Annotated in this window: 58 protein-coding genes, 1 tRNA gene and 2 pseudogenes (2 of these 61 cut by a window edge); 13 read left to right on the top strand and 48 right to left on the bottom strand. The window is 42.0% G+C overall.

What is annotated here, in order from left to right:
• A protein-coding gene (locus OCC_RS00590; RefSeq protein WP_238565064.1) for a M1 family aminopeptidase crosses the window boundary here: on the top strand, nt 1-1,997 show its 3' portion. 58 nt of this gene lie to the left of the window's left edge; the window shows 1,997 of its 2,055 coding nt (coding positions 59-2,055); its start codon lies beyond the left edge, outside the window; the stop codon is at nt 1,995-1,997.
• A gap of 15 nt (nt 1,998-2,012) precedes the next feature.
• Here OCC_RS00590 and OCC_RS00585 read toward each other — a convergent pair.
• The 8 genes and pseudogenes from OCC_RS00585 to OCC_RS00550 all read right to left on the bottom strand — a co-directional run bounded on the left by OCC_RS00585 (nt 2,013) and on the right by OCC_RS00550 (nt 10,396).
• A pseudogene (locus OCC_RS00585) lies at nt 2,013-4,518 on the bottom strand (DUF5814 domain-containing protein).
• 5 nt (nt 4,519-4,523) lie between these two features.
• Nucleotides 4,524-4,970: an Lrp/AsnC family transcriptional regulator gene (locus OCC_RS00580; protein ID WP_004069916.1), complete on the bottom strand. Its 447-nt coding sequence runs from the start codon at nt 4,968-4,970 to the stop codon at nt 4,524-4,526.
• 76 nt (nt 4,971-5,046) lie between these two features.
• On the bottom strand, nt 5,047-5,745 hold the full coding sequence (upp, locus tag OCC_RS00575; RefSeq protein WP_004069915.1) for a uracil phosphoribosyltransferase: 699 nt from the start codon (nt 5,743-5,745) through the stop codon (nt 5,047-5,049).
• 5 nt (nt 5,746-5,750) lie between these two features.
• Complete coding sequence (locus OCC_RS00570; RefSeq protein ID WP_004069914.1) at nt 5,751-7,034, bottom strand: uracil-xanthine permease family protein; 1,284 nt, start codon at nt 7,032-7,034, stop codon at nt 5,751-5,753.
• A gap of 111 nt (nt 7,035-7,145) precedes the next feature.
• Nucleotides 7,146-7,517, bottom strand: coding sequence for a cupin domain-containing protein (locus OCC_RS00565; RefSeq protein ID WP_004069913.1), 372 nt, complete (start codon nt 7,515-7,517; stop codon nt 7,146-7,148).
• 40 nt (nt 7,518-7,557) lie between these two features.
• Complete coding sequence (locus OCC_RS00560) at nt 7,558-7,737, bottom strand: hypothetical protein (protein WP_004069912.1); 180 nt, start codon at nt 7,735-7,737, stop codon at nt 7,558-7,560.
• A gap of 1 nt (nt 7,738) precedes the next feature.
• Nucleotides 7,739-8,434: a SagB/ThcOx family dehydrogenase gene (locus OCC_RS00555; protein ID WP_004069911.1), complete on the bottom strand. Its 696-nt coding sequence runs from the start codon at nt 8,432-8,434 to the stop codon at nt 7,739-7,741.
• Nucleotides 8,435-8,491: 57 nt separating this feature from the next.
• Nucleotides 8,492-10,396: a S16 family serine protease gene (locus OCC_RS00550; RefSeq protein WP_004069910.1), complete on the bottom strand. Its 1,905-nt coding sequence runs from the start codon at nt 10,394-10,396 to the stop codon at nt 8,492-8,494.
• A 106-nt stretch (nt 10,397-10,502) separates the two neighbouring features.
• Between OCC_RS00550 and OCC_RS00545 the strand changes: the two genes are divergently transcribed.
• The 3 genes from OCC_RS00545 to OCC_RS00535 are packed head-to-tail and all read left to right on the top strand — an operon-like array spanning nt 10,503 to nt 12,790.
• Nucleotides 10,503-11,045: a universal stress protein gene (locus OCC_RS00545; RefSeq protein WP_004069909.1), complete on the top strand. Its 543-nt coding sequence runs from the start codon at nt 10,503-10,505 to the stop codon at nt 11,043-11,045.
• 11 nt (nt 11,046-11,056) lie between these two features.
• Nucleotides 11,057-12,337 carry an ArsB/NhaD family transporter gene (locus tag OCC_RS00540; protein WP_004069908.1) on the top strand — a complete coding sequence of 427 codons (1,281 nt, stop codon included), beginning with the start codon at nt 11,057-11,059 and terminating at the stop codon, nt 12,335-12,337.
• A 3-nt stretch (nt 12,338-12,340) separates the two neighbouring features.
• The gene (locus tag OCC_RS00535) at nt 12,341-12,790 is read left to right on the top strand and encodes a universal stress protein (protein ID WP_004069907.1); all 450 of its coding nucleotides are present in this window, start codon (nt 12,341-12,343) and stop codon (nt 12,788-12,790) included.
• A 494-nt stretch (nt 12,791-13,284) separates the two neighbouring features.
• Here OCC_RS00535 and OCC_RS12490 read toward each other — a convergent pair whose 3' ends face one another.
• From OCC_RS12490 to OCC_RS00440, 19 genes and pseudogenes are all read right to left on the bottom strand, one after another.
• Nucleotides 13,285-13,422, bottom strand: a complete 138-nt coding sequence (locus tag OCC_RS12490) for a hypothetical protein (protein WP_004067566.1) — start codon at nt 13,420-13,422, stop codon at nt 13,285-13,287.
• Between the two features lies 1 nt (nt 13,423).
• Nucleotides 13,424-13,696, bottom strand: a complete 273-nt coding sequence (locus OCC_RS00530; protein ID WP_004067568.1) for a hypothetical protein — start codon at nt 13,694-13,696, stop codon at nt 13,424-13,426.
• On the bottom strand, nt 13,693-14,205 hold the full coding sequence (locus OCC_RS00525) for a winged helix-turn-helix transcriptional regulator (protein WP_004067571.1): 513 nt from the start codon (nt 14,203-14,205) through the stop codon (nt 13,693-13,695). The genes OCC_RS00530 and OCC_RS00525 overlap by 4 nt, the downstream gene beginning before the upstream one ends.
• A gap of 70 nt (nt 14,206-14,275) precedes the next feature.
• Nucleotides 14,276-14,352 (bottom strand) — tRNA-Thr (locus OCC_RS00520).
• Between the two features lie 80 nt (nt 14,353-14,432).
• Nucleotides 14,433-15,458, bottom strand: a complete 1,026-nt coding sequence (locus tag OCC_RS00515) for a polyprenyl synthetase family protein (RefSeq protein WP_004067573.1) — start codon at nt 15,456-15,458, stop codon at nt 14,433-14,435.
• Between the two features lie 4 nt (nt 15,459-15,462).
• Nucleotides 15,463-16,785, bottom strand: a complete 1,323-nt coding sequence (locus OCC_RS00510) for an RNase J family beta-CASP ribonuclease (RefSeq protein WP_004067575.1) — start codon at nt 16,783-16,785, stop codon at nt 15,463-15,465.
• A gap of 141 nt (nt 16,786-16,926) precedes the next feature.
• The gene (gene fni, locus OCC_RS00505; RefSeq protein WP_004067577.1) at nt 16,927-18,042 is read right to left on the bottom strand and encodes a type 2 isopentenyl-diphosphate Delta-isomerase; all 1,116 of its coding nucleotides are present in this window, start codon (nt 18,040-18,042) and stop codon (nt 16,927-16,929) included.
• Nucleotides 18,043-18,316: 274 nt separating this feature from the next.
• A complete protein-coding gene (locus OCC_RS00500) occupies nt 18,317-19,174 on the bottom strand; it encodes a hypothetical protein (protein ID WP_004067579.1) in 858 nt (285 codons plus the stop codon).
• Between the two features lie 10 nt (nt 19,175-19,184).
• Nucleotides 19,185-19,697, bottom strand: coding sequence for a hypothetical protein (locus OCC_RS00495; protein ID WP_004067580.1), 513 nt, complete (start codon nt 19,695-19,697; stop codon nt 19,185-19,187).
• Between the two features lie 29 nt (nt 19,698-19,726).
• Entirely contained in the window at nt 19,727-20,488 is a 762-nt protein-coding gene (locus tag OCC_RS00490) for a hypothetical protein (protein ID WP_004067581.1), read from the bottom strand.
• On the bottom strand, nt 20,485-21,168 hold the full coding sequence (locus OCC_RS00485) for a hypothetical protein (protein ID WP_004068071.1): 684 nt from the start codon (nt 21,166-21,168) through the stop codon (nt 20,485-20,487). Before OCC_RS00485 ends, OCC_RS00490 begins: the two co-directional genes overlap by 4 nt.
• Nucleotides 21,169-21,179: 11 nt before the next feature.
• Entirely contained in the window at nt 21,180-21,995 is an 816-nt protein-coding gene (locus OCC_RS00480; RefSeq protein WP_020953565.1) for a hypothetical protein, read from the bottom strand.
• Between the two features lie 160 nt (nt 21,996-22,155).
• A pseudogene (locus OCC_RS12190) lies at nt 22,156-22,568 on the bottom strand (hypothetical protein).
• Nucleotides 22,540-22,833, bottom strand: coding sequence for a HepT-like ribonuclease domain-containing protein (locus tag OCC_RS00465; RefSeq protein ID WP_048874651.1), 294 nt, complete (start codon nt 22,831-22,833; stop codon nt 22,540-22,542). The pseudogene OCC_RS12190 and the gene OCC_RS00465 overlap by 29 nt, the downstream one beginning before the upstream one ends.
• Before the next feature lie 153 nt (nt 22,834-22,986).
• Nucleotides 22,987-23,418, bottom strand: coding sequence for a hypothetical protein (locus OCC_RS00460; protein WP_004067011.1), 432 nt, complete (start codon nt 23,416-23,418; stop codon nt 22,987-22,989).
• Nucleotides 23,415-24,242, bottom strand: a complete 828-nt coding sequence (locus tag OCC_RS00455; protein ID WP_020953561.1) for a hypothetical protein — start codon at nt 24,240-24,242, stop codon at nt 23,415-23,417. The genes OCC_RS00460 and OCC_RS00455 overlap by 4 nt, the downstream gene beginning before the upstream one ends.
• 163 nt (nt 24,243-24,405) lie before the next feature.
• Nucleotides 24,406-25,185 (bottom strand): isopentenyl phosphate kinase, encoded by a 780-nt coding sequence (locus OCC_RS00450; RefSeq protein WP_004067406.1) that lies wholly within the window; start codon nt 25,183-25,185, stop codon nt 24,406-24,408.
• Nucleotides 25,182-26,183, bottom strand: coding sequence for a mevalonate kinase (locus OCC_RS00445; RefSeq protein ID WP_004067407.1), 1,002 nt, complete (start codon nt 26,181-26,183; stop codon nt 25,182-25,184). Before OCC_RS00445 ends, OCC_RS00450 begins: the two co-directional genes overlap by 4 nt.
• Before the next feature lie 223 nt (nt 26,184-26,406).
• Nucleotides 26,407-27,285 carry an MEMO1 family protein gene (locus tag OCC_RS00440; protein ID WP_004067408.1) on the bottom strand — a complete coding sequence of 293 codons (879 nt, stop codon included), beginning with the start codon at nt 27,283-27,285 and terminating at the stop codon, nt 26,407-26,409.
• Between the two features lie 95 nt (nt 27,286-27,380).
• Here OCC_RS00440 and OCC_RS00435 point away from each other — a divergent pair, with 95 nt between their 5' ends.
• The gene (locus OCC_RS00435; protein ID WP_004067409.1) at nt 27,381-28,094 is read left to right on the top strand and encodes a maleate cis-trans isomerase family protein; all 714 of its coding nucleotides are present in this window, start codon (nt 27,381-27,383) and stop codon (nt 28,092-28,094) included.
• Between the two features lie 87 nt (nt 28,095-28,181).
• Nucleotides 28,182-29,561, top strand: a complete 1,380-nt coding sequence (pfkC, locus tag OCC_RS00430) for an ADP-specific phosphofructokinase (RefSeq protein WP_020953560.1) — start codon at nt 28,182-28,184, stop codon at nt 29,559-29,561.
• A gap of 1 nt (nt 29,562) precedes the next feature.
• Here pfkC and xerA read toward each other — a convergent pair whose 3' ends face one another.
• The 3 genes from xerA to sfsA form a co-directional block, all read right to left on the bottom strand.
• Nucleotides 29,563-30,399 carry a site-specific tyrosine recombinase/integron integrase gene (gene xerA / locus OCC_RS00425; RefSeq protein ID WP_004067411.1) on the bottom strand — a complete coding sequence of 279 codons (837 nt, stop codon included), beginning with the start codon at nt 30,397-30,399 and terminating at the stop codon, nt 29,563-29,565.
• A gap of 28 nt (nt 30,400-30,427) precedes the next feature.
• On the bottom strand, nt 30,428-31,270 hold the full coding sequence (locus tag OCC_RS00420; RefSeq protein WP_004067412.1) for a toprim domain-containing protein: 843 nt from the start codon (nt 31,268-31,270) through the stop codon (nt 30,428-30,430).
• A 66-nt stretch (nt 31,271-31,336) separates the two neighbouring features.
• Complete coding sequence (gene sfsA / locus OCC_RS00415; RefSeq protein WP_004067413.1) at nt 31,337-32,029, bottom strand: DNA/RNA nuclease SfsA; 693 nt, start codon at nt 32,027-32,029, stop codon at nt 31,337-31,339.
• Nucleotides 32,030-32,113: 84 nt separating this feature from the next.
• On the opposite strand from sfsA, the gene OCC_RS00410 reads away from it, so the two are divergent.
• A complete protein-coding gene (locus tag OCC_RS00410) occupies nt 32,114-33,160 on the top strand; it encodes a M42 family metallopeptidase (protein ID WP_004067414.1) in 1,047 nt (348 codons plus the stop codon).
• Here OCC_RS00410 and OCC_RS00405 read toward each other — a convergent pair whose 3' ends face one another.
• A complete protein-coding gene (locus OCC_RS00405) occupies nt 33,161-33,427 on the bottom strand; it encodes a hypothetical protein (RefSeq protein ID WP_004067415.1) in 267 nt (88 codons plus the stop codon). It abuts the gene before it with no gap.
• 67 nt (nt 33,428-33,494) lie between these two features.
• On the opposite strand from OCC_RS00405, the gene OCC_RS00400 reads away from it, so the two are divergent.
• A complete protein-coding gene (locus OCC_RS00400; protein ID WP_004067416.1) occupies nt 33,495-35,426 on the top strand; it encodes a helicase C-terminal domain-containing protein in 1,932 nt (643 codons plus the stop codon).
• 295 nt (nt 35,427-35,721) lie between these two features.
• Here OCC_RS00400 and OCC_RS00395 read toward each other — a convergent pair whose 3' ends face one another.
• The 6 genes from OCC_RS00395 to albA all read right to left on the bottom strand — a co-directional run bounded on the left by OCC_RS00395 (nt 35,722) and on the right by albA (nt 40,623).
• Nucleotides 35,722-37,065 (bottom strand): cyclic 2,3-diphosphoglycerate synthase, encoded by a 1,344-nt coding sequence (locus OCC_RS00395; protein WP_004067418.1) that lies wholly within the window; start codon nt 37,063-37,065, stop codon nt 35,722-35,724.
• A 170-nt stretch (nt 37,066-37,235) separates the two neighbouring features.
• A complete protein-coding gene (locus OCC_RS00390; protein ID WP_004067420.1) occupies nt 37,236-38,327 on the bottom strand; it encodes an eCIS core domain-containing protein in 1,092 nt (363 codons plus the stop codon).
• Between the two features lie 21 nt (nt 38,328-38,348).
• Nucleotides 38,349-38,948, bottom strand: a complete 600-nt coding sequence (psmB, locus tag OCC_RS00385) for an archaeal proteasome endopeptidase complex subunit beta (RefSeq protein ID WP_004067422.1) — start codon at nt 38,946-38,948, stop codon at nt 38,349-38,351.
• Nucleotides 38,949-39,045: 97 nt separating this feature from the next.
• The gene (locus tag OCC_RS00380; RefSeq protein ID WP_004067432.1) at nt 39,046-39,579 is read right to left on the bottom strand and encodes a CBS domain-containing protein; all 534 of its coding nucleotides are present in this window, start codon (nt 39,577-39,579) and stop codon (nt 39,046-39,048) included.
• A 58-nt stretch (nt 39,580-39,637) separates the two neighbouring features.
• Entirely contained in the window at nt 39,638-40,234 is a 597-nt protein-coding gene (locus OCC_RS00375; protein ID WP_004067434.1) for an ArsR/SmtB family transcription factor, read from the bottom strand.
• A gap of 113 nt (nt 40,235-40,347) precedes the next feature.
• On the bottom strand, nt 40,348-40,623 hold the full coding sequence (albA, locus tag OCC_RS00370) for a DNA-binding protein Alba (RefSeq protein WP_004067437.1): 276 nt from the start codon (nt 40,621-40,623) through the stop codon (nt 40,348-40,350).
• Between the two features lie 185 nt (nt 40,624-40,808).
• Here albA and purB point away from each other — a divergent pair, with 185 nt between their 5' ends.
• Nucleotides 40,809-42,161: an adenylosuccinate lyase gene (gene purB, locus OCC_RS00365; RefSeq protein WP_004067438.1), complete on the top strand. Its 1,353-nt coding sequence runs from the start codon at nt 40,809-40,811 to the stop codon at nt 42,159-42,161.
• Here purB and tiaS read toward each other — a convergent pair.
• Complete coding sequence (tiaS, locus tag OCC_RS00360; RefSeq protein WP_004067440.1) at nt 42,158-43,441, bottom strand: tRNA(Ile2) 2-agmatinylcytidine synthetase TiaS; 1,284 nt, start codon at nt 43,439-43,441, stop codon at nt 42,158-42,160. The genes purB and tiaS overlap by 4 nt on opposite strands.
• A gap of 125 nt (nt 43,442-43,566) precedes the next feature.
• On the opposite strand from tiaS, the gene OCC_RS00355 reads away from it, so the two are divergent.
• Complete coding sequence (locus OCC_RS00355; protein ID WP_004067442.1) at nt 43,567-44,523, top strand: transcriptional regulator; 957 nt, start codon at nt 43,567-43,569, stop codon at nt 44,521-44,523.
• Here the strand turns inward: OCC_RS00355 and OCC_RS00350 are convergent.
• Nucleotides 44,516-45,766, bottom strand: coding sequence for an HD domain-containing protein (locus tag OCC_RS00350; RefSeq protein ID WP_004067443.1), 1,251 nt, complete (start codon nt 45,764-45,766; stop codon nt 44,516-44,518). The genes OCC_RS00355 and OCC_RS00350 overlap by 8 nt on opposite strands.
• Before the next feature lie 69 nt (nt 45,767-45,835).
• Nucleotides 45,836-47,113, bottom strand: a complete 1,278-nt coding sequence (locus OCC_RS00345) for an AMP-binding protein (RefSeq protein WP_004067445.1) — start codon at nt 47,111-47,113, stop codon at nt 45,836-45,838.
• A gap of 125 nt (nt 47,114-47,238) precedes the next feature.
• Here OCC_RS00345 and OCC_RS12740 point away from each other — a divergent pair, with 125 nt between their 5' ends.
• From OCC_RS12740 to OCC_RS00335, 3 genes are all read left to right on the top strand, one after another.
• Nucleotides 47,239-47,628, top strand: coding sequence for a hypothetical protein (locus tag OCC_RS12740; RefSeq protein WP_020953559.1), 390 nt, complete (start codon nt 47,239-47,241; stop codon nt 47,626-47,628).
• Nucleotides 47,629-48,046: 418 nt separating this feature from the next.
• Entirely contained in the window at nt 48,047-48,292 is a 246-nt protein-coding gene (locus OCC_RS12735; RefSeq protein WP_020953557.1) for a hypothetical protein, read from the top strand.
• Nucleotide 48,293: 1 nt separating this feature from the next.
• A complete protein-coding gene (locus tag OCC_RS00335) occupies nt 48,294-49,421 on the top strand; it encodes a DUF835 domain-containing protein (RefSeq protein ID WP_004067447.1) in 1,128 nt (375 codons plus the stop codon).
• 13 nt (nt 49,422-49,434) lie between these two features.
• On the opposite strand, the gene OCC_RS00330 is transcribed toward OCC_RS00335, so the two are convergent.
• From OCC_RS00330 to OCC_RS12365, 8 genes are all read right to left on the bottom strand, one after another.
• Nucleotides 49,435-50,076, bottom strand: coding sequence for a Ribonuclease P protein component 3 (locus OCC_RS00330; RefSeq protein ID WP_004067450.1), 642 nt, complete (start codon nt 50,074-50,076; stop codon nt 49,435-49,437).
• Entirely contained in the window at nt 50,073-50,528 is a 456-nt protein-coding gene (locus OCC_RS00325) for an RNA-binding protein (protein WP_004067452.1), read from the bottom strand. Before OCC_RS00325 ends, OCC_RS00330 begins: the two co-directional genes overlap by 4 nt.
• A 361-nt stretch (nt 50,529-50,889) precedes the next feature.
• Nucleotides 50,890-51,927 (bottom strand): hypothetical protein, encoded by a 1,038-nt coding sequence (locus tag OCC_RS00320; protein WP_004067454.1) that lies wholly within the window; start codon nt 51,925-51,927, stop codon nt 50,890-50,892.
• Nucleotides 51,928-52,839, bottom strand: a complete 912-nt coding sequence (locus OCC_RS00315) for a DUF4855 domain-containing protein (protein ID WP_004067456.1) — start codon at nt 52,837-52,839, stop codon at nt 51,928-51,930.
• 192 nt (nt 52,840-53,031) lie between these two features.
• Nucleotides 53,032-53,454, bottom strand: a complete 423-nt coding sequence (locus OCC_RS00310) for a hypothetical protein (RefSeq protein WP_004067458.1) — start codon at nt 53,452-53,454, stop codon at nt 53,032-53,034.
• Between the two features lie 556 nt (nt 53,455-54,010).
• Nucleotides 54,011-54,859, bottom strand: coding sequence for a hypothetical protein (locus OCC_RS00305; protein ID WP_171814822.1), 849 nt, complete (start codon nt 54,857-54,859; stop codon nt 54,011-54,013).
• A gap of 80 nt (nt 54,860-54,939) precedes the next feature.
• Entirely contained in the window at nt 54,940-55,545 is a 606-nt protein-coding gene (locus OCC_RS00300) for a hypothetical protein (protein ID WP_004066316.1), read from the bottom strand.
• Nucleotides 55,514-55,924 carry the 3' portion of a hypothetical protein gene (locus OCC_RS12365; RefSeq protein ID WP_148290369.1) on the bottom strand. 3 nt of this gene lie beyond the right edge of the window, so 411 of the gene's 414 nt are visible here — the last part of the coding sequence; its start codon lies off the right edge, out of view; it ends in the stop codon at nt 55,514-55,516. Before OCC_RS12365 ends, OCC_RS00300 begins: the two co-directional genes overlap by 32 nt.

Raw genomic sequence — 55,924 nt, 5'->3', positions numbered from 1 at the left:
GTGAAGCCTTTATGGATAGGGTAATAGCATGTGGTTTAGTTTTTATTCTCATAACTGCCACATTTGGGTGCATATCATATCTCCACTCAACGACCACAGTTCAACAAAAAGATACTGCAATCCCTGTACAAACACTAGAAAATGCCAGCCTTATTAATGTTGCGGTTTACAAAGACTGGCTCCACAATTCCACACAATATTTCGAAATCTATTATCCAAAAGAAGTTTATGAAAACCCAGTATTGCAGTCAAAACTCAACATGCTCATCCTTGGTGCAGACAGCACCTATGAAAGCTATTCCAAGATTTTTGGAACCGAACCACAAAAAGCAAAAATCTATCTCTACCCCTCAAAAGAAGAGCTCGAAAACATTACAGAGAAAAACACCCTCTGGTTTGTGGATTATCAGAAAAGGGAAATACACATTGCTCTAATTGAAGAGACTGGTATGTATTTATCGTTTGAAATTGTTCCGGCGCTCTTAGAATTTGCGGCAGGCAAAACACTTCCAGATGCGCTTGCCATTGGATTCGGAGTGCTGGACTTCAAAATACCAATGAGCCTTCAAGAGAAAACGACAAAATACGTAAGTATAAATCAGTTAAACTCCCTAAACCTTAGGGAAAATTACAACGAAACCTTATATACTGAAGCCGGAGATTTGTTGAGATACATTGCAGATACTCACGGTCCGCAGGTTCTTATAAAAGTCTTAAAAGGGGGCAACATCCCAGAAATCGATGACGGAAAGTTCCGGGAATTTCTGAATGCTGAAGATCGTGAGACAAGCAATATAGGAAAGACTTTCATCACTTTAGACATCAGCATGCAGAAGAAGAAATTTGAGGGAGTTGTAAGCTACAACAATGTCACTTCACAGCTATACATATACTTCAGAAGAGTTCCGAGAATTAACATTAAAGAAATTAAAGTGAACGGCGAAAATGTTGACTTCATCCAGAGTTTTGCACTAATTATCCCCATGAAAGACTTCAAAAATGGGAGCATAGAAATTAAATACAGCGGGGACTACTCAAAAATAGAGAAAATTGCACCTAAAAGGGGATACATAGAGGGACAAATTAAAGAGGAGATTGCATTTTTAAGAGGAACATTCTTGAGACCCATGCTAAACTCCGTCGAGCTGTTTAAAGCTATAGAGGTTAAGGCTAAAACTGATAAAGGAACAGTAATAGCTCCAGGTGAATTAATTTCCTCTGGAGGAACATTTATCTGGAGAATTTCATTCCCTCGTGGCTTTACCGGGGTAATTCCAATCTTTGCCGGGGAGTTTAAGAAGATGGAGCTAATGAACGGCTACTTAACGGTTTACTACATGGGAATTGATGACGAAACCGCAGAGAGGTACGCCAACCTTACCGCAGAAATTCTGGACTTTGGAGTAAAATATTTTGGAAAACCAGGATATGAGAAAGTTAAAGTTGTTTACCCCAATGAAATGAGCATTTCAAGTTTAATGCTCGATACCCTTGCATACTCCCATAATCCCATACGCTACAAATACGGCTACACCTATGAAATAGCACACTGGTGGGTTCCTGGAACGGTGACATTTGACACAAACATGAGCCAGTTCTGGTTCAATCTTGCCTTTCCATGGTACTACTCTCTAAAATACGCCCAAAACATTTCACAAGAAAGTTACCGAGAATTAAGGAACTATGGGATTTCAAAATATCACAAAACAACAAATTACGGAGAGAAAGATATTCCATTAGTGGAAGTGTGGAAAGTATGGAGAACAGATATCAACCTTTACTATGCTGTTGGTGCATATAGGGGAGCCTTGGTTCTTGAAAAGCTTGAAGAACACACAAGCAGAGAGATATTTTTCCAATCTCTTAGAGAGTTCTTTGAAAAATACAGATTCAAAGAAGGAGATTTAAACGATTTTGTAGCAGTATTAGAAAAGAACTCAGGAAAACCAGTTAAAGAACTCTTCCAAAATTTGACAACAAGCACAGGTTTGCCTTAGTTCTTCAATTTTTAATCACTCATTTCTTAGCTTTCTTCCTTCCTCCAGTTCCCTTCTCAGAGTTCTTGCCTCAAACTCTGCATTTTTTGCTCTAAATACCTTGGCTATCCTTTCGATTGCCTCAAGCTTCCTAATTATGCCATCAAGCCATGTAAAGATATCCCCAGGATAGAGCACAAGGGAGTACTGCCTTCTGAAGTAGTCTGCAATCTGTGTTGGATGCTTTCCTTGTCTTCTGAGCTCGATTATCGTGGATGAAATCCGCTCCATGGCATATTCCGTACATTCTTCTTCCTCGCACATAAAGAAATCTTGGTAAATCAGAAACAGCTTGTCCTGCACGTTTGGACTGACCTCCGGCAGAACTTTTTCGAGCTCTTCTAGAATAGAGGCAAAGCTTGGGGAAAAAATGTTGCTGCTCAGTCTTCCTCTCACGGCACTTTCAAGCTCTCTCTGGAGCGTTCCAGTTAGATAAACGTTCTCAAATGGCAGAAGCTTAATTGCTATCTCCCTGGGGTGTCTCTTGAAGAGGCTTTCCCTTATAAACTGAGCCTCCTTTGGAAGGAGAAAGCTCATGCTCACGGCCCTTCCATAGGGGGTAACGTTTACAATCTTACCCCTCAGTTTTACAAAGTCGAATTCTTCAAGCTTTTCAAGAACTTTCTCGGCATTTTGATTTGCACCCAAGCAGAGGGACTGCACTTCCTCGATATCGTCAAGGTAGGAGAAAACACAAGAATGAGCCAGAACCTGATCCTGCTCCAGCTCATCACTCCATTCAACGTGAACAGGTTCAATTGGTGCAGTCAAAAGCTTAAAGGCAATTTCATCTTCACTTCCTTCCATCTGAGCAGAATACTTTCTACCGGGCTCCACTATGAGGTAAACCTTGCCCTTTTCGTGATACAAAGGCCTGCCAGCCCTTCCAAGCATTTGGTGGAACTCTCTAACGGTAAGCCACTTGTTTCCCATTGCGAGGCTTTCGAAGATTACCTGAGAGGCTGGAAAGTCAACTCCCGCCCCCAGGGCAGCGGTTGTTACAACAACATCCAACATCTGGGCTTGAAACTCCATTTCAGTGAGCTTCCTTTGGTGATAGGGCAAACCGCTGTGATAGGGCTTTGCCTTCAAACCTTGTTCGTTAAAAATGCCGCAAGTTCGTGACACCTCTTTCTTGAGAATGTGAACACTATGGTCTGGCCCTTAAATCCTTGGGGGGACTTTCTCATTGTTTCAGCTTTGCACAGCTGAGCCACGTAGCGCCACTTTTCGCTTTCATTTCTTGCTATTATCACGTGCCTCTCAAGTGCAACCGGTCTCTCATCGTAAAGAACAAGCTTCAACCCAAGCTCTTTCGCAAGCTCTTGAGGATTTCCAATCGTTGCGCTCAAACCTATGAACTGGGCGTTTGGATAGAGCTTTCTGAGCCTTGCAATGAGACCATCAAGCCTCGCTCCCCTTTCTTCGTCGTCAAGCATATGAATCTCATCTATGACTATTGTTCCGACGTTCCCTATTTTCCTTCCAGCCCTTAGGAGGTAGTCAATGCCCTCGTAAGTTCCAACTATTATGTCGGCATCTATGCCGGTATCGACAACAACGAGCTCATCTTTGGTCTTTATCCTGCTCATTCCCACTCTTATGGCAACTTTAAGGCCAAGCTTTGAGTACCTCCTCTTGAAGTCCTCGTACTTTTGGTTTGCCAGAGCCACAAGCGGCACCAAGAAAAGAAACTTTTTGCCTTTGAGGGCTTTCGGAATGCCTGCTAATTCCCCAATGAGGGTCTTTCCACTCGCCGTTGCGGAAACTATCAGCAGGTTTTCTCCTTCGAGAAGTCCATTTTGTAGGGCTAAAACCTGAACTGGAAGGAGTTTTTCTACCCCTTCTTTCTTTAGAACCTCCTTAAACTCTTTTGGAATGCTTACCCCATCTATGGACAGCTCTTTAACCTTAACATGTTTTGGCTCCAGCTCATCCCACTTTGTAACCTCTGGATTTTTTGTTGGGTCAAAACGGGGATCAAAGACAGCCAGAACTTTATTTAGATCTTTAAATCTCTCAAGAAGTTTTTTGCCTGCTCAAACATTCCGAGGCTCCTAAACCTATAGCGGAGCTCATTTTTAAGCTCTTCCTCGGCACAGTTCTCACAGATAAATTCATGGTGATATTTTATCCTATTTCCTTCCGTCAGCACGGTTATTTTCCCATTTAAAAGACAGAGTCTGCACAGCTCTGCTTTCTCAATCCTCTTGTTTTGGAGCCTTACCCTAAAATACTCTTCCCATTCTGCGACATCGGAGGTTAAGACAATCCTCGCAGCTTTCAGCATTTTTTCAATCTCTTTTGGATTTTGATAGTTGCTGCCTTCCAGAACCTTGAAAAGTCTGGTACCCCTCATTATCAGTCTGAAAATTCTCTCCGCTTTTAAATTCTGGATTTGGGAAAGCTTTTCGGGTTCATTTTCAATATAGAATGCTTCAAGCTCACTGCTCTTTTTTCCCTTTCTGATTACAAAGAGCATCCCTATCATCTCCTTTGGGAGCCCTTGGAAATCTGAACTCCATTGTCTTTTATGACATCGAGGATTATGGTGACCCTCCACCGTCGGAGGTTTTTACGCAGATATCTTTGAGAAAGAAGCCTTAAAAAGCTTTTCAGCTCGTCCATGTTCCTGAAGTTAGCTCTTATCATCACCTGGAATTCCCCGGTCTTTTTATAGATGCCCAAGACGTTTTCGAGCTTTCCTATCTCTTGCAAAACCATTTCAGCCCGGGGATCATCAGCAAGGAGTTCAAGCTCGATTAAAGCCTGCAAATACTCTTCAAGAAAAGCGGGCTCCACAAGAGCGGAATAGCCCTTTATCGCGCCGAGTCTTTCAAGTTTATCGACCCTGTTTTTTATGCTTGCTACAGATAGCCCAAGCTTTTTACTAAGGTCCGTGAAAGTAATCCTACCGTTCTTTCTAAGCTCCACTAGGATTTTTTGTCGATTTCGTCTATGTCCACCATATCAATCAAAAAATATTGAAGAGAAGATATTTAAGCTTTCGCTACTCTATTGTGTGCACCTGCGGCAGGGTTGAAAGCTTTATTGGTGCCCCAAATGCTCTGTCTCCTGCATCCCCAAGGCCAGGGAGTATATAGCCTTTGTCGTTGAGCTCTCTGTCTATCTTTGTTACGAATATTTCAACCTCTGGGAATTTTTCTTTTATTCTGGTTATTCCTTCAGGAGCTGCAAGAACGCCCAACACGATTATTCTCTTTGGAGTACCGTACTTTTTGACCTCTTCTATTACCCTCAGCAGAGTTGAACCAGTAGCTATCATTGGATCGGCTATGATTACCGTATCTTCGGGCGTTATCTGGGGGATTTTGATGTAGTTCATCTCTATCTCAAACTTTGGGGCTTTTCCTCTTGATGCTGAGACTATTCCTATCCTTGCATGCTCAAAGACCTTTACAAGACCTTCCATAAGGGGCACTGCAGCTCTGAGAACAGTTACTATGACTACATTTCTCCTGTCTTTTACTATTATCCCTTCAGTTTCTTCCAAAGGTGTCTCGACTTTTACTTTCTCTGTCTCCATTGTCTTGATTATCTCATAACCCATAAACCTTCCAAGCTTTACAAGCCCTTTTCTAAAAGCTATAGAGTCTGTTTCTTTATCTCTAAGCTCTGTTAATACTTCCATCAGATAGGGAGAGTCATCAAAGGAGTAAACACCTTTCCACCTTTTATCCTCTATCATCTGAATCACCTCAACAGTTGATCAAGCAAAATGGCCGTTAAGGCTCCTACAGCCATACCTGATTCTAAAATGCTCCCCACAATTCTTGGAAAGTGCTCTAGGAATTCCGGCGGCAATTGGGGAGCTCCAAGTCCCACAATCAGAGCACTTGCGATTATGAGCATGTTTCTATCGTTTAGCTCTACCTTCTCCTTTATTAACCTAAGCCCAGTAACGCTTATCATACCATAGAGCGCTATCGTGAGTCCTCCAAGTACGGGCTGAGGAAGGGAAGCCAAAACACCGGAAAACTTTGGGATCATCGCTAAGAGGATTAGTATCACCCCTCCTACCTGCACCACTTGCCTGCTTGCAACCTTAGTTAAGGCCACCAATCCTATGTTCTCAGAGTAGCTTGTTGTCCCGCAAGCTCCGAGAATTCCTGCAATTGAACATGCAAGCCCTTCGCTCATTATTCCCCTATTGATGTTTGTGTTCGTTATTGGTGCCTCAGATATAGCAGAAATTGCGTGGTAATCTCCAACGCTTTCTATTATGCTCACGATGAATGCAAACAGCAGGGTTATTATTGCAGAGGCTTCAAATACTGGAGTGCCCCATGGTAGAGGTTTTGGAGCATTTACTAATGGTAACTCTTTAACCAAGCTGAGATCTGCCATTCCAAGGGGAATGCTGACGACGTATCCTATTAACGCTCCCACTATTACGGGCATTGCCCTTAAGGCCCCTTTTCCTTTAAGTGCGACGTAGACCGTTGTTGAAAATGTCACAAGTGCAATAAAGAAAGCCTTCGGTATTGTTGAACCGCTCGGATCGGCAAAGAAGTTGAAGGTGTACTTGACCGCTACATGGGCTAGAGAGAATCCTATGAGCATTATTGTGACCCCAGTAACTACAGGCGAAAAGAGCCTTTTGACTTTCCCGAGGATCCCGAATGCACCTATTGCCGCCTCGATTAATCCGCCTACGATTAGAGCTCCTTCTACAGCAGCTAATCCCAAGCTTTTCCCTATGCTGATAAGTCCCGGGATAAAGGCAAAGCTTGAGCCTTGAACTATTGGGTATCTTGACCCTATCGTGGTTTGAAGAAGGGTCGCTATTCCCATTGCCAGGAGAACCACCTGGATTAGGAGCGCTATCTCCCTCTGCTCAAGCCCAATTGCCGTCCCCACGACAAGGGGCACTGTAACTGTTGCTCCAAACATTGCAAGAACGTGCTGAAAGCCCAAAAGAACAGCCTGCTTTGATTCAACTTTTTCTTCTATTCCAACTTTAATTCCGTTTGCCATTAAAGCCCGCTCAAGGTATGTCGTGATGAATTTAAAAAATTTTCGGTTTAAGTGATAGTTTCATGGCAATATTGAAATGGAAATAATAAAGATTAAACATAAAAATGAAAATCACTCACCTCTTTCTTCGGGAGGTATGCTACCTTCTTTTACTGGGATTAAACATAGGAATTCGAGGGTTTCTGAGTCGGGATTTTCGTATCCATGCGGCTCGTTTGGAGGAATATACAAAAAGCTGCCCGGTATAACTTTCACAGTTTTTCTTCCGTTTGTTATATAACCTTCTCCCTTTACAACGAATATCTCATGCTCCCAGTCGTGCTGGTGGATTGGTATTTTTCCGCCTTTCCTAATAACAAAATATCTCATTGCAAAGTTTTTAGCTCCTATCTTTGGGGAGATAAGCCATCTTATTGTTGTATTCTCAACTCCCTCTATTGTAACTTCTTTTTCCTCTACGTCTTTGTAGTGTCCAACGAACATTTTTATCACCATAAAATGTAGGGAAGGCATATTAATAAGCTTATCTGACCACCCATATTGTCCACACCATAAAGAGGTAAGCGAGCACGCTCACGAGGATGTGTATCTTTATCCAGAACTGCCTCTTCTTGGAGAGAAGTATGAAAGCACCGCTGAGCATTGAGAGACTCATAAGCCCAAAGGTTATATATCCGAGAGTATAATGGTCTAAAACTACCATCTTAGACCCTCCCAACAGGGAATATGTATAATGGGGCACCCTCAGTGCCTATTATCTTTGCAACCTCATCATCATAAAACGCCCCAACGGCAACTGTGCCTAGTCCTAAAGCCGTTGCTTGGAGGTATATGTTTTGTCCTATGTGGCCTGCTTCCATATGTACGTACCTGATTCCCCTCTCTCCATAAATCCTGGTGGTTCTTTCATAGAAAGCCACAAGTACAATGTCCACTGGTGCATCTCCTACCCACTTCTGGTTCAATGCTGCTTTCTGGAGATCTTTTCTAAAGTCTCCTTCTTTAATCATTGTTAGGCTGTGTTCAAAGGGGTCATAGTGATATATTCCCGGTCTTAGACCCTCTACATTCCCGACTACTACGAAAATTTCAAAGGGGTAAGTTGCTCCAGCACTTGGAGCGGCTCTTTTGTCCTCGTGGGTTATCCCCTGACAGGCCCATAAGAGTTGAGCAAGCTCTTCTATGCTGATAGGTTGATTTTTGTATGTTCTGATGCTTTTTCTCTTGGCAATCGCCTCTTCCACGCTCATATCTCCTTTTAATCTCGGCTCCGGCAGAAGTATCTTTTCTCCAGAGTATGTAGTCTCCCTTCCTCGCGGAAAATAGGGTTTTAAGAATAAAGCTATTGATGATGCTATTACAAAAACCACAACAAGGGCTGCAACCTTTTGATAGTTCATATGTGTTGTTAGGTTTTCATGATATTTTAGCTTTTCCAAGAAAAAAAGAGAAAATGTTTAAGCCTTCCTTCCGGCTATAAAGCCTAGAAGGAGGCCAATTACAAGGGTGCCAGCTATTAGAGGTATTGAGTATCCGCTAGTTTCCTTTTGAGCTGGGGAAGTGGTGTTTTGAGGTGTTGTTTGATTTGTAAGCGGCGTGGTGAGAGGAATGAGGGGTTCTTCTGTTATCTTTGGCGGGGTTGTTGTGCTTAAGAATACCGTTGAAGTTTCCTTTGCGTATTGGTAGAACACCATTGCGGTCTGAATATTCTCTAACCCTCCCTGCTTTTCATAGCTCTGGGCAAACTCATAATACGCAAGACTCAAGACTGGATATATGCCTTCTTTCTGAGCTATTGCGATAGCTACTTTAGCATCTTCTTTCATTCTCTGGAGCTTGTCCATAAGTACGGTCTCGTTGTCGATTCCAAGGGTATCTAAGATTATCTCAGCCCTTATTCTGGCTTCCATTGCGGAGAAGATAGCTGCCGAATATTTGCCATCTTGGTAATATTCCTCTCCCTCGTTCATTAAGTTCACCAAATCCTGAAGGTTTGTTTCCCCAAACATTGAGGTTATGTAAGTTATGATAAGCCTCGAATTGTCCAAGTATTCCCTTGCGGTATCTTTTATTGCATCCCTTTCAATTACCTCTCCCTTTGCGTATCTCTCCCCCAGGGATGCCCAGAACTTTGCTGTTTGTATTCTCTCGTATGCAAAGGCAGCATTGCTTATTGCATCCCAGTAATTACCATCGTAATAGGACGACCAAGCATCTTTCAGGAGGGATTTTGCTTCTTCAACTCTTTCCTCACTTGCGGCAACCGCTTGGAGCATTGTTATTCCCCTTATTGTGAGGTTTGAGACGTAGCTTTCGGTGTCCTTTATCTCGTTATCGACCTCTTTCAGCAGATGCTCTAGGTCACTCTCAGCCCTTACATCCAAATACCAATCCACGTGCCTTATCGCAATCCTCGCTTGAAAATCAAGGCTTAGAGCTGTGTAATACATGCCTTCGTCCAAGTCCTCCTTGGCCTCGTCTAACTTAGCTTTGGCATCGTCTAGTGCATTTTTGAGGTAGGAATAAGTGGTGTAGCTAACGTCACTGTTTTTGAGCTTATTTTCAACCTGCTTATAGTAGCCTAGGGTCTCATCGTAGTCCTTGAGTGCATCGTCCTTTAGGAAGGAGGTATCAACTTTCAACTCCCCTGGCACAGATGGCTTCTCTATCTTCTTTCCGGTGAAATAGTACACTGCCTCGTATATATCCCTAATCTCTTTAACCTCTAAGCCCCATCTCTCCTTTGCGTATTCAACCACGTCAACTTTTTCGGACTTACTTGTTATCTGCACTATTGGGCCGATTTGCTTTTGTTCGGTTTTTTGGACTACCTGTATTCTCTGTCCTTCTGGAATTAAGAAGAGCTTTGCTCCTACGCTGTGGGCAGCTGAGGCTTTCTCTAAAATCCCTCCTACTGGCCCAATGCTCCCATCGGGATTTATCATACCTGTCATCATTACGTCATTTCTTACTTCCCATCCTTCTAGAGCGGCTATTATACCAACGGTCATAGTACCCCCGGCAGAAGGACCTCCAATAATTGGAGCATCTGACCTTACTTGAATAAAAACGTCGTACTTGCTCATATCAACCCCAAGAACTTTTCCAGCGACTTGGGCTGCCAACCTCGCCGATGCCTGCATGTCCACCTCTGCCAATGGCCAAGTCTCAACGTAAACGTGCCCATTTCCAGGGGCAACTGTGATTACAAAGTCCGTTGCTACTCCTATTAACTCGCCACTCGAGGTTCTAGATACTGCTGGGGCTTTTAACACAACGGTGTTTCCTTTTTCTGGACATTGAGCATTCGCTAAGGGTAAGAGCAAAAGAATCAACGCTAACATTGATAGTATTTTCTTCATCTTCTCACCTCCAGTGATTAGTTCCTTGTGTTCTTTAATATCTCTTGTGGTTCATAACTCCAAAAATCTTTTTAAACATCCTATCAAAACGGTTAGGGGGAGCAATATGGGATTGTATTCCTCTTTCATCGGTCGAAAGTTTAAACACATAGCTGGAAAGAAATATGAGGACATAATAAAGCACTACAGGGAGTTTCTTCTAACTGAAGAAGAAAGGCATATCCCGGAGATTCATTCTATATTGATGCCGCTTGACAGATACGTTAAGAATGTCCCTGAAGAGGTATATGAGACTATAAGTGCCTATGAAGCGAGAATTTTGCTTGTTTATATTTTGGATTCTCAGGTATTTGAGCTTGTACGTCAAACACTTAGCCCAGAAGCAAGTGAGGAATTCAGGCGAAAAGAGGAGGTAATGGGGGAAGAGCTGCTCAACAACGTGGCAAAGAAGCTTGAAAGTTATGGTCTGAAAGTACAGAGGCGCATGTTCTTTGGAAACAAGAGCGATGATGTGATAAGAATGGCTGAGAACTACGATATGCTCGCAATCTCGAAGAACTATGGCTCGGAAATCACAAAAACCTCTCCCCTAAGTCCTTTGGTTCTTAAGATAATCCAGCATTTGGAAATTCCGGTGATCGTCTATTAGGAGGTGTTCAGATGACTCCATTGGAGATATTTGCCCTTGCAGTGTTTATCTTTACATATGCTCTTATAATAAGCGAGCGAATACACAGAACCGTTGCCGCAATGGCTGGAGGCTCTTTGGTGCTTCTAGCCAACATAGTTCCTTGGAAAAAAGTTCCCCTTTATCTTGACCTTGACACTATACTTCTCCTCGCCGGAATGATGATAATTGTCAATACAACAAGATTAAGTGGTCTCTTCGAATATATCGCAATAAAAACAGCCAAACTTGCAAAAGGAGAACCTATTAGAGTTTTGCTCCTTTTCTCAGTTGTGACAGCCCTCATAAGTGCCTTTCTTGATAACGTGACCACGGTTCTTCTGCTTACTCCAATGCTTATCTACATTTCAAGGCTTATGGAAGTTAACCCTCTTCCCTTCCTTCTCTCCGAGATCTTTGCTTCCAACATCGGTGGAACAGCAACGCTCATAGGTGACCCACCTAACATAATGATAGGCTCCGCTGCAGGGCTTAGCTTTAACGAGTTTCTCGTCAATATGGGCCCAATAGCATTTCTTGATTTAATACTCATGGTTTTTGTAGTATATCTGGCTTATAGAGGAACCCTTAAGGTCAGCCCTGAAAAAAAGGAGAGAATCTTAAGGACACTTGACGGTCTGGATGAAAGAGCTGCGATTAGGGATCTGTCTCTTTTTAGGAAGTCTATTGTAACAATCGTCATTGTGGTGCTATTCTTTTTTGTTCACGACAAGCTTGGGATAGAGCCTGCTGTGGTTGCATTATTTGGGGCATCTTTGCTCCTTTTCTGGAGTAGGGAAAATCCTGAGGGAATCCTAGAAAAAGTCGAGTGGGCGACGCTGTTCTTTTTCGGAGGTTTGTTCCTCATTGTAGGGGGCTTAGTTGAGACCGGGTTTATAGGACAGATAGCTCAGTGGATAGCATACCATGTCCATACCGAAGGAGAAGCAATACTGGTTATAGCATGGTTTTCAGCACTTGCTTCGGCTGTTATAGACAACATCCCCTTCACGGCCACAATGATACCCCTAATAAAGGCAATGGGGACATCTCTCAATACCTACCCTCTTTGGTGGGCTTTAAGTTTAGGAGCATGCCTTGGTGGAAACGGAACCGCTATCGGAGCATCGGCAAACGTTGTTGTTATAGGGATAGCAGCAAGGGAAGACATAAGGATAACATTTATGGACTTTCTAAAAATGGGTATAGTCATAATGGTCTTAACTGTAGGTGTCGGCGTTGGGATATTATGGCTTAGGTATGTGTGGTGGTGAACAATGAAAATACTCGTGTTGATAGACGGCTCGAAGTGGAGTCAAAAGGCAGCTCTTCATGGGGTTGCAGTTGCCAAGAAAAAGAACGCAAAAATAGTGCTGTTTTCAGTTTTAGACAGAAGAGAAGCTAAGGCAGTTGCATTCAACCTGGGGGCAAGACAAGGGGACTTTGAGAAAGTGCGCAGTTTTGAAGAGGAAATCTGGAACAACATGAAAAGAGACATTCAAGATGTTATGAGCGAAATGCTAAAGTTCTGTCAAGAAGAGGGAGTGAACTGTTCCATAAAGATCGTTGAAGGGATTGCAAAGGACAAAATCCTTGAAGAAGCAAACAGCGGAGAGTATTCACTTGTAATAATGGGAGCTTATGGAAAGAGCGGAAAAACGAGGATAGGGAGCTTATTGGAAGAGATAGCTGGCAACGTGAAACCTCCACTCTTAATAGTGCGCTAGTCTTTAGCTTCGAGATACTTAACCTCTATGACCCCTTCTAGCTTTTCTAGTTCTTCTTTTAGGCTGATTAGCGCTCTTCTGGTGAGAGATACATGAACTTTCCCTATTATCTGACCTCCTCCCCACCTTTAGCGAGAGGTTAAGCCAAATCCCCACCAAAGGCGGGAAGGTTTACGGACGACTCATAACCTACTTGGCGTTACCGCCTTTCGGTTCAGCCCGAGGGGACGGTCTTGCCCCCGTTACCCCTACCGCAAAGCGGATTGGGGTTATCGTTTTGACAACCTTCTTCAGTTTTTGACTGCCCGAGAGGACAACTTTTTGAAGGACGCTTAACAGCGTCCACTCTCCTTCAGCTTGAAGGGGACACTTAAACCCCNTGTCTCATCGGGTTCTAAGTTTGGCCTTTTCAAGCTTTTATTACTCTGAAAAGTTTAAAAGAGTTTCGGTTCTTTAAAAGTTGGTCTTCAATTACTGCATCCCCCCCTAAAGGGCTAGGCTTTCGGAAGAAAGAAGTCAAACGGCCCTGTGACTATATAAACTTCGTCAAAGTTCATTTCGTTTAGCAGTTTTTCTTTGATTTCCCTTTCTTTTCCGGGTCTTACCCTTAGTAAGTATACTGCAAACGGCATTTCAATCCCTTCTTATCAGGGCTATAAAAAACAATACCAATATTAAAAGTTCGAATGTAGTTGAGGTCACCTCAAGTATTTCTGAAGACAATGAGGTTTTGATTAGATGAAAGTTCTCAATGATCTTTTTGGCAACGAACATTAGAAATGCCAAAAAAAGAAGCAAAATACTTTTCATCCCACTTTTTCTGTATGCTTTCCATGCTGCTACTGACAGCATAGCACCTAAAACAATTACAACTCCATCAAGGAGATACCCCAAGGTGTTAATCATTCTTCCTCCCCCCTGAACGCTAACGTTAAATCAATCAATTTATCTGCCAGTTTATCCCAGATTTTTGGTTTATACTCTCTGATTATGCGAACTAAAACATTAACATCACAGTTAAGGGAATAAACGGTGTTTTTTCCGTCTTTTATCTTTGTAATAATCCCCAACCTCTCGAGCCGTTTTGTATGATAAACTATAGTAGAAGGTGCCAAGTTGAGCTTTTCTGCAATTTCGCTCTGGTTTTTGTCCCCTTCCGCAAGTAAAAGGAGTATCTTTCTTTGGCTTTCGTTTGAAATAGCTATCATAAGACGCCTGTACTCTTCTTCAAAACCCGCGGGGAAGAAGTATTTTTTCCCTCCAAGCCGTTTTGATATGATTTTTCCCTCTTTTTCAAGATGCCGTAGGTGATATTGTAGGTTTCCTATCCCTATGTTGAGTTCTTGGGCTAATTTGCGAAAAGTTATTCCCGGATTCTTTGTGACATAGTCCAAAATTCTTTCTCTGGTGCTCATGAATATCAAACCAAAATATAATCCGAGTGTTTTAACTCTTTGTGGTACGGTTCTCAAAAGAGTATTCTATTGGAGCCCCGGGCGGGGTTTGAACCCGCGACCTGCCGCTTACCAAGCGGCCGCTCCACCAGGCTGAGCCACCGGGGCACCGAAAGAAAGAAGCCAAGATTGCATATATAAACTTTTCGCTCAATCAGTTCTCAAATTAAAAAGACATAGATGGAAGGCTAATATTCTCTCTCCACTATGAAGTCTGCTAAGAGTTCTAGTTGTTTTCTTGCCTCACTTTCTGGGAGTATTTTTAGTGCTTTCTTTGCCTCATCTGCCAGTTCCCTTGCAACTTTTGCAGCGTAGTCTATGCTTCCATACTTTTTGAGGAGTTCAATTGCTTCTTTGATCTCTTCTTGGACGCTCTCCTCTATTATTCCCTCTCCCTTTACATCGCCAGCGTATTTCCCAAATATCTTAAAAAACGCTGCTTTGTCTTCTTCAATTGCGTTTTCAAGGAAGTGTGCAACTATGAGTGTTTTCTTACCCTTTCTTATGTCACTCCCCACTGGCTTTCCGAGTTTCTCTTCGTCTGCTATCAAATCGAGAACATCATCCCATATTTGGAACGCTATGCCTATATTCCTTCCATATTTTGACAACGCCTTAATGTAATCTTCGTTTTCTGTTCCTATGATTCCACCTATTGTAGCTGAGGCATCTATAAGCGCTCCAGTTTTTCCGCTTATCATTTTCATGTATTCCTCTATAGTAACTGTTTCTTTGTTTTCGAACTCCAAGTCCATTGCCTGTCCTTCGCAAAGCTCGTTTGAAGTCTTTGCAATGACATCCAGAACTCTTACAACCTTCTCAGCCTCGACGGGTATCTTTGCCACAGCCTCAAAAACCTTCGAAAAGAGCAAATCTCCAGCTAAAATTGCCATGTTTATTCCCCAAATTTTATGAACTGTCGGCCTGCCCCTTCTTTTTTCGTCCATGTCCATTATGTCATCATGAACAAGGGAATAGTTGTGAAGTAGCTCCACAGCCGCTGCAGCGTAAACAGCCTTCTCTGGGTTTCCACCAACAGCTTCAGTAGAGGTTAAGACTATGAACGGCCTAACCCTCTTCCCTCCTGCGAGAGGATAATGTCTTGCAGCGTCATAAAGAACTTTGGGCTCCTTTTCAGGTATAAGCTCAAAAATAGCCTCATCGACGACCTTAGCTTTTTCTTTTAATGCTTTAAATAGCGGATCAAACTTCATTTTATCACCTCACATCGACTTTGTAACCGTTTCTTGATACAAACACGTCCCTTCCTATGAGATACCCCTCTTCTTCGGCAAGCTCAGCATAATGGGTGAGCATCCTAAACTCTCCATGAGCGGGGATTATATTCTCTGGATTTAAAAGCTTAATCAAATATCTGTGGTCTTCCCTGCTTGCATGACCTGAGACGTGTAAATCTTTAACCATTCTCACTCCTCTCATTCTGAGCTTTGTCTCAAGGGCATAGCGTTGGGCTATGTTTAGGGGATTTGGGATGACTCCAGCCGAAAACACAACAGTGTCGTCTTTTCCGATGTCATAGAGTTCTCCATTAGCCATCCTTGTAAGCACTGCTCCCGGCTCACCTTGATGACCTGTGACTATTAGGAGATAGTTCTCCCTAGCTTGAGAAACCTCTCTGAGTGTTTTCTGAACAGCATTTGGGCTTCTCACCGCTTTTGCCCCTTTCATTTTTATTAGACCGAGCTGTTTCGCTATGCCTGTGTACTTTGCTAGAGATCTACCTACCAAAACCGCTTGCCTCCCCATATTGTTTGCTATCTCTATCAGCTCTTGCAGACGGGCTATGTGAGAGGCAAAGGTCGTGGTGATTAGTCCTTTCTCTTCCATCCCTTCATAGTAGAAAAAGTCCTCCAAGAGAAGCTTCGCAGAGGCTTCACTTGGCGTTTTTGTTTCTTCAGCTGCCCTCGTGGATTCTGGTATCAAAATTTTTACTCCTTCTTGGCCTATCTCCTTGAGCCTCTTGTAATCTGGCTTCTCTCCAAGGGGATTGTGGTTGTCAAACTTATAATCACACGCATAAACTACAGCACCTTCGGGCGTATGGATAACCACCATTGAGGAGTGCGGGATTGAGTGGGTAATCTGAACAAACTCTATAGCTAAATTCTCGCTAACTTGAACAATCTCCCCATACTGGGTCTCATACATCGGGTTTGTAACCTCAAAATACTGCTCACTCCTCACCTCTCCTTTTGCCAGCTTTATTGTGTAGGGAGTTCCATAGATTGGAACGTTTGGATAGTGGGGAGCAAGCTTTGCTATAGCTCCTATGTGATCGAGATGACCGTGAGAAAGTGCAATGGCAACGACTTTTTTGTTTTTGAGAGAGGAATCATCGGGGATTGCACCCAACTTTCTTAAATCCCTCGAACTCATCTGCTGAAAGTTAACATCCTCATGGATAAGAACCCTATCAAGCCTGATTCCCATATCAATAATCACAACTTCTCCTTCATATTCCACGGCAGTCATGTTTTTTCCTACTTCCTCGTAACCACCTAGCGTGTAAACTTTTATCATTTTAGTTCCTCCACTAACTATTTTACTGCGGAGGCGGACTTATTGTCGGCCTCGGCCCTTTGAGTGGTGGAGCGGAACTCCACCGGGTTATGGTATAGTTGTTTGGAGGGTTTAAAAAGATGTGCATTAAAGTAAAAAATTTCAAACGCTTCTATCTCTAAGAAACTCCCACAAATCAATCCTCTGCTCGAGCCACTCTCTTGCAAAGCCTGTAATCACAAGGGGAACTTTCCTAAGTTCCTCAACGTTTCTTGCTCCCACGAGGAACATAGCGTTCCTCAGCTCATCTATGTAGCGCTGGAGGATTTTGATTACTCCTTCAACGTCTCCGTTTACAGCAGGTTTTAACAAGGGTAATGCAACTCCGGCAAGATTAGCACCAAGGGCTAATGCCTTTGCGATCATTATGCCATCCCTTATCCCACCGGTGGCAATTATTGGTAGCTTTGTTGCATAGCGAACTTCTGCCACGCTTAAAGCCGTTGGAATTCCCCAGTCCCAGAACTTTAGGGCTAAGTTTTTACTTCTTTCGTCCTTTGCCCTGTAATACTCAACACCGCTCCAGCTCGTACCTCCAAGCCCACCGACGTCTATCGCATCTACGCCGATGCTTTCTAACCTTATCGCGACTTCCATTGAAACTCCCGCGCCGGTTTCTTTGGCTATTATTGGGTAGGGGAGCTCATTCTTAAGCTGTGCCAAAGCTTTCAAAACTCCTCTGTACTGGGTATCTCCTTCAGGTTGGACGCTCTCTTGCAGGGGATTCATATGAATAGCCAAAGCATCAGCTTGAATTGTTTCAACGGCTTTTAGAGCTTCCTCAACTCCATAACGGTTTGACATTGTCTCGGCAAACTGGGGCGCACCTAAGTTGCCAACCAAAAAGACATCTGGAGCTACATCTCTAACGTAATAGCTCTCCCAAGTTTCCGGTTTTCTTATCATTGCCCTCTGGCTCCCAACCCCCATTGGAATGTTCAGCTCTTGAGCGGCCTTGGCAAGGGTTTTGTTTATTTTTCCAGCAAGCTGTGAGCCTTTAGTTCCTCCTGTCATTCCAGCGATCATTATTGGGTAGTCAAACTTTCTTCCGAGGAACTCAACGCTCAGATCAATTTCATCCTTGTCTATTTCGGGCAGAGAACGGTGAACGAAGTGGATGTTCTCAAATTGAGTAGTTACGTGAGCCTCGACCTGTTTTTTTAAGCAGTGCTCTATGTGCTCAAACTTCCTAATAACAGTAAGCTCTTCCTTATCCATAACACCACCAAATAAAGAAAGTGGAGAAAGGTTAAGAGGTTTTTGGACACTAAAGATTAACTTGCATTTTCTCTGAAGAGTTTTGTAGAAAGTGGATCAATACCAACACCAAGGCAACTAAACTCACTAAAAAGAGATGCCCCTAGGTATACAACAAGCTCCGGCCGTTCGTATTTAGTTACTTCTTCCCCCCGAGTAGGAAAGCCACAAGTCCGGAATTATCGTTCCTATTTGTCTCTACCCTTTTAGAGAGTATCCCAACAAGTTATGGAAGTTATTCCGTAAGTTGCGCTGGAGTTGGAATTGGCACGATCTCGTAAGTATATACAAGTGGAATGGCGTAAAATCCGTCTTTTGTTCTGTACGATATCTTGAATCTAATTACTGCCGGCTTTCTCGGATATCTAAAGTCCCCTTCTTTAAAGTGAACTATTATAACCTTGCTCTCATTAGGTTTAAGCGTTAGCCCTTCCGCTGGAAATCCAATTTCTTTTGTGTCATTTTCGATTTCGCTAAGATTAGTTGCGTTAACGTATGCTATCCCATCAATTTGAAGACTAGAGAGGTTGTATTGAATCCCTAATACAGTTAATGGCTGCGTTCCTATATTTTTCACTGCAAATATGCATTCAGGAGAGACATTTTTGTCAAAGAACCCTATTTCCAAGTCGATCATATCCGTTATCTTCAGAGGATGTCTCTGTTTGGGAGAAATTTCAAAAATCCATTTCATATTAAGCTCTTTGTGATAATTTTTCTTTTTATTCTCTATTATCAAAGTCACGTTGCTCTCGTAAGTTCCAGTTTTGTTTAGCGTGAGATATATCCCGAATGTCAACTCTTTTATTGCTGGGTCGTGATATTTTATGGTTTCTTTTATTCCTGCTTTTTTAAGTGTTGCAAAATCGTCCAAACCAACGATGTTCAAATTAGAGTCTTTAATAAGGGCATATTCTTTGGAGTCTGTCCCAATCCAGTAAATCCTGACCAGCACTGTGTCGTTAACCTCACCATAAATGTAAGCATCGGGGGCTAGGAATATGCTCTTTTTTGGAATATGATAATGAATGTAGCTGGCTCCAATAAAGATAAGAGAGAGAAACAGAAAGATACTTATTTTCTTTGTTTCCATATTTTCACCCTCAGTTCAGAGGTTGAGCTCGTTTTTGATAAAGTAGAAACTTTTTAACCCATGCTGTTTCTCTTTCTTCAGTTGGATAATTTTGTCCGTCAATATGTATATATTTTCTCTGGGTGACTTCATATTCTTCATACTTGGGTCTTATTTGGAGGGCTACAATCTGCTTATCATGTTCAAACTTCCCACTAATGGTTACTTGAACAGCTCCCGTAGCTGTTACGTCAAAACCAAGAGCCGCAGAGAGCACACTATATGTTACCATCACCGTACCGCTAATTTTATGTGCCCATGATACCCAAGTGCTAAAGGAATATTCTTGACCAGCATATCCGAAAACTTCATCCAGAGTTATCCAGGATCCATAAGTTGACCCGAGATCGTCTACATCTTCTACTTTCCAGAACTCCCAGTATCCCGCGTTTGGGGAAACAGCTCCTTTGCTACTTGTTGGTTGAGCAACTACCACTTTACCTACTATTAACAACCCAATAAGTAGTGCAAGCAGTTTTTTCATGCTTACACCTCCTTGCTATCCACAATACCTCACCCCTGTTCATATAACTCAGAGTAAAACTTTGATACCTTTGAAGCTATTGAGGAATCAACGGAAGATATACGGTAAAGATACTCAAAAGCAGTTTGATCACCTCCCAAGAAAATATCTACAAGCACTATACCAGTTTCTTTGTCAACGTATAAAATCCTCTCTACGTTATCACTGAAATATTCGTGAACTTTGAGGATTTCTCTATCCCTATAATGAAGTACTTTTTCCAACGTGGCGTTGAAGTTGTATCCGTGATAAATCCTCTTCTGCCTAATGATGTCTGCCCATGAAATGAAATACCTTATCCCAGTTCTCTCCATCTCTCCCTCCGCTTTAAAACCTTTAAGTTTAGTTATATCCCCTGGCTCCCTTACAGGTAACTGGAGAGTATACATATAGTACCTCAGATTGCCATATTTATCATAAAACATAATCTGCAAATCATTGTGAACGTTTTTCTTTCCACGTCTGCTGATATAATAGAGCCAGAACACCGTATACCCAGTATCGTTCTTTATTACAACATAATATTCCTGCTCCGTATAAAAGGGAACTTCACGGATAATCCCCCTCACGTATCCAGTTCCATTGTAATAAAATAGTGTGTCATTTGTAAGAGGATTTGTGAGATTTTTAAAAACTTCAACTGGAATCAAACTTAAGTATTTCTTATCAGAACTATTCGAGGTCTCATAAGTATATATGAAAATTCCTCCAGCAAGTAATAGGACGATAAGAAGAATGATAGCTTTTTTCATCCAATCACCTCCAACCATTGTTCCCAGCTCCATCCTTTACAGTCATTTAAGGTACATTCTCCTTTTAACCAGAACAACATTCTTTTCTCTGAATCAATTGCTAGCAGTAGAATAGCATCATTTGTTTTAGCCCGTACCAATAGACACTTTCTTCCATATATTTCCTCAATATCAACAACTGTTAAGATAAAATACTTTGAAGTATACGAGTAATCCTTCTTTAAGGGAAGCTCCGAGAACAAAGGGACATAGGGGTACCTAATTCTAAGGAGCTCGGCCTCCGCCTGTTCCCCTTCCATGTACTCCGATCCGTCTGGCTGGAGTAGCTTTATATGCGAATTCATAATTTCAGCTTCGTCTCCTTCACCTTTAAAATATGAATAGCTCTGTTCCCGCCACTCAGTTTGGACGTATTCTTTGATAACAATTGTAGTCCCATTCCTGTAAATCCTAAACAGGCAAGTTGAATTGTCTATCAATTTGCTACCTGAGTATTCGACCATTCTATAAATAAGGATTATATTATCCTTGTCCTTAATAGAGTGAAGATTTATAGCTTCAAATTTTACAGATTCAGCAGGAAATTCCTCTCCCCTTTGATTCCAAAAAGGAACATGCAAGATGAAGAATAATATATCCAAGGTCAAAAAGAAAAATACAAAAACAAATTTAAGTCTCATTTTCTCCACCATCAGCAGGTATCATGCCATAAAAATGTCAACTCAGGCCAAAAGCCATGACTAAAACCGTACCAATTAGCCTCTGGATTTGGCTCTGGTCCTTCACTGTATCCCATTTTTGTGTTTTTATTCCACCAAGATTCATATCTGTATCCATATCCTATTCCTCTCGTATAATCATATCCATATGATCCATACGCAGCATACTTTGCCGTTTTGTGGTATCCTTTACTTGTGACTTCCTCAACAAAATCATTTAAAGTGTTAAATGCTCTCTTTTTCCATCCTAGTTTAGGATCTGCATTAGTACATCCCCATAAACATGCTATCTCACCTTCTTCTTTACACAACTGTGGAGTTGGATCTGTCCATGAGCAGGGAATTGCTCCAAGTTTTGAGTGCGTTGGTATACCTGTAGCATGGATTACTCTACGAGGGAGCTGATAATCACAGGAATACGTGCCACTTGAAGACATTGGACTAACCTGGCTTGTTATGAATTTGCTTAGGAGACAAATTCTCTTTCTTTCTATCTCTGCTGTTATTAATTTGTTGAGAATTATTTCCTTCTTCCTTTCTTTCGGTAGACTACAGAAAATCTTTACTTTTTTGATTTCTTCTTTTGTCAGACCATCCTTAAGCATTTCCTCATCAGACATTTTACACAGTCTTTCTTCAAAGTCTTTGACTATTAGAGTTGCTTGGCTGTCGAGAATAACTAATATTTGCTTGTCTAATCTTTCTTTAGGGCTTTCAGCAGAGATAAAGTTATTCGCCGTAGCTACCAGCAAGAACAATCCAATAAGTAGTGCAAGCAGTTTTTTCATGCTTACACCTCCTACCAAATATTGCAATAATATTTTTGACTTCAAGACTTATAAATATTTTCTTTTACTAATTGTAGTTGATTTTATCTTTTAGTCGTATCCCCAGAACCTATTAGCCAAAAGAAACCAGAGTAAAAAGAATGAACAAAAACAAACATTATTATATAACATCCTCGATTCTTAGTCCTTCTCTGCTTATTTTTGTTATCATTGGTACTCCGCCCGCTATCTTTATGGCCGTTGCAACCTCGGTCTGCTTTCCTGGAGCCAAGGCGTACATACATCCTCCCCCTCCGGCACCTGTTATCTTTGCCCCAAGAGCTCCAGCTTCTCTTGAAGCATANACCAAATCACTCAAGCTTTTTGTTGAGACACCAAGGCTTCAGAAAACGAGACCGTCAAGCCTGGAGTCCTGATGTCTTTCGCTTCTATTCTAATTCTCCCGTTTTCGTTAAACTCCGCTTTTACATATGTCCTCAAGTCAATAGCCGCGGCTATTGCAGGTTTTCCGTAAACTACGCTGTGCTCTCCAAAGAGGATAATTTTAGCAGGTGTGGAAGCAAGAACTCTCATTTTTAGCCCTCCCTCTTGATAACTCGGATTCTAACTTCGGTAACCAGACGATCTCTAGATCAACTCCAAAGTAAGCATGAATAAGTCTATCTCTCATTCCAGCAATTTCTTTCCAAGGTATTTGAGGGTATTTCTGCTGAATCTCTTTGGGGACATTCTTGGCGACTTCCCCTATCATTCCCATTTTAAATTGGAAGGCTTTTCTCTTTGAGCTGTTATGGTGGATACATAAATCAACGTCGCTGTCGGTTTCGAGCTTCTTCATTTGCATGAAAGCCATGCAGAATTATGAATTTAACTTTTTCCTCTTTGTTAAGAGCAAGTCTTCTTACTTCATCTTCAAGTTTCATGATTTAAAGTATGTTTCGGGAATAATTAAACTTAACTCTATGATAGAAGCCGCGAAACAAAATAGATATTATGCTGATCTATTTACAAGCTTCATTGCCCAGTAATGCGGAACCTCAGGACGATTAACGTCAGCAAGTACCTTTGCGTATATTAATGTCCAGATAAGCCCCAGAAGTAACAGAAGAAGAATATTCTTACCAAAGTATTTTTCCACAGTTGCAGCAGTGGGGGCAATTCCAGCAATGAAATATCTCACAAACAGCAATCTTAATACAATTCCTCTTCCTTCCTTCCAGCCATACTTTTTAATAAGAGCATCTTTCTCTCTGTTATATAAGTACAAGAGGTATGGACTCATAATAAACCAATACAGCAGAGCGAATCTAAGTCCAAATTGAGGATTGACAGTGCCAAAAACCAAACTAAGTACTTCTGCTGGAACTATTCCACTTAAAAAATTGTGAAGAAAGCGAGCTGGATAAAGACTTTCCCTATTCATCTTTTGTCCTCCAAGATGCTTGTTGGACAAATCTCTCCAACACATGGGGGATTTGCTGGGGGATAGCTTCTCTCTGGATAAGCATCATATGAAATTTCAACTTGTGCCTTGATATGCTTTTCCCATCCTCCACTAACATAACTGCCAATGAGTTCACTTACTCCCCATGAAACAGTTCCAGATATTATTTTAGAGCCTGTTGTTCCAAACAATGCCTCAGCAGCTTCTGGTGAGAACCAAAGAGACATTGCAATACTCACAGTGAGTCCTACAGCATCTGAACCATCCCATGTATGATAATAGAGTTCTAAAGTCGTCAATTCCATCTCCTGATATTCCCGCTTTGGACGAACTCCAACATAAATAATTCCTCCTGGGACGTCATCATCAACTGGGATTTTAATTTTAGCGAAAGTAAACCAGTAACCCCCAATGTACTTTGGATTTAGATCCATGCTAATAATAGGGGTTCCTACTGAAGACTTATACTCTTCCCAAACACTTACATATACGTAAGGAACATCATTTTCAAAAAGTCGCTTCCATTCCCCATTAATTTTGATTTCCCATGGAATTTCTATTACAATGTAGTCCTTACTTCCATCAAAAATCTCGGTTAGTCCCTCCCAATACCACCAATATGCCAAGTAGACAGTACCCCTGTAAACATAAGATGAATCTGGGTCAAATTCAAGATGAAGTTGGTCTTTATCTCCAAAATATTGTGGTTGTGGTGGCTTCTCGATTGTGGGTTCTGCACTTGCCACTTCCATTGTCATTCCAATCGTCAACAACCCAATAAGTAGTGCAAGCAGTTTTTTCATGTTTGTACCTCCTACTAAATATTGCAATAATATTTTCGACTTCAAGACTTATAAATATTTTCTTTTACCAATTGTAGTTAATTTTATCTTTTAATCGTATCTTCAGATCCTATTAGCCAAAAGAAACCAGAGTAAAAAGAATGAACAAAAACAAACATTGACATTAAACCTTAATCCTTGTGCCAACTTTTTCTCCTCGTATTGCCTTGCCTAGATTTTCCTTAACCTTTCCGTTTATGAAGTAAACATCTGAATAGTGAGCTATCTCAAGGGCTTTTTTGAGCTTGTTTCCGATGCCACCGGTTACGTCTATTCCCGCTGATTCTGAGCTTTCTAATAGGTGTTCAATTCCCTCTTTGGTAAGCTCTTTAATAAGCTCTGCCCCCTCTTCTTTTGGATTTTTGGTATAAATCCCATCAACGTCCATCAAAAAGACCACTTTGCTTGGCTTGAACATCTTTGCTAGGTAGCACACTATCTGATCTCCGGAAAGGATGTCTATCCCCTTATCGAGGGCAACTGCAGTATCTCCAAAGAGCACCGGGATGAAGCCTTTTTCCAAAAGCTTTCTAAGAACCTCAAGCTCACCATAAACAATTTCCCCTTTCTCAATGAGGAAAATCGAAGAGGAAGAGATGGAATAAGCGGGCAAGCCTTTCTCTAAGAAAGTTTGAATTATCAAATCATTGAGCTTGAGCATTGCCTGGTGAGTTTTTGAGAAGCCAATCCTTTTACCCTTTACATCCCCGGTTAGCCCTTCCCTGATTTTATACTTCCTTGCATTTGGGTGTCCAAAGCTTCCACCGCCGTGTACGAGGATAAAGCTCTCCTTGGGGTAAAACTGGGAAATTTCTTCCGCTATGTTCTCAAGGACTTCTCGGTTAAATGAATAGGGAACATTTTTGTCGCTTATCACGCTTCCTCCGAGCTTGATGACTATCATTCTTCGACCTCCTCGATTCTTAGTCCTTCTCTGCTTATTTTTGTTATCATTGGTACTCCGCCCGCTATCTTTATGGCCGTTGCAACCTCGGTCTGCTTTCCTGGAGCCAAGGCGTACATACATCCTCCCCCTCCGGCACCTGTTATCTTTGCCCCAAGAGCTCCAGCTTCTCTTGAAGCATACACCAAATCACTCAAGCTTTTTGTTGAGACACCAAGGGCATCAAGGAGACCGTGATTTATGTTCATTAACCTTCCAAGTAGCTGGAACTTGATTTCCTTGTCGTACTCTGCGAGGATAACTTCTCTTGCCTTTTCCACGAGCCTGCCCATTGAATTTAAAATCGGCTCAATTATCTCTGGCATCTCCTCATAGTTCTTCCTGACTTTTGCAACAAGCTCTTTTGTGGAGCCACTTGAACCGGTGTAGCCCACAACTATCGGCAATTCAACTACAGGCAGGCTCTCAAAAGAGCCCTTTTGGTAGTAGAGAAAGCCCCCAACCGCTGAAACCGTTGGATCAATGCCGCTCGATGCACCTTGTACAAGAAGCTCTACTTTGTGCCCGAGTTTTGCTATCTCTTTTTTGCTTAGCTCAAGCCCAAGAAGCCTTGATACGGCTCCTATTGTCGCTACTGCAACAGCAGCTGAACTCCCCAATCCTGCCCCTACAGGAATTTGAGAGGTTATTGAAACAGTTATTCCCTTCTGCTTTCCTGCTTCTTCCATTACAAGGTTTATTGCCTCCCTAACGTAGCTCAAAACTTCAGCCGCTTTTCCATAGTCGGTCTCGAAATAAATTTGATCCTCGGTGAACGATACCGTCAAGCCTGGAGTCCTGATGTCTTTCGCTTCTATTCTAATTCTCCCGTTTTCGTTAAACTCTGCTTTTACATAGGTTCTCAAATCAATGGCTGCAGCTATAGCAGGTTTTCCATAAACTACGCTGTGCTCTCCAAAGAGAATAATTTTAGCAGGTGCGGAAGCAAGAACTCTCATTTTTAACCCTCCAGAAAGTTTTTGATGATCTTAACGAGAGCATGAACTCCCTAGAGACACCTTCGGTTTTTATAGTATCTTCAATCTTCATGGTCTAAAATATACACTCCGAATTTATTTTTCTTTTGGTTGCTTTTGATACAATTGTTCAAGCTAAATAAAAAGAGAAAATCCTATAAATGAAGTCAGCTTTTGCCTCGATTTCTAAACTCTGCATGAAACTTCATGCCTTCCTCATGACAATACTCACATAGCCAACTATCGCATCTGTTGACCTGCTTACCTCAAAGCTCGTTGTGTAATGCAAAACCTCCGCTTCAACTGCCCCGCTGAGTCTTGAGAAGACTATTGCCGTTGCAACTCCTCCCGGACCGCACATTGTATGATCCATTTTCCTTATCTCGTCGAACATCCCTTTATAATCAAATTCGAGAATCTTTTGAATTACTCTGAAGTCCCATTCCCTAATTCTTCCCAGCAAATCATCTCCTCTTGCTCTAAAGGGCACATAGCCGTAGGCATAGCCGTAATGCATCATGTCCGTGCTTGCTATAACCACTACATCTCTCCCAAGCTCTTGGCTTGCTTCAAATATCGCCCTTCCCAGGTCTTCGGCAACCTCTTCATCTTGCAGTCCAAGTGCTATGGGGACGATCTTTACTTCTTTTTCTGCTTTTTCGGAGATGTACTGAATGAAGGGCACCTGCACTTCGAGAGAATGTTCGTATTTGTGAGCAAAATCATCTAAATCCGCCAAACTGGAATGCTTTGCGATAGTCTTTGCCAGCTCGGCATCAACTTCAACATCTCCCATTGGGGTCCTCCAGATGCCTTCAGGGTAAATTGCTACGGGGGAGCCAAGACCGGTGTGGTTTGGCCCTATGATCACAAACGTCTCAGGGAGGCTGTCCTCATAGATTGCTTTGTACGTTCTTGAGGCAGTATAACCGGAGAAGATGTATCCAGCGTGAGGTGCAACTCCTGAGGTAATCTTTCTTTTTTCTCCAAGCTCTCCGAGATCGCTGAAAAACTCATCAAGCATGAGTTTTAGCTCTCCTCCGGAAGGATAAAAGCTCCCGGCAACTGCGGGATATCTTATCATTTTCATCACCAAACTCTATTTGCACTGGAAGTTTATTAGAGTTTCTTGGAAAACTTTAATATAGGTGGGAGCTAAAGCTCCTTTTAGGTGGAAATATGTACGGATGGAGAGGTAGAATTGGCTTGATAGTTCCATCCTCAAACACGACAATGGAGATGGAACTGCATTCAGCTTTACCTGAAGGGGTATCACTTCACACTGCAAGGATGCCCTTGAAGAACGTTACTGAAGAGGAGCTTGTAGCGATGAGCGGGCTTGCAGTGGAGAGTGCAAAGCTGTTGAAAGATGCTGACGTTGACTTAATTCTCTACGGTTGCACTAGTGGATCCTTTATAGGCGGTGGAGAATTCGACAAGGAGCTTGCAGAAAAAATCGAGAGCGAGGTGAAGCTACCAGTTATAACGACAAGTACAGCGGTTGTTGAAGCCCTTAAGATTCTTGACTCCCAGAGGATTCTTGTCATAACCCCCTACACCGATGAGATAAACCAGAGGGAGAGAGAGTTTTTGGAGGCTAATGAGTTTGAGGTCATAGACATTAGAGGACTTGGGATAGTTGACAACACCAGAATAGGAAGGCTCGAGCCCTATGAGGCTTACAGAATGGCTAAGGCACTCTTTACCGATGAGGCAGACGCAATATTCATAAGCTGCACCAACCTGAGAACTTTTGAAATAATTGAGGCTCTCGAAGAGGATCTTGGGGTTCCTGTCATTACAAGCAATCAAGCCTCCCTATGGCTTGCATTGAGAGAGCTCGATGTGGGAGAAAAGATTCCTTGGCTTGGAAAGCTTTTTACAGAGTTTTGATTCTTTTGGCAATTTTCTTTATCTCCACAAAAATATTTTTAAGTGCTCTTGTAAACTTTTCTCCAAGTATTCACTGAGGGTGATAACATGATGGAGTTCCTCAAGGACTTCCAGAAGATGGGCATCTACTTGGCCTACAACGTGAACGTTGACGCAATAGTATATTTGAACGAAAAGCACATAGAGAGCCTCATAAAGGAATTTGGAGCAGAAAACATCAAAAAAAGAATCGATGAGTATCCGAGAGAGATAAACGAACCTTTAGACTTTGTTGCTAGATTAATCCACGCCCTCAAGACTGGAAAACCCCAAGCCGTGCCTTTGGTAAGCTATGAGGCCGATAAGTGGTTCAATTCTCGATTTAAATACGATTTTGAAAGAATTGGGGGGCAGGTAGGGGTAATAGCGAACCTTCTTGCCAACTTAGACTTTAATAAAGTGATCGCATATTCCCCTCTTCTTGGAAGAAAACAGGCTGAAATGTTCGTAAATAGGGATAACCTCCTTTATCCGGTTGTTGAGAATGGAAAACTTGTCCTAAAGAAGCCCTTGGAAGCTTACAGAGAGGATGATCCAGTAAAAATCAATAGAATTTTTGAGTTTAGAGCAGGCACAAAATTCAAGCTTGGGGATGAAACTATTGAAGTTCCATATTCTGGAAGGTTTATAGTTGCCTGCAGATTTGAGGATTTTGCTAGAATTGAAACTTCCCCGGAGCTTAAGCCTTATCTACCGGAAATAGGGGAAATGGTCGATGGGGCTATTCTCTCAGGTTATCAGGGGCTAAGAAGATATTACAGTGACGGAAAGGATGCAAACTACTATCTGAGGAAGGCTAAAGAAGATATAAAACTGCTAAAGAAGAAAAAGGACATAAAGATTCACGTGGAATTTGCTTCCATTCAAGATAGAGAGCTCAGGAAGAAGGTAATCTACAACATATTTCCCCTCGTTGACAGTGTGGGAATGGACGAAGCTGAGATAGCGCATATATTAAGTGTTCTCGGATATAGAGAATTAAGCGACAGAATTTTCACATACAATAGAATTGAGGACGCTGTTTTAGGGGCCAAAATTCTCCTTGATGAACTAAATCTTGAAATTCTTCAAGTGCACACGATTTACTACTTGATGTACATCACCCACAATGACAATCCGCTCACCGAGGAAGAGCTAACGAAGTCCTTGGAGGTTGGAACAACCCTCGCAGCTGCAAGGGCATTTCTTGGAGACATCAAAAGGCCGGAAGATGTTAAGGTTGGCTTGAACATTCCATTCAACGAAAAAGGAGAATACGTAAAGCTGAGATTTGAAGAAGCAAAGGCTAAAATGAGGACAAGGGAATACAAGATAGTTATTATCCCCACAAGACTTGTCAGAAATCCCGTATCCACGGTAGGGTTAGGGGACACAATATCCGCTGGAGCTTTTGCAAGCTATTTAAGCCTTTTGAAAAGAAAGGAGTAAACTACTCTTTCATTATCTCATCAACAAGCTTTGCTTTTTCCTGCGCTTTCTTTAGGTGTTCCACCGTGACTTTTGTGTATATCTGCGTTGTTGATAGGTTTGAATGGCCGAGAATTTCTTGGATAACCCTTATGTCCACTCCTTTTTCCAGCATATGAGTTGCAAAGCTGTGGCGGAGCATGTGTGGAGTCACCTTCACTCCCGCTTTGCTTCCATACTTTTTTAGGAGATACCAAACTGTCTTTGGAGAAATCCTGTCCTTCTTCGCTCTTCTAACTTCAACAAAGAGGTATTCGCTCCCGTCTTCCCTTGTTTTTAGGTAATCCTCAATTTCCTTTAAAAGAAAGTCCGGGATAGGTACAATCCTATCTTTAGCCCCCTTACCACCTCTTACAACTAAAATCCCTCGTTTGAAATCCACATCCTCTATTTTAAGATTACACACTTCGCTTACTCTTAATCCAGTTCCATAAAGGAGCAGAATTATAAGCCTATCCCTCTTTCTTGTGGGTGGAACGGCCTTTATGAGCTTCTTCACGTCTTCTCTTGTTAGGCTCTTTGGCAAACTCCGGGGTACTTTTGGGGATTTCAATCGCTCCGCTTCTTCTTCCAATCCCTCAAACCTAAAGTACGCCTTTAGTGCTTGAACCACAAGATTGAGGCTTTTGTTTGAGTACCCGTTTTGTTTAAGTTTTGCCAAGAACCGGAGTGCAGAGCGGTAGCTTGGGGTTTTAGTCTCTTTTAAGAAGCGGTCTACATAGTAGGTGTACATTCTGACGGTCTGGGGACTTTTTCCCTCGAGTTCAAGATACGTTTTGAATTCCTCTATAATGTCCATATAAATCACAAAAATAAATTTTAAAGGTTCAGAAGTTTTCGAATTCAGCTATGGGTTCCTCTAATTTTTCTGTAGTTTCTTCCTTTTCTTTAGCTTTCTCCTCTTTGCTTTCTGCTATGCTGAGGCTTAAGTGGACTATTCTAAGCAGCTCGATTACTAGGTCTTCATCATCTGAATATATGTATCCCTGCCCGACAATGATTTTTCCGCCAAGGTTGAGTTTCTCAACTGCCTCTGCTATGTATTTCTCCTCTGGAGGCTCTGTCTCTCCAAAGAGCTCTTTCCATATCTCACTTATCTTAAAAACATTGGCTCTTTTCTTTAAAGACTCTCTCAGTTTGTTGTTCTCCTCAACCAGTTTGCTGTATTCCTCAAGGAGCTCTCCATACTTGCCCTCAAGTTCTTGATAGTCACTTTTGAGCTTCTCGTTTTCCTGCATAAGCATTTCGTATTTTCCTTTTAGGTCAAGAAGCTGATTTCTCAGTGCCATGTATTCCGGTAAAATCTGGAGACTCTTTAGGCCTGCTCTTACGAGTGTGTTTTTGATTTCCTTTCTCACAAGCTCCACATCTATGTGCTCCAAATCATGTCCTAGGGGTATTTTCATTCTCTCTACATGCCCAACGAGTTCGCTGAGCTCTCTAAACATTCTCTCTGCCAGTTCTCGTCCAACCCTATCTGCATCGGTAGCTATTATTAGTAAATCCGCCCCCGCTGCGGCACTTTTAGCTATTTCCAGATTCGTTGTCGGAATTATTGCAGAGATTGTTATGTTGTACTCACTACCAAGAGCCAAGCCTTGAAGGGCTTTGCTTACAACTTCCACATCACTTGCTCCTTCCACCAAAATTCTAACATCAACAATAGTCATTCCCAACACCTCCGCGGGGTGTTACCCCCGAGCTTTTATAGGGTGAGTGTTATAAAAGCCTTTGGGCTACACCTCAACTACAAGATCCTCGTTTTCTAGGATTACTTCCCCGTTAGGGAGGAGGCTTATCGATATTCCTCTAATCTCCACTCCCTTTTTCTTTGCTTCTTTTAACAGCTCGGCAATTTTTGGGTCGCCTTTGATGTAGGGTTTGAACCTTCTAACTCCCGGCAAAGCACCTATGAAGATTATCATTGCCCTTTTGCCGTTTGCCTTCAAGCGTATCAGCTCTTTTATATGCTTCTGTCCCCTCACACTCGGACAGTCAGGATACATTGCGTAATCTCCCTCTCTCAAAATGGCACTTTTCATTTCCGCCCAGATCTCTTCCCCCTTGCACTCCAAGAGGTAGTCAAGTCGAGAGTTGCCGATTCTAACTTCCCTCTTTTTGATCCTACATCCTTTAAGCCACCTGATCAGTCCCAGCTCAACAGCCCTTTCAAAGGCTCTTGCCTGAGTTCTTGTGTCTATAATTGCTCCTCTCTCATTTTTTTCGAGAAATCCAATCAGAACAAACTCTGTTTTCCCTCCCTGTTTGGGAATGCAAAATGCTCTCTTCCCTTCCACCATGAACTCTTTTAATCTTCCGGTATTCGTTATCAACGCCTTTTTGAGTTCTCCATTAACCTCTACTATCCCCACAAATCTGTTCAGTCTCCTTATAAACGTGCACTCGATTATCGGAAGTTTTAGCAACACGCCGCTCCCCAGTGGATTATTGACCTAAAACCTTAAATATTACCCGTCCTACATTAAGATGAATATCTAAACGAGGTGGTAGTGATGGTGGACTATGAACTGTTAAAGAGGATAGTCGAAGCTCCTGGAGTTACCGGCTATGAGTTCATGGGAGTTAGAGACGTTGTTATTGAAGCGCTAAAGGATTACGTTGATGAGATCAAAGTCGACAAGCTCGGAAACATTATTGCCCACAAGAAAGGCGATGGTCCAAAGGTTATGATTGCTGGACATATGGATCAAATAGGTCTTATGGTAACGCACATTGAGAAGAACGGGTTTTTGAGAGTTGCCCCAGTAGGAGGAATTGATCCGAGAACTTTGATTGCCCAACGCTTCAAGGTCTGGATTGACAAGGGCAAGTTCATCTACGGAGTTGGTGGGAGTGTTCCTCCACACATTCAAAAACCTGAGGATAGGAAAAAAGCCCCCGAGTGGGATCAAATTTTCATTGACATAGGGGCTGAGTCAAAGGAAGAAGCCGAAGAGATGGGCGTCAAAATCGGAACCGTGATTACATGGGACGGAAGGCTCGAGAGGCTCGGCAAGCACCGCTTTGTTAGCATTGCATTTGACGACAGAATAGCCGTTTATACTCTAGTTGAGACTGCAAGGCAACTTAAGGAGTCAAACGCCGACATATACTTTGTGGCAACAGTTCAGGAAGAAGTGGGGCTTAGAGGAGCGAAGACAAGTGCCTTTGGCATTGATCCGGACTATGGGTTTGCAATAGACGTTACAATAGCGGCTGACGTTCCGGGCACTCCGGAGCACAAGCAAGTTACTCAGCTCGGCAAGGGAACGGCAATAAAGATAATGGATCGCTCAGTCATATGCCATCCAAAGATAGTTAGATGGATGGAAGAGCTCGCAAAGAAGTACGAGATACCCTACCAGTGGGACATCCTCCTCGGCGGAGGAACCGATGCTGGTGCAATACACCTCAACAAGGCGGGCGTTCCAACTGGGGCAATAAGCATTCCCTCAAGATACATCCACTCGAACGCTGAAGTCGTTGATGAGAGGGACGTAGATGCAAGCGTTAAGCTCATGGTAAAGATCCTTGAGCACATACACGAGCTTGAGATTTGATTAAATGGTTTCTAAGTTTTCTTCTTCTCTTATTACATTCGCTATTTTCTCCTTTTGCATCATGGGGTAGATTTTGTAGAGTTTGTAAATGAAATAAGCCGCTCCTGTGAGAATTCCGGCTATTACGAAGGGAATTCTTGACGGCAACGGAAGGCCGCGATGCCACTTGTAGAGAAGGTAGTTCTGGTAGTAGAAAAGGTAAGCTAAAACCGTGATTATAGCTCCCTCAATTCCAGCCTCTATCAGCTTTTTTTGATATTCTTCCATTTTACCCCCTCTCTTCACTTTGGGAAAAGTTAAAAACCTTCATTAATAACCTTTTTGATGAGTTGATATGAGCGAATACTTCCCTTATAACTCCTTAAGGCCAAACCAAGAAGAGTTCATCAAGCTAGTGGATAATGCAGTAAGAAACGGCGAAAATCTTGTCATTGAGGCTCCAACAGGCTTTGGAAAAACTGTAAGTGTGTTGGCTGGAGCTTTGCCCTATGCCAAGGATATGGGATACAAGATAATCTACCTCGCAAGAACGCATAAGCAGATGGACAGAGTTATAGAAGAGCTCAAAGCCATAAGCAAGAAAACCCATGTAAGCGGAGTTGAGTTCAGGAGCAGAAAAGAACTTTGCCTTCACCAGTATATTCAAAACTTTGCCCCCGACGCTTACAACGCGATGATAGTCTGCAAAAATCTCAAAAAGCTTGGCAAATGCGAGTTTTTTGAAAACTTAAAGAAAAAGAAGGAAGAATTTGACGAACTTGTCCAGTACTTCATTCAAACGCCTGCGGAACCCATAACAGTGCTCACCTATTCTAAAATGTTTGACTTCTGTCCTTACGAGCTTACCCGGAAGGTTGCACTTAATTCTGATGTAATAGTGGCGAGCTACCTCTACATGATAAATCCAGCTATCAGGGAGAACTTTATGAGCTATTTTGATTTTGACTACTCTGACTTGATAGTGATCTTCGATGAAGCACATAATCTACCGGATCAGGCAATAAATGCCTTAAGCGACAAGGTAAGCATCCATAGCATCAACAGGGCAATAAAAGAAGCCGATGAATACAAGGAACACGAGACTGCCAATTTTTTAAGCATCTTTCTAAAGGGATTGGAGAATCTCTATCAGGAAAAATTGAAGGATATGAAGGTTGAGGAAGTTCCCATCCTTCCTGAAAGCATCTTTTACCACGTTTTTGACGTTCTGGGAATTAATGAGAGACAGCTTATTAGAATTCTCGATCAGATGGTAAAGGCTGGAGATGCAATAAGGGAGGACAAAATCGAGAGAAACCTTCCTCCTAGGAGCTATGTCGGAAGGGTAGGAGAATTTTTGCTCCTTTGGTTTGCCCTTATTGGGAAGGAGGATTATCTCTTTTTGATGAGCAGAGATAAAGGCTTCTCTCTTGAGCTTGTGGCATTGGATCCTTCAAAAGCTCTGAGTTTTATTAAGAATGTTCAATCGGCAATTTTCATGTCTGGAACGCTAACTCCCCTAGAAGCTTTTGCGGATATAATGGGAGTGGAGGGCAGGCTTAAAAAATTCCCCCGGATGGTTAAGAGGGAAAATGCCCTTGTTTTAGTTGCTAGGGATGTCTCCACAAGGGGGGACGAGAGAAGCCTTGAACTTTACAAGAAGCTTGCTAGATATGTTGTTGAAGCAGCAAAGTTCATCCCAAAAAACGTTGGCGTCTTCACGGCTTCTTACGAAGTCCTCGAAGGACTTTTATCTGCCAATGTTGATGTACGGATAAGAGAAGAGACTGGAAAAAAGGTATTTATCGAGAAGAAAGGGGCCTCTTCAAAAGAGAACGACCTTTTGGTGATGGCATTTAAGGAGGAAGCAAAGAAGGATGGGGCTGTTTTGCTTGGTGTGATGGGAGGAAGGAATAGTGAAGGGCAGGATTACAGCGGAGATGAGATGAACGGCGTTGTTTTAGTGGGCATTCCCTATGCGAGACCAACACCGAGGGTTCAAGCTCAAATAAGGTACTTCGAAAACAAGTTTCCTGGGAAGGGAAGGTACTATGGTTATATTTTACCGGCTCATAGGAAGCTCGTTCAGGCTGCTGGAAGAGTGCACAGAAGTGAAGAAGAAAAAGGAGCGATAATAGTTCTAGATTACAGACTTCTCTGGAAGTCTGTTCAAAGAGACCTCCCAGATTGGATGAGAGAAACACTAAAGCCTGTAACTTTAGCATCAATGAAGAGACATCTTATAGACTTTTATAGGGGAGAAAAAATTAAAGTTGAAGGGACTTAATCCCTCTTCTCCACAATATAGTATGCAGCTGCCCCAATTAGACCGAACAGCAGTGCCACAAGCCATCCATAAGAGGCTCAAAAGCCCAATGATCAAACTTATTATCCACCACATTCCCAGCATGACTTCACCTCGGAGTACTTGTTACCATCTAACTTTATAAAGCTTTCTAATTAAAAAGAGTAAACGAAAACAAAACGCAAATCCCTAGGGGATACCAATTTGGAGTATAGGACAAAAGAGCATGATGACAAACTCGATTTAAAAGTTCAGAATATAAAAGAAAGGAAAGAATTCACTCCTTCTTAACGTGCTTTTCGACGAATTCCTTGAGAACGTCCTTGAGTTTTGGATATCCTATCTCTTCAAGCTCGTACTTGACCCTTACAGCAGGCTTGTTGAGGTTCATGAACCTTCTAAGGTCAACTGGGGTTCCCATGATGACGACGTCGGCATCTGCTCTGTTGATGGTCTCCTCAAGCTCCTTGATCTGCTTCTTGCCGTAGCCCATTGCTGGTAGGATAACGTCAAGGTGTGGGTACTTCTTGTAGGTTTCAACTATTGAGCCAACGGCGTAGGGTCTTGGGTCGATGATCTCAGCAGCTCCGAACTTCTTGGCTGCAACGTATCCAGCGCCGTATCTCATTCCACCGTGTGTGAGTGTTGGGCCATCTTCAACCACGAGAACTCTCTTGCCCTTAATGAGCTCTGGCTTGTCAACGAAGATCGGTGAAGCGGCCTCGATGACGGTCGCGTTCGGGTTGACTTTCTCTATGCTCTCCCTTACCTTTTGAATGTCATCTCTGTTTGCTGTATCAATCTTGTTTATAATTATCACATCGGCTGCTCTGAAGTTGGTCTCACCTGGGTGGTACTTAAGTTCGTGTCCAGGTCTGTGTGGGTCTGTCACTACTATCCAGAGGTCTGGAACATAGAATGGAAAGTCGTTGTTTCCGCCGTCCCAGAGGATAATGTCGGCCTCTTTCTCCGCCTCGCGGAGTATTTTCTCGTAGTCAACACCTGCATAAACCACCATGCCCCTCTCTATGTACGGCTCGTACTCTTCCCTCTCCTCGATGGTGCACTCGTACTTGTCGAGGTCTTCGAATGTAGCAAAGCGCTGGACGACCTGCTTTCTCAAGTCTCCATAGGGCATTGGGTGTCTTATGGCAACTACTTTGTAGCCCATCTCTTGAAGGAGCTGGGCAACTTTCCTTGATGTTTGGCTCTTTCCACAACCTGTTCTAACGGCTGTAACTGCTACAACTGGCTTGGTGCTCTTTATCATTGTGCTCTTTGGTCCGAGAAGCCAGAAGTCAGCACCAGCAGCGTGTGCTCTTGAGGCAAGGTGCATAACGTGTTCATGGGAAACATCTGAGTAAGCGAACACAACTATGTCAATGTCATGTTCTTTGATTATCTTCTCAAGGTCATCTTCGTTCCATATTGGTATTCCGTTTGGATAAAGCTCACCAGCAAGCTCTGGTGGGTAAATTCTACCCTCGATGTCTGGAATCTGGGTGGCTGTAAAAGCTACCACTTCATACTCGGGGTTGTCCCTGAAAAACGTGTTGAAGTTGTGGAAATCCCTTCCTGCAGCACCAAGAATTACTACCCTCTTTCTTTTCTTTTCGGCCATTTCTATCACCTCAAAATATTTTTGGTTTGGGCAAATAGTGTTTGAATTTTGGCATTTATAACTATTTTTGTTGCCTAATGAAATATTTCACCCGAAAATCTTCATTTTGTCCTCGTTAATCAAAAAGAAGTTTCGATAATAATAGTACAAAACTAGACATAAGAGAACACCTATTGTTTTGGGAGTATTGTTTTAAGCATAAGCTCATTTCCACCAACCGTTACTTGGACTTCCAATTTGGTTGAGTCATTAGCCTTTTTAGTGAGAAGGTTTTGGATTTCCTGAAGGGCTCTATCCTCATTCCAAAGGCTCTTCCACATGAGCATATAGTGCGTGGAGTTTTCCGCTAGAATTATTTTATCTCCCTCCCATGCCATAGATATTCTTGAAGCTTCTTCTTGATCTACGCCATTCGTCACAAGAAGGAGATAGAAATAGAACTCCCCGAGTCGATCTTCGTGGATTATTCTGTAATCCCTGCCTAAGCTTATCTCCACCTCTTGGGGAAGAACTTTGGCTAAATAAAGCTCTGGATGCATTATCTGCTGGGTTGTTTGTGGTGAATTGGTGTAGGCTTCATTGACAAGCTCCCAACCTCCTTTTTGGTAAAGGTATTCGACGAATTTGTCACCAAAAACATAGGGAAAGTACCCAAAGTTTATGGGAGGGTCTTTGAGGTACAGGGAGGTTATTTTCTCTATTCTGATGCCGTGCTTCTTGCAATAAAGGTCGGCAGTTAAGTCTGCATCACCCTCAATTAGGGCTTTAATAGCAAGGCTACCGTCAAGTGTTTCCGGGTACTTTGGGTCGAAGTACTGCTTTTGTATCACGTGGGTAAATTCATGGGCTAGAACCCTCTTAGCGGTATCTTCCCTTTTAAAAAAGTTTTCCGAGATTATGTAAACTTTATTCCCGGAGGTAACCGCTATCCACGAGGCAGTTTCTTTTTCTCTTGTTTTTGTGAGGTTATAGTCAAGCGGAACAAGAAAGGTCATCTTGTATATTAGCTCCCACTTTTTGATCTCTTGGTAATCCTCTCTGCTTGGACCCCATTTTTTAAGGGCTTCTTCCTTAGTAAGGACAATTATTTTTGGATTCTCCTTAAGACTAAGCCCCCTTATTTCCTCAACTTCTTTCGATATGTTGGAGGCTATCTGAAGCACTTGCTGAGCATCTTCGCTTGGATAAGAGTAGTTGTGATACAAAAACGCAATAAAGAAAATGCCTATGAGAAAAAGGGCAAGGAGAGACTTGTTCCTCATTTAACCACCAGAAATGTAAAATCACTCCTTGAACTCGACGAATTCTTCCTTCATGCCATCTTTGGTTATTGTAACCACCTGAATCTTCCTTTCTCCCGTGTAAACATCTCTCTTACCCGCTGTCCTGACTGCCCTTATAGCCAATTCTCTAGCCTCTTCGATTGTCATATCTTCCTTGTACCCGTCTTCAAGTATCGCTATTGCAAACGGACTCCCAGAGCCCGTTGCAGTGTAGTTATCAAAGATAAGCCCTCCCAAAGGATCGAGGCTTGCAAGTGTTGGTTCCTCAACGTAGCCACCGATGATTATCTGCACCATGTAGGGGAACCATTTGCTCTCGTTAAGTATGTTGCTGAGAAGGTTTGCCATAGCCTTTGCCGTCATGGGTTTTCCCCAGGTGAATTGGTAGTATCTAGCCTCAGCTTCAAGCATTCTCGCTAAAGCCTGCAAATCTCCAACGCTTCCCGCGGTTGTTATTGCTATCTTATCGGTTATGGGTAAAATTTTCTTTATGTTGAGGGTCTCCACCATGTGATCGAGAGAAGCTTGAGTATCCGCTGCCAATACTACTCCATCTTTCAATTTAATCCCAACAGTGGTTGTTCCGGTTTTCTTTTCCATATCCTCTCACCTCTAGATGTGTATTCCTTAGAAGAGTTTTAAACCTTTGGGAATATAAGCTAAGCTAAAGCGGATTTAAAAATAATCGAAGGAGTATTCAGCCTTCAAGCATGTCTTTGCAGCTCTCGCAGACCCATCTTTCATAGCCTTCGTGGACAACCCTGTGGAGCTGAGCATACTGCCCACAAACCTCGCATATCCCATAGACTTCTCCTTCTTCCTTTTCAGCTTCCTCTTCCTCGTGATTGTAGGCATTTACCGCTGCAAGAAGGTCTGCCGCCGTTACAAAGCCCATTGGCATTCCAAGCTTTGTTACTAGGAGCATCCTCACTCCTTTTTCCATCATAAGCTCGATTGCATCCTGAATATCATAGTCGTATTCTATCGTTATGGGATCTTTTGTCATTATCTCACTGATTTTTACCTCTTTAGGGTCTTTCCCTTTGGCAACTACCTTGTTGAGAATGTCTCTGTCCGTAACGATACCTATTATCTCATCTTTGTCCATAACAACCGCACTGCTTACTTTGTTCCTTGCGAGAATTTTCGCAACTTTTTCAACAGTTTCATTTGGTCTAACAACAACTGCCTTCCTTTTAACTATTTGCTCTACAGTAATTTTTGGCATCATTGTTATTCCCTCCTGATTCATATTGAACTACGATAAGAAACTTAAAAATGTTTTGGGGTTAAATCTTCTTTTTCATTAGGTATCGAGAAACTAGGAAAAACCCTACCACAAATACTAAAATCGCCAAAATGTATGGTATTGGTGAACTCTCAGCTAACTTGGATGTAACCGTTTTGTTAATACCCTCAAGCCCTGGAGAAGGGGCTCGTTCAATAGCGTATGTTGCATTCTTGGCAACTAATTGGGGTTCTTCTTGGAGGAGCCTGTCGAATAGTACATACACTCCTGAAGCTAGAAGCCCGGCTATTCCCAAGCTTATGATCTGTATTTTCTCAAAAACTCTTAGGAAACGTTTTTTGACCGGCATTCCTCTAGGAAGCAGAAGAATTGGCTTTGATGCAGCCCTGTAAAGCTTCACCTCTTGTAGCCTCTTCCCGTATTTCTTCCCTGCAATTTCTACAAGCCCTACCCTTACCATTTTATCTATGTGATAAGAAACAGTTGACATTGGGATTCCAAGCTCCCTTGCTATTTCTGACATTGAAAGCGTCTTTTCTTGCAGGAGTCCCAGTATTAGAAGTGAGGTTTCATTTGCAAGAATTTGAGCCAGTTCTTTAGCCTTCTCATCTCTCACATCAATTGTTTCAAATTCCACCTGCTACACCAAGATTATTTGGCAATAAAAATATTAAAACCTTTGTTTTCACTTCAAAAGGGGTTGAAGTAAAAAATCCGAGCAAAGTTATGAAAAGGAAAGAAAAGCTAAGTTCATGGCTTCTCGAGGATGATCTCGATTGTTGAAGTGTTGGCTGTTCTTCCATCAGCTGTTGGGAGCTCCTCTGTGCCGATCTTTATCTCTTTAACCCTAACCTCTGGAAGGAACCTGTTCCTGACGATCTCTGCAACGTCAACGGCCCTGCTGATAGCCCTACCTCTTGCTCTGATGCTAACTTCCTTTGCACCCTCGTTGAACTGGGTTATTACGGCCAATACATAGTTCATAACAGGCTTCTTTCCTATGAAGACAACATGCTCCTCTGCCATTTTTGACACCCTCCGAAAGTTTTGTCAATAGCAAACTTTGGATATGTAGTTAAATACTTTTCGGTTAAATACCAGAGTTTCCAAATATGTCCTAAAAACTCAAGAAGTTGAGTTTTAGTTTTAACATCTTTGTGTACATTAGAAAATCTTTTTAAGGTTGATTATTACAAAAAATTGGTGATACGATGGCTATTCATCCAATTGATTACAGGTACGGTAGTGAGGAAATGAAACGCATTTGGGAGGAAGAAAATAAGCTCCAAAAACTTCTTGAGGTTGAGGCCGCCTTAGCAAGAGCCCATGCAAAGCTCGGCAACATCCCCGAAGAAAGTGCAAGAGCAATTAGCGAAAGGGCAAACACAAAATGGGTAAAAGTTGAAAGAGTTAAGGAAATCGAGGCTGAGATTCACCACGATATAATGGCCGTTGTTAAGGCATTAAGTGAGGTTTGTGGAGAGCATGGAAAATACGTCCATCTTGGAGCGACTTCCAATGATATAATAGACACCGCCAACGCTCTTCTTATTAAAGAATCTTTGGAGATTGTTTTAAAAGATCTGAGGGAGCTCCGTTCAATACTCAAAAACCTCGCAAAGGAGCATAAACATACGGTGTGCATTGGAAGAACTCACGGCCAGCATGCCGTCCCAACCACATATGGGATGAAGTTTGCCATCTGGCTAGATGAAATCCAAAGACATATTGATAGAATTGAAGAGGCCAAGGAGAGAATCCTTGTAGGGCAGATGAGCGGTGCTGTTGGAACAATGGCATCCTTTGGCGAAAAAGGGCTTGAACTTCAGCGTTTAGTTATGGAGGATCTTGGCCTTAAGCCTGCAAGAATAAGCAACCAAATAATTCAGAGAGACATCTACGCAGAGCTCATGGGCATTCTAGCCTTAATAGCTTCAACCCTCGACAAAATAGCCCTTGAGATAAGAAATCTCCAGAGAACTGAGATTCTTGAAGTCAGCGAACCCTTTGGAAAGAAGCAGGTCGGCTCTTCAACGATGCCGCACAAGAGGAACCCGATAAGGTGTGAAAAAGTCAGCGGGCTTGCGAGAGTTATCTATTCCAACGTTATTCCAGCTTTACTCAACAATCCGCTTTGGCATGAAAGAGACCTTACCAACTCTTCAGTTGAGCGTGTTATCCTTCCAGAGACGTTTATACTCTTAGACGAGATGCTGAAGAGCATGAAGAAGGTTTTATCTGGTTTGGAGTTTTTCCCGGAGAACATAAGAAGGAACCTCTACCTCACAAAGAACCTCATAATGGCCGAGCCGCTGATGCTCAAGCTTACGGAGAAGGGAATGGGGAGGCAAGAGGCTCACGAACTGGTGAGAAAACTCGCCATGAAAGCATTTAAAGAGGGAAGGGACCTGTTAGAAGTAGTAAGGGAAAGTGAAGCCATGGAATATCTCACTGAAGACGATTTAAACTCCCTAAAGCCGGAAAACTACATAGGCTTGGCTCCCCAGATAGTGGATAACGTAATAGCCTACATAGAAGAGGTCGAGAGAAGGGAGAGAAGTTAGTTCCTCTCAGCTGCTTCCAAAATTTTTTCCTCTCCAAGTGGAAGGACGAGCGGTCTGGAGAGGTGTTTCCTAGCATCTGGCGGAACTTCATAAATTTTTTTCTCAAGCTGGCGGGGCAGTCTTTTTGGAATCAAGACTTTTTGCATTTTATGCCCACACTTCTTGCATTTCAGATAGTCCCCTTTGCTTTTCATCGTCCCCCCGCACTTTGGGCATTTTGGCTTTTCATAAACTATTTTTTCGGCAAGCCTTATCGGGTAGAATTTTTCTAAGTTGAGAGTCAGAACATCCTCAAACTCCTTCACTCCTCCGGCTGCAATGATCTCGTCGCCTTCAATTAGCATTCTAACGTATCTTCTAAATCCCTTAGTGGGCTCAAAAGCTGCAACCCTGATTGTGCCGGTTTCATCACTCAGCTCAAAAAACACGTGCCTTCCTTTCTCCCAGTATTCTCTACTAACTCTCCCTCTTACAACGGCACTTTCTAAGGGCTTTAATTCGCCGATCTTTCTAAACCTCAAATGCTCATCCGTGTTCTGATTTGTTTTATAAATCTGGAAAAACTCCACGGGCTCTTCGATGATGAGGTTTTCAAATGCACACAAGACCCTATTTTTATCTATTCCCCTAATGCCAACCAGAACAGGGTCTTTTCCGTGGGGTGTTATTAGAACGCTCCCCTTGAAGGGGTCGACGTTATCATATGTGAAGGGATAGGTTAATCTGTCAGCTTCAAACACACTCTCTCTGTTGACCCTCCTTTCTTTTCCCCAAAATTCTCTTTTCCTATATGCCAAGAGTTCATAGGTGAAGTTTTCCAATGGATGACCAACTGCAGCTAGGGCTCCTATTATGCCCCTGCCAAGCTTGAACTTGTGGATTTCTGCATTTACTTCTTTCGCAACTTTTTCAGCATCCTCAATGGTAACGTGCTCCCATATAGCCTTATACGTAAACTCTTCCAGTTCTTTGGGAATTTCTCCCTCCAGAAATACAACTCCGGGGTTTGTGTTCTCATGATTAAAGTCCGATAACTCCTCAACCATATCCAGAACAAGCTCTTTTATCTCTGGAATGTCCTCATCTTCCACTTCGAAACTCATTGCCACAGCTCCGTTTCCCCTTGTCTTGTACGGTACGTTTGGGTTTAGACGGATGAGCTTTGGAAGGTCTAAAGGCTCCGCTACCCTGGAGATCTCTCTATACAGCAGGGCACCTAGATAAGTGGTGCACATCCCATCCGGTGAATCCGTGTCGTCAATGCCTATGTGGAGCTTCATCATCCCTTAGGATATGCCAAATGGTTAAAAGTTTATTCCTCACGAAGCCCCGTCCGTGAGGGCGGGGTAGTTCACCCATCAATGGGAAACTTTTAAATTTCCAAGCTTTATTTATAAATGATATGATGGAAAAAGAGAGATTGTTGCGAATTGTTGAAAGCATATTCAGGGGAACTGGATTTAAGGTAGCGAGAATGGAGTTTAAAGGTTCGTGCTTTGACCTAGCTGCGAGTAGGCTCTTTTTGTTGCTCTTTGTGAAAGTTCTTCAAAACATCGACTCCCTTACAGAGGAGCAGGCGGAAGATTTAAAACGTTTAGCCAAGTTCTTTGAGGCTTCTCCGCTTATTGTGGGGTTAAGATCTAAAAACGAGGAGCTTGAAGAGGGCGTAGTTTACGAGAGACATGGAATTTACGCTCTAAACCCCCAAACGCTGTATGATGTTCTTGTGGAAAACGAACTACCCGCAATCTTTGCCGAGAGAGGAGGCTTTTACGTGAGGGTCAACGGAGAATACCTGCGAGAGCTTAGGGAAAGACACGGTTACAGTATTGGGGAACTTGCTGAGCTTCTAGGGGTTTCAAGAAAGAGCCTCCAAAACTATGAGAGGGGAGAGCAGGCCATGAGCCTTGAGGTTGCCCTGAGGCTTGAAGAGCTATTTGACGCCCCAATTGCAAAGCCCATTGATGTCCTCAACGCCAAAGTTGAGGCCAAGATGGAAGTTGAACCGGAGACAGAACTTGAAAAGGAAATTTTCAAACGCTTAGAGGATTTTGGAATGGGTGTTGTTAAAATCAAAAAAGCTCCGTTTGATGCTATCTCAAAGGAAGAGGGGGTGAAGATTTTAACGGGCATAAGCGAGAAAAAGACATCATCAACTGTGAGGAGAGCTCAGATGGTAAATGAAGTCAGCAAAATTATCCAGAGCGACGGGCTGTTCATCCTCGAAAAGACTAAAACCGAGGTTGTGGGAGAGATTCCCCTCATTCCAAAGGAGAAACTCAACGAGATTAGGGATGCCGACGAGCTTATTGAGATGATTGAAGAACTCAAGAAGGAGATAAAGAGAAAGATATTCAGCTGAAGAAAACTTTTCTCCACACGTCTCTAATCTTGTCGACATATTTTGATGGCGAGGCAACCATTACTGCCCATCTGGGTGTTTGCCTTCTCTTGAGGGCGTTTGCGAGTGGGGTAACTTTTGTTAAGGGCTTTATTTCTCCGGTGTGCATTACTACTCCAATTTCCGTTGACTTCAATCTCGGCTCGGTAAGCATTAGGTCAGCCGTTGAGAATTCTATAATTACCTCTCCTTCCTTCGCTCCCACGGCATCTGCTAGTTTCCTTTCGAGCTCTTGGCGCTTCTTTATGTCTCTATAAACTGCCAACAATTCTCTTTTTTCCTCGGCGGTAAGTTCATCGGCCCCTAATAGCAATGCCGCCTTAAACAAGTCGCGGTACTTGATGCGCTTGACGATTTCCCTTGGATATCCTTCCAAATCCTCGAGCTCCACGAGAACTCTGCAGTCTGTCATCTTCCAGAACTCCCAGAGGTAGCCGTCTTCAAGGGCAAACTCCAAAGCCCTAGTCAGCATTCCCTCCGCTATCTTTACCGTGTGGTGGAAGTAAACCCTTGAGTACATCAGTGCTCTAGCTACCATCATGCCCTCAACTGCCTCAACCCCCTTCTCGTCAACAACAAGCTCATTGTTGTGAATTCTTAGAACCTTCAGAAGCCTCTCAAGGTCGATTATCCCATGGGCTACTCCGGTGTAGTGTGCATCCCTAATAAGGTAATCCAGCTGGTCTACATCCACATCTCCATGTAGTGCCTGTCCGAGGTATCTTTTTCCATATTTGCCCAGAATAAGGTCGGCAACTTCTTTTGGCTTGTATCCGTAAAAGTCAAGTATCTCAGGTATGAACTGCCTTTCTTCTATCTCCCCATCTATTATGTCGATCTTTCCAAGGATGATGTTTTGGCCGAGATGCATATGGTCGTATTCCCTAACGTAGTGCTCGTATATCTGCTCGAAGGTATGCGAAAACGGACCGTGGCCGATGTCGTGAAGCAAAGCTGCTGTCTCTAGGAGGGTTTTTTCCTCTTCGCTAAGTCCCAGTTCCATGGCAAGCCTTTTTGCAATGTTGTATGTTCCTAGGGAATGCTCAAAGCGGGAGTGATTTGCACCGGGGTAGACGAGATATGCAAGGCCAAGTTGCTTTATATTCCTAAGCCTCTGAAATTCCGGAGTTTTTATGAGGTCTAAAATGAGCCCGCTTATCTTCATACTTCCATGAATGGGGTCGTGGATTATCTTTGGCTTCATAATTCTCACCTAGAATAGACTTGAGGTTTTTAAGTTAAATAATTTACCATGAAAAAAGAGAAAATAAAATTAGAGGTCTTTTCCAACGATGAAGATTCTCTTTGTCTTCCCTGGTTTTTGGGATAAGCCTTCTCTTACCTTCTCCGCTGGAACTGCCTCTACGACAAGCTCAGAGGATTTAGCCTCTTCAACCTCGTATCTAACTGGGTTGTTGGCTTCGTATATTAGACTCTTTATTTCGTCTTCTATGCCGGATGGCTTTTCTCCCACGTATCCGACTTTTATTATGGCTTTTGGTTTTGGATTACCCGGCGAGAGAGGGTGGTAGATTATCACGAAGTCCACCAAGAAGGGATATCTGTGAACGATGTCCATAACCTGATCTATGTGGAGTTTTGCCCCTCCAAGGCTTATAACATCATTTGACCTCAGTATGTTCATGACCTTACCATTGACTACTCTTGCCAAATCCCAGTTTTTGTAGTTGAAAATGGGGAGTCCTGTAAGTTCTGTTTCCTTCATAATCTTGGTAACGTAAACGTGATAATACTCTTCGTATTCGTCCTCCGTTTTCTTTAATACAAGTAATGATTCGGGGAACTTAAATGGTACATCTATCCTGTCTTTTGTGACTATCCTGTAGCCAACAAGTCCATCTTCTGACATTCCTAGAAGATCTACAATAACAGCATTTGGAAAGTTTTCCAAAATTCCTTTGGCGAGTTCCTTTGTAAGGGGTTCTCCTCCTATGACCAGGGACTGTATGTCTGCCTTAATGTCATCTGGAAGAACAAAACCAAGCTTGTATGCACTAGTTGTTAATGCGAAGAGAGATGTTGGTTTAATTTCTCGAAGTTCATGTATTAGTAGGTCTTCTGCTTGTATATACTGGATAGGGATTTGAACATATCTGAGTTTTGTTCCTAGATATCTAAACGCTCCAAGGACAAAAAATCCAGATGACGACGGCAATTGTGGGAAAAATGATGCTACTACAGCATTTTCCATAAGTTCGCTAGCCCAAGCTTCTAGCTGTCTGCTTCCTCTCTTTATATCATCTATGGTATAGGGAATTCTTTTTGGTTTTCCAGTAGTTCCACTTGTTCTTGATAGTACATGAAAAACTTCCATATTCTTTATGTACGTTGGCCATACCTTCTCTATATCATACAAATCATGGGGGGTTATGAAAATACTGTCAATCTTTGATAACAACATTTCTGGAGTTAGCTCCTCCACATCTACGTTTGAAAACTTCTCCTTCCAGAATTCTGTAGTTTTGTACGCTGTTTCGGCGGTGTATCTTAGACTTTCCAAATCCCTTTTTCCAACAATTAAGCCATCCATGAGCTTCCCTCAAAACATTGATATAACACTTTGTTATTATAAAGTTTTGGTTTCGGAATGGAAAATTTTCAATGTCCAATAACATTTTTATAATCTTTTTACAGATTTTATTTGGTGAAAGTGCAATGTTATATGAGGATATAATAAGGGAATACGAGAATCCTCTAAAAGTTTCTGAAGAAAAAACAAAAGAGTACCTAATGAAAATTTTCGAGTATCACCTCGAAAATACACCGTATTGGAAGAAATTTAAAGGACAAGTCGATCTTGATGAGATTTTTCAAGGAAAGCTGGAGAGAGTTTTTGAGAACATCTTCGATGCGGGCTTGTTTGTAGATGAAGATTACTTAAGAGAAAACTGGTTAGATTTTTTTCCAGAAAATTATAAGGGAAAAGTCAGATTTTATCAATCTTCAGGAACGACTAGAGAAAGAGCAATTACTCACTGGGATTACGAATATATGAAGCTCCTTGTAAAATTTCTAAAAACCTCTCTTGATAAATTTATGGATTAAATGAACGTTATGATGAAAAGCATAGAATGCGAGCTATAGCTCACGGCCCGTATGGATGGTATCAGGAAGAAACGAGTGAGCTTATCTGGTCTTATGTGGGACTGTTATACATCATATGTATGGAAACTGATGGTATAAAACGTATTCTTGAGAAAGAAGGATGGGAAACTCTATTAAAAGGGAGATTGGCTCCGTTAGTGAAGTACACGCAGAAGATTCTTGAAAAGGATAGAATAAATACAGTGAGAACTACTCCTCAGCTTCTGTCGCTTTTTTACAAAAAAGGGAAGACATCGAAACGATCTTCACAGGAGGCGTTAAGATAACCCCTCAAGTACTCAGGGAGATAAAAGAAGAATTTACAAATGCTACTGTTATCCCCTTTTATGGCCACTATGCGTTTGGAGATGCAGTAGGAATGCTTAAAAATAATGAAGTTATATATTACCCTAACTATCCGTTCACTATAGTATTTCCCCTGATCCAAAAAGATGGGAAGTTTAAAGTTGTTGGTTATGGCGAGAGGGGAAAGACAGCTCTGATAATAGCACGGCCTGAGCTTCTGATAGTGAAAGTGGAAAACGAGACTGTTACTAGATCTCCCCCGATAAAACCCTTTAAGTGGGATGGATATGGAAATCCCACTCGAAAGGTAGGTGATTAAGATGCCTGTAGGGGATGCAATTGGCATGATATGTGGAATGGTAGTAATACTCTTTGACTTAATGGCATTCCTCTTGATTTTGCGAGTATACTTCAAGACAAAGAGAAAATCCGCTCTCTTTATCTCCCTAGCATGGCTCTTTGATTTGTTCACTGTGCTCCACTATAGCTTCCTATCACTGGGATATACAGTGAGTGTCGTATACCGGCTTGGAATTCTCCTGAACACAGTAGCTGCCCTGATGTTCGTTGGAATAGTTAAATGGCTTGAAGAAGAAAAAATAGAAATAGCTCCCCATTACGTAGAAGTGTTTTCTTTATTGGGACCAATTGTAGTTTTATATTTGGTTGCAGTTGGTACGCTAATGGAAGCAAAAGCCCAAGATCTCAGAGGTTTCCTAGTGTTAAGTAGTTTCCATGGAATAGCAGGGTTACTCTTCATGTGGCTTGGATACTTAGTCAGAGAAATAAAGGATATTTATGGAAAGAAGATAACTTATCTTTCAGTAGTCTTGTTCATATTTGGTCTTCACTTGCTTCCAATTCCCGTAACTTACGCTCTTCCTGAACAGGCAATATTTGGATCAGCAGTTTCTGCATTTCTCATAGTAACCCTAACGGTATTAATGATAAGGCTTACATCCTCTGAAGAGTTCCTCAGGCTAAAAACAATGGAAATCCACGAAGTTGAGATAGAGCCGGGTGTCAGGATAATAAACCAAGAAGAGTACAAAAAGGTAAAAGAGAAGCTGAAAGATGTGCCTGTGCTTGCGTTTGTTAGAGCTTTGAACAATATCCCCGAGAATTGGACTTCCTATTTCGTAACCACGGCCACCAAAGAAAGTAAGGTAGAGGCTATCTCGCCTATGAACTTAGAAAGAATGACAGAGCTCTCGTACAAATACCTAAAAGCAATGGAAGAAGCCGGGAGCAGAGGAATTATATTAATAGACTGTCTGGAATACTTGATCATGTACAACGAATTCACAAGCGTGATAAAGTTCCTAAACAAGCTGAAGGACTTTGTCGTTAGCCATAAGGGAACTTTACTCCTTGTTGCGGAGAGAGATGCCTTTGAAGACCAGCAGTGGGCACTGCTAACTCGCTTGCTCGAAGAAGCCAAAGAATAGCGTTTCTAGGCTTTTAAGACCTTTTCAACTTTTTTAGCATCATTTCTGGATAAAAGCTCAGAGATGCTTTTGCCTGTGGAATCTCCATTCCGATGTTTATTCCAAGGCTCATTAAGTCCCTTGGAAAACGTACTTCCCATTTGGATTCAGCTGAGGAAGTTAGAAATCTAGGGGTTTTATACTTCTCCACAAGCCTCCAGTTTTTCATCATAAACTTCAATATGTTTGCCCTTTCATAGGGAGTTGCCTTCAACAGAGGAGCAAGAGAAAAACCCACAGCAACATTGTTTTTAGCCGCTAACCTCGCAAGGACATGATCAAAGCCGGAATCCTTTCTCCCGTATTCTGGGGCTATCACCGCATCAACCTTGTTCTCTATCGCGAATCTAACAACCCTCAGATTTCCCCCCTGCACATAGATGAGGGAATTTGGGATCCTTTTTCTTATTTCTCTTATTAGGGAAGGCTTTTCTGTAATAATCAGCAGCGCAACATTTTTGTACTTTTCTTTAAGCCCTTTAATCTCGCTTTTAAGCTCATCAAAGTTTGGAGAATTTTTTAGGTGAATCTTTTTTGTAAAAACTACCTCATCGTACCATTCTTTGGCTTGATTGTAAGCTTCCTCACTCCTGATGTCCATTTCAATCCACTTCATTCACTCAACCACTCCTTGATTGCCTTCACAACGCTTTCCTTTTTCATTGGGAATGCTTTAACCTTTATCTTCACTTGGATAACGTCTTCTCCTTCACCAACCTCCGCTTCTCCTAGGTATGCCTTCTGCTTGTTGAAGCGAATGAAAAACGTTCCCGTATCATCAACCTTTTCTTCGAGATTTTCTAAAAGATATTCCTTATCCTCTTCGCTTAAAAGTTCCTTAATGTGCTCCAGCATCTTTTTTACGCTTCTGCTTCTCTTTACCTCGGCGTTTATGACCTTTATTGGATTTCCGAAGTAGCCTTCGGTTTCAACTACCTCAAACTCTATGTCCTCAGAAGGAATGTCCTCTGGAAAAAAAGTCCCCATAGCCTCGAGAACCTTTTCTGGATCCTCGGTTGCGTGGGCAAAGGTTGACACTCTTATATGATGAGCCTGAAGCTTTGCCATGTCTTCACCCCTTTGAAGTTTTGAGAAGATTGTTTAAAAGCTTTTAACTCTCAAAATACCTATTGAATTTCATTGTTCTTCACTTCCTAAATATACCCGTCACAACAATTTTCATTGTTTGGAAAAGGTTAATTATGAAACCAGACTCCAAATTTTTCAAAATGTTATCTTCTTTTTCTTAGGAAAACTAGCAAAACAACTACCACAACCATAAGACTGCTCAAAATAACTGTTCTTGAAGAACCCTTGTTCTTTGACCTCTCAGACAATGCCAAGAGCATCTCCGGAGTCATGTTCTTAAATTTACCGTCTTTAAAGGAATGTATCATAAGAGTATAAGCGGGGTTTATATTGGCCTTCTTTACTTGGTCTTTTTTAGGTGTAGAGCTCCTATCAGAGCCAAACTCACGATTATAACCAGTAAAAGGAAAATCCAAGAAGTGTTTTCTTTTGTATCTTCCGGGACATAATATGTGTCTGAGTTGGCAGTGGAGTTTAAAGATTTGGGTTCAGAGGAAGCAGGGGCGGTTGTTGGTATATTATATGTCGCATAAGGAGGCGCCAAATTCTCAAATTCGTACTTTATAGAGAGTTTGAACCCTTTTAGCTCCGGTGAAATCTTGATCCTCAACAAGGGATAAGGCTTGAGAGACTCACCATCAAAATAGAATACATAGAGCGGTTTATCAAACAACTGCGAAAGTTTTTCCCAAGTTATCAGTTCTTTCTTCGCTTTTTCCTTCAACAGAAACCTACCATCGATAGTGCCGTTTAGGTATAGAAGATACTGATAAGAAAGCCAGTATGTAAAGTTAAAGTCCAGCAAAGTTGTTCCAACACGCTTTCCGGGTCTTTTGATTACCGTAAAGTTATTTTCAACGGCATCTATCTTAATGGATGGAACGATTATAATCCCCTCTTCATAAGAAAATGCCACTAAATTGTTTAACAAATCCCCGCTCCATAAATAAGATAAAAGCTCTTTGATGGGCACTTTATAGGTGGTGGAGTTGAACAAAAATACCACATAATCCCCCTCAAGTTTTCCAGGCACTGGAAGGACACTTCTCTTTACTTTGGTCAGAAGTTCAGAAAGAGTTTTGTTTTGATAACCGTATTCATAATACCAACCAATATGATGTGCACCGCTTGAGTTTACAAGGTAAAAGTGGGCACGCTGAGTGGTTGGATCATATTCCGCAATGCACTCCCCAAAGTTTTGGGGTTTAAGATTATAAAAACCAGTGCTCACGTAGATAACACCTTCGGTCGTCGGAGCAACAGTTACCTGAAAACCTGAAGAACAAAAATCAACAGTGAGAGTTGGAGCGGCATAAGATGGGGAGTGAGCAAGTAAAGAAAACAACAGCACAAAGGAAGCAAGAAATTTAAATTTCAATTAGACAACCCCCATGCGTTTGAGGTAGTAGTCGAACACTTCATCCACAACATCAAGGGTTACACCAAAGTAGTATGCTAAATTCTCATCAAGCCTTCTTAATACATCATGTTGCACAAGATAATAATCACTGGCGAGTTTGAGACAAGCGTCTTGATTACCACAATTTCTGCAATTTCCATTCATGCCTAATACACATTCATCTGCTTCCATTTCAATGTGAACTTTTGAGGATCTCATGCTTTTTAAAGTTGCTAACCATTCCTTGAATTCAGTGTAAGAATAGGGATATCTATCAGAACTATTCATATAGTAATTTGACTGTACAAATATATAGTCAAAAGCTTCCAAGGATGCAGTAGACCATATATCAGTATTTTCTAGAGCATATGTATGAGCTGAAGGAATCCAAATGAATTCAAGCCCGTGATCATGAATTTTGTCTGCTATATCTAAAAGTGCATTTGGGTTTATTACGGACTCATTTTTGCCTTTTTGATAATCCGTAAACATCCAGGCATATTCCAGCTCCCAGTAAAATCCTTTGAGATTTGGATCATTAACAGCGAGCACTCCATCAATCCAATCGAGCCAATAATCCCCGGTATCAATATTACCTCTTCCACTCTTATTTTCATGAGAGGGATCATATGGGTAGTATGGCATTGAGATATAATACTCAACTCCTGTTCCAATAATGGATTTTGTGAATGTTGCCAGCTCTTTCCCATCTTCATATCCATTTCCACTGTTTTTGGCATCGAATCCACCAAGGGTTGTGACAACAGCAATATCAAATCGCTCTTTAAAGTCTTCAACTGTTGCCTGACTTTTGTTCAATGTCTTTAGCCTAGAGGTGTATCTTCCAGAGGAAGAGTCCCATTTAACATACCACAATCCAAACTTTGCCATTTGGTCACCTCAATAAATAGTCATTTTGTAATACTTTTTAAGCTTTTTGATTTTTAATACTTTTAATAGTATAAACAACATTTTACTCCTATAAGCGGTTTGAAGTTGCTTTGTTGGCTTCCCACTAAGCTTTAGAGAACCAGAGAGTTGATATGAGATATAAAAAGTAGAAAATGATGAATTAACGCTCTATTAGAGACCTTTATCTTGTTTACGCTTTCTCCAAAAGTAACCTATTGAAAATATCATAATTATTGCGAGAATGTAAGTCGGGTATCTAATACTCCCTCCTTCATTGGAGACAATGATATTAATCTCTGGCTTATTCTTTTCCCAATCTCCATTGTACAGGCTTAAAGCAATCAAAGCGTATGCATAACCGTCAAAGCTTAGACTTTCCCCACTACTTTGTAAAAATTCAATTCCGCCATTAAACCCTTTATACTCGGTTTTATTTGCTAGGTACAACCAAATCAGGGCTATTGAGGTTGAATATACATCGTGATTCCATGATTTATCCAGTTTGGGGAGAGGGATTATGTAGTAAGTCCCATTGGTTTCAGAAAAGTGGAGTATTTGGGAGGCAACATAAGAACGAGAGTTTATGTAGTTCATAGGGAACTCCGGGTAAATCTTCATACTTTTGTTGATTATCCCCAACTTCTTAAAAGCGCCTGACTTTTGAGGATTTATCTTTCGCAAACCCTCTATCTTTAGAACTGCAATCTCCTCTTCAGGGTTTAATTGGGGCTTGATTTTCCCGTTAGCAACTCCCCGGATTACTCTTTTGAAGGCCTTGCCTTTCAGGGCGGGGATGCCGTGTTCGGAAATTCAGCCCTTTAAAACCAAAACCCTTTTAAACTTCATAGTGTAGTAAGGCCTCGAAGAGGCCAAATTTGATAACCCGATGAGATGAGGGGGTTGCGTTACCACTCCGACTTGGAGTGGTTAGGACGCTGTTAAGCGTCCTTGAAAGACTGCCCTTCGAGGCAGTAAAAACTGAAGGTTTGGCCTCTGAAACCATAACCCCGAGTCCCCTTGGGGGTAGGGGTAACGGGGGCGAGACCGTCCCCTCGGGCTGAACCGAAAGGCGGTAACGGGAGTAGGGAATGAGTCGCCCGTAAACCTTCCTGCTATTGGCGAGGGGTTAGCTCGTTGGAACCCTCACCTTTCAAGGCGGGAAGGAGGTCAGTTTGCTCTCTTCCCACATTTTATTTATCAAAGAAAAGCGAAGGAGCTTGAGTTCATACTTGGTGCTATAATTTTCGTAGAAGACGAAGAGCAAAGTTGCGTTTCCTGAGTATTGGGATTGCTTAAAGAGCGAACTAAAGAACTCTAAAGTTTCGTTATTGAGCTTAAAGCCTTCTTCTCTTAAGTAAAGTAATGGTAAAGTTAGGCTTTCATAGGGCATTCTGAAATCCCTGTAGGGCATTGGAAAGAGAAAACCCACAAAAAGATTGTCAAAAGCATAGTTTCTGGTTAAGTTCTTTGTATTCAGGTTAGTCCTAAACCATTGCCAAGAATCAGTAACATTGTAGCCGAGTTTATGTAATAGGGCAGTGGCATAAGCTGTTGCAACTAAGCTTGGAAACTCCTCAATTCTTTTAATTCCTGTCCTTTCCCAGTCCATGTAAACTGTAGACGTCCAATACTCGTTTGTTTTGTTAGCCAAGAGAAATTTAATTCCCTTGGTTACAACTTCGGAGTTTGGGGTTTCTCCAGCCTCAAGAAGAGCCAGCAGAGCGAGAGCAGTTCCAGCGGCTTTTGACTTCTCCCAGTAAACCCATTCACCCTCTGCCTTTGGGTAATCGTTGGTAATTATTGGAGGAAATGAGCCGTCTTTTAATTGTTTTGATTTTATTCCCTCCACCAGCCTCTGGAAGTCTGGAGAATCCCTTGGAAAGCCGCTTCTTGCAAGGGCTATTACCTTGAGGCACGTTAGATAAAACTCATCGCTCTCTTTAACAAAACTGTAACTTGAGATTCCATAATTTTTAGCGTAGGAGTAGAGCGTTTTCATTTGATATTCTTCTATGCTATGCAAGGAGATGCTCTGAACTAATGAAAATGAAATAAGAATTAAAACAAAAGTTACATTTCTCATTTTAACTTTCTCCTCATGAGATAAAATCCAATTAGAATAAACACTAAGATTAAAACAATAGTAACAAGCTTATCATTAAAGTTTGAGACTTCTACTGAACTTGAAGGTAGGGGTGTTAAAATTGTTGTGTTTGTTTTATTAGCTCCTAAAAATTCCTTGAGCTTTGGAGTCAAATTTTCAATTCTTTGCCCATCGAATTTTAAAACTATCTCACTATCTGCTAAAATCCACTCTTTCCCATTCCATCCAATCCATTTTATCCATGAAGCATTGTTTAAAACTTTCTTAAGAGTGCCATTGAAGAAGTAAAGGGATGAGCCATTATAAAGCAACCAGCCCTTAGGGCTCCAAAAAATGTTGGTGTCTTCCTCAAACTGCTCCCTACGGCAGTCAAGTGTTATGTAAAAGAGCTTGTGAAATTCAGATGCATTAAAGTTTTTGAGATTTATCTTCCCCGCTCGAACAATGTTGTCTGAGACTTCATAGAGTGTGCCATTAGCAAAAAGCAATGCTTTACCCTCATGAAACTCTGACATTTGAGCTTTAGATTTCACAATTATTTCAAGTTTCTTAATTTTTTGTATCATAACGGTAAGTTCCACTATCGTTCACCAAAAAGAGTCTCTTATTATATGCTCCTATGATTGTGAAGTTCCTGCGAAACTCTGCAACTCTTTTGAAATCTCCTGGAAGGTGATAATCACCCTTCGAAGGTTCTATAGTGTAGAGTGTTCCGTTGTAAAGCAGATAGATGTTTTCAGAATCATAAATGAGTTGGGAATCATTGAGAGAGAATGAGGATATTATCTTCAGCATTGGAACAGCATCTATGAGAATTACAGCTTCGGTAAAGTTTTGATTAAAAATCGCTAAGGCGCCGTTCTTGAGATTGCGAACAAAGTAAATGTATCCTTTTTGAGCTAGCAAAGGGGAAGAGACATTTCTGAAATCTCCCGTTAAATATCCATACTTCTTCACCTT

The sequence above is a fragment of the Thermococcus litoralis DSM 5473 genome (assembly GCF_000246985.2).
Classification (GTDB): Archaea; Methanobacteriota_B; Thermococci; order Thermococcales; family Thermococcaceae; genus Thermococcus_A; species Thermococcus_A litoralis.
The sequence above is the reverse complement of the archived record's forward strand: the minus strand, read 5'-3'. Positions and strand labels throughout refer to the sequence as shown.

Bases quoted from the DNA above. Each gene is read 5' to 3' on its own strand.
- OCC_RS00495 (WP_004067580.1), bottom strand. From the start codon at position 19,697: ATGAAAAAACTGCTTGCACTACTTATTGGGTTGTTAATAGTAGGTAAA.
- OCC_RS00405 (WP_004067415.1), bottom strand. From the start codon at position 33,427: ATGGAAGAATATCAAAAAAAGCTGATAGAGGCTGGAATTGAGGGAGCT.
- OCC_RS00510 (WP_004067575.1), bottom strand. From the start codon at position 16,785: ATGATAAAAGTTTACACGCTAGGTGGTTACGAGGAAGTAGGAAAAAAC.
- OCC_RS00315 (WP_004067456.1), bottom strand. From the start codon at position 52,839: ATGGCAAAGTTTGGATTGTGGTATGTTAAATGGGACTCTTCCTCTGGA.
- OCC_RS00400 (WP_004067416.1), top strand. From the start codon at position 33,495: ATGAGCGAATACTTCCCTTATAACTCCTTAAGGCCAAACCAAGAAGAG.
- OCC_RS00465 (WP_048874651.1), bottom strand. From the start codon at position 22,833: ATGAAGAAGCTCGAAACCGACAGCGACGTTGATTTATGTATCCACCAT.
- OCC_RS00345 (WP_004067445.1), bottom strand. From the start codon at position 47,113: ATGGATGGCTTAATTGTTGGAAAAAGGGATTTGGAAAGTCTAAGATAC.
- OCC_RS00355 (WP_004067442.1), top strand. From the start codon at position 43,567: ATGGAAAAAGAGAGATTGTTGCGAATTGTTGAAAGCATATTCAGGGGA.
- purB (WP_004067438.1), top strand. From the start codon at position 40,809: ATGGCTATTCATCCAATTGATTACAGGTACGGTAGTGAGGAAATGAAA.
- OCC_RS00310 (WP_004067458.1), bottom strand. From the start codon at position 53,454: ATGAACTACATAAACTCTCGTTCTTATGTTGCCTCCCAAATACTCCAC.
- OCC_RS00570 (WP_004069914.1), bottom strand. From the start codon at position 7,034: ATGGCAAACGGAATTAAAGTTGGAATAGAAGAAAAAGTTGAATCAAAG.
- OCC_RS00515 (WP_004067573.1), bottom strand. From the start codon at position 15,458: ATGAAGTTTGATCCGCTATTTAAAGCATTAAAAGAAAAAGCTAAGGTC.
- OCC_RS00390 (WP_004067420.1), bottom strand. From the start codon at position 38,327: ATGAGGAACAAGTCTCTCCTTGCCCTTTTTCTCATAGGCATTTTCTTT.
- OCC_RS00480 (WP_020953565.1), bottom strand. From the start codon at position 21,995: ATGAAAAAACTGCTTGCACTACTTATTGGATTGTTCTTGCTGGTAGCT.
- OCC_RS00450 (WP_004067406.1), bottom strand. From the start codon at position 25,185: ATGATAGTCATCAAGCTCGGAGGAAGCGTGATAAGCGACAAAAATGTT.
- OCC_RS12490 (WP_004067566.1), bottom strand. From the start codon at position 13,422: ATGCCGTTTGCAGTATACTTACTAAGGGTAAGACCCGGAAAAGAAAGG.
- OCC_RS00525 (WP_004067571.1), bottom strand. From the start codon at position 14,205: ATGAGCACCAGAGAAAGAATTTTGGACTATGTCACAAAGAATCCGGGA.
- OCC_RS00410 (WP_004067414.1), top strand. From the start codon at position 32,114: ATGGTGGACTATGAACTGTTAAAGAGGATAGTCGAAGCTCCTGGAGTT.
- albA (WP_004067437.1), bottom strand. From the start codon at position 40,623: ATGGCAGAGGAGCATGTTGTCTTCATAGGAAAGAAGCCTGTTATGAAC.
- OCC_RS00550 (WP_004069910.1), bottom strand. From the start codon at position 10,396: ATGAAGAAAATACTATCAATGTTAGCGTTGATTCTTTTGCTCTTACCC.
- OCC_RS00445 (WP_004067407.1), bottom strand. From the start codon at position 26,183: ATGAGAGTTCTTGCTTCCGCACCTGCTAAAATTATTCTCTTTGGAGAG.
- OCC_RS00545 (WP_004069909.1), top strand. From the start codon at position 10,503: ATGGGATTGTATTCCTCTTTCATCGGTCGAAAGTTTAAACACATAGCT.
- OCC_RS00500 (WP_004067579.1), bottom strand. From the start codon at position 19,174: ATGGAAACAAAGAAAATAAGTATCTTTCTGTTTCTCTCTCTTATCTTT.
- OCC_RS00535 (WP_004069907.1), top strand. From the start codon at position 12,341: ATGAAAATACTCGTGTTGATAGACGGCTCGAAGTGGAGTCAAAAGGCA.
- OCC_RS00435 (WP_004067409.1), top strand. From the start codon at position 27,381: ATGTACGGATGGAGAGGTAGAATTGGCTTGATAGTTCCATCCTCAAAC.
- xerA (WP_004067411.1), bottom strand. From the start codon at position 30,399: ATGGACATTATAGAGGAATTCAAAACGTATCTTGAACTCGAGGGAAAA.
- OCC_RS12735 (WP_020953557.1), top strand. From the start codon at position 48,047: ATGCTTAAAAATAATGAAGTTATATATTACCCTAACTATCCGTTCACT.
- OCC_RS00530 (WP_004067568.1), bottom strand. From the start codon at position 13,696: ATGATTAACACCTTGGGGTATCTCCTTGATGGAGTTGTAATTGTTTTA.
- upp (WP_004069915.1), bottom strand. From the start codon at position 5,745: ATGATAGAGGATAAAAGGTGGAAAGGTGTTTACTCCTTTGATGACTCT.
- OCC_RS00565 (WP_004069913.1), bottom strand. From the start codon at position 7,517: ATGTTCGTTGGACACTACAAAGACGTAGAGGAAAAAGAAGTTACAATA.
- OCC_RS00395 (WP_004067418.1), bottom strand. From the start codon at position 37,065: ATGGCCGAAAAGAAAAGAAAGAGGGTAGTAATTCTTGGTGCTGCAGGA.
- OCC_RS00350 (WP_004067443.1), bottom strand. From the start codon at position 45,766: ATGAAGCCAAAGATAATCCACGACCCCATTCATGGAAGTATGAAGATA.
- OCC_RS00460 (WP_004067011.1), bottom strand. From the start codon at position 23,418: ATGAATAGGGAAAGTCTTTATCCAGCTCGCTTTCTTCACAATTTTTTA.
- OCC_RS00330 (WP_004067450.1), bottom strand. From the start codon at position 50,076: ATGAAGTGGATTGAAATGGACATCAGGAGTGAGGAAGCTTACAATCAA.
- OCC_RS00325 (WP_004067452.1), bottom strand. From the start codon at position 50,528: ATGGCAAAGCTTCAGGCTCATCATATAAGAGTGTCAACCTTTGCCCAC.
- OCC_RS00440 (WP_004067408.1), bottom strand. From the start codon at position 27,285: ATGATAAGATATCCCGCAGTTGCCGGGAGCTTTTATCCTTCCGGAGGA.
- OCC_RS00490 (WP_004067581.1), bottom strand. From the start codon at position 20,488: ATGAAAAAAGCTATCATTCTTCTTATCGTCCTATTACTTGCTGGAGGA.
- OCC_RS00420 (WP_004067412.1), bottom strand. From the start codon at position 31,270: ATGACTATTGTTGATGTTAGAATTTTGGTGGAAGGAGCAAGTGATGTG.
- tiaS (WP_004067440.1), bottom strand. From the start codon at position 43,441: ATGAAGCTCCACATAGGCATTGACGACACGGATTCACCGGATGGGATG.
- OCC_RS00555 (WP_004069911.1), bottom strand. From the start codon at position 8,434: ATGAACTATCAAAAGGTTGCAGCCCTTGTTGTGGTTTTTGTAATAGCA.
- pfkC (WP_020953560.1), top strand. From the start codon at position 28,182: ATGATGGAGTTCCTCAAGGACTTCCAGAAGATGGGCATCTACTTGGCC.
- psmB (WP_004067422.1), bottom strand. From the start codon at position 38,948: ATGGAAAAGAAAACCGGAACAACCACTGTTGGGATTAAATTGAAAGAT.
- OCC_RS00305 (WP_171814822.1), bottom strand. From the start codon at position 54,859: ATGAAAACGCTCTACTCCTACGCTAAAAATTATGGAATCTCAAGTTAC.
- OCC_RS00540 (WP_004069908.1), top strand. From the start codon at position 11,057: ATGACTCCATTGGAGATATTTGCCCTTGCAGTGTTTATCTTTACATAT.
- OCC_RS00485 (WP_004068071.1), bottom strand. From the start codon at position 21,168: ATGAGACTTAAATTTGTTTTTGTATTTTTCTTTTTGACCTTGGATATA.
- OCC_RS00560 (WP_004069912.1), bottom strand. From the start codon at position 7,737: ATGGTAGTTTTAGACCATTATACTCTCGGATATATAACCTTTGGGCTT.
- OCC_RS00455 (WP_020953561.1), bottom strand. From the start codon at position 24,242: ATGAAAAAACTGCTTGCACTACTTATTGGGTTGTTGACGATTGGAATG.
- OCC_RS00380 (WP_004067432.1), bottom strand. From the start codon at position 39,579: ATGATGCCAAAAATTACTGTAGAGCAAATAGTTAAAAGGAAGGCAGTT.
- OCC_RS12740 (WP_020953559.1), top strand. From the start codon at position 47,239: ATGTTATATGAGGATATAATAAGGGAATACGAGAATCCTCTAAAAGTT.
- OCC_RS00335 (WP_004067447.1), top strand. From the start codon at position 48,294: ATGCCTGTAGGGGATGCAATTGGCATGATATGTGGAATGGTAGTAATA.
- fni (WP_004067577.1), bottom strand. From the start codon at position 18,042: ATGGATAAGGAAGAGCTTACTGTTATTAGGAAGTTTGAGCACATAGAG.